Annotated in this window: 40 protein-coding genes and 4 pseudogenes (1 of these 44 cut by a window edge); 36 read left to right on the top strand and 8 right to left on the bottom strand. The window is 45.2% G+C overall.

Going from position 1 to position 57,671, the window contains the following annotated elements:
• Positions 1 to 699 (bottom strand): annotated as a pseudogene (gene acnB / locus UNITIG_RS16780) (bifunctional aconitate hydratase 2/2-methylisocitrate dehydratase) (it extends 1,915 nt beyond the left edge of the window).
• A 364-nt stretch (positions 700 to 1,063) separates the two neighbouring features.
• On the opposite strand from acnB, the gene UNITIG_RS16775 reads away from it, so the two are divergent.
• Genes UNITIG_RS16775 through UNITIG_RS16755 form a run of 5 tightly spaced genes read left to right on the top strand, consistent with a single transcriptional unit; the run spans position 1,064 to position 5,129 of the window.
• Positions 1,064 to 1,576: a DUF1289 domain-containing protein gene (locus UNITIG_RS16775; protein WP_101759528.1), complete on the top strand. Its 513-nt coding sequence runs from the start codon at positions 1,064 to 1,066 to the stop codon at positions 1,574 to 1,576.
• Positions 1,577 to 3,445, top strand: coding sequence for a hypothetical protein (locus UNITIG_RS16770; protein ID WP_101759527.1), 1,869 nt, complete (start codon positions 1,577 to 1,579; stop codon positions 3,443 to 3,445).
• Complete coding sequence (locus UNITIG_RS16765) at positions 3,445 to 3,954, top strand: hypothetical protein (protein WP_101759526.1); 510 nt, start codon at positions 3,445 to 3,447, stop codon at positions 3,952 to 3,954. Before UNITIG_RS16770 ends, UNITIG_RS16765 begins: the two co-directional genes overlap by 1 nt.
• A gap of 11 nt (positions 3,955 to 3,965) precedes the next feature.
• Positions 3,966 to 4,571, top strand: coding sequence for a tRNA-(ms[2]io[6]A)-hydroxylase (locus UNITIG_RS16760; RefSeq protein ID WP_101759525.1), 606 nt, complete (start codon positions 3,966 to 3,968; stop codon positions 4,569 to 4,571).
• 42 nt (positions 4,572 to 4,613) lie between these two features.
• The gene (locus UNITIG_RS16755) at positions 4,614 to 5,129 is read left to right on the top strand and encodes a cytochrome b/b6 domain-containing protein (protein WP_101759524.1); all 516 of its coding nucleotides are present in this window, start codon (positions 4,614 to 4,616) and stop codon (positions 5,127 to 5,129) included.
• A 142-nt stretch (positions 5,130 to 5,271) separates the two neighbouring features.
• On the opposite strand, the gene UNITIG_RS16750 is transcribed toward UNITIG_RS16755, so the two are convergent.
• The 3 genes from UNITIG_RS16750 to UNITIG_RS16740 are packed head-to-tail and all read right to left on the bottom strand — an operon-like array spanning position 5,272 to position 6,993.
• A complete protein-coding gene (locus UNITIG_RS16750; RefSeq protein ID WP_159931186.1) occupies positions 5,272 to 5,727 on the bottom strand; it encodes a cytochrome c in 456 nt (151 codons plus the stop codon).
• A gap of 32 nt (positions 5,728 to 5,759) precedes the next feature.
• Positions 5,760 to 6,452, bottom strand: a complete 693-nt coding sequence (locus UNITIG_RS16745) for a UDP-2,3-diacylglucosamine diphosphatase (RefSeq protein ID WP_235015465.1) — start codon at positions 6,450 to 6,452, stop codon at positions 5,760 to 5,762.
• A gap of 46 nt (positions 6,453 to 6,498) precedes the next feature.
• Positions 6,499 to 6,993, bottom strand: coding sequence for a peptidylprolyl isomerase (locus tag UNITIG_RS16740; protein ID WP_101759522.1), 495 nt, complete (start codon positions 6,991 to 6,993; stop codon positions 6,499 to 6,501).
• Between the two features lie 183 nt (positions 6,994 to 7,176).
• Between UNITIG_RS16740 and UNITIG_RS16735 the strand changes: the two are divergent.
• The 12 genes and pseudogenes from UNITIG_RS16735 to UNITIG_RS16680 all read left to right on the top strand — a co-directional run bounded on the left by UNITIG_RS16735 (position 7,177) and on the right by UNITIG_RS16680 (position 24,213).
• Positions 7,177 to 8,860 (top strand): annotated as a pseudogene (locus UNITIG_RS16735) (glutamine--tRNA ligase/YqeY domain fusion protein).
• A gap of 718 nt (positions 8,861 to 9,578) precedes the next feature.
• The gene (locus UNITIG_RS16730; RefSeq protein WP_101759521.1) at positions 9,579 to 10,415 is read left to right on the top strand and encodes a hypothetical protein; all 837 of its coding nucleotides are present in this window, start codon (positions 9,579 to 9,581) and stop codon (positions 10,413 to 10,415) included.
• Between the two features lie 133 nt (positions 10,416 to 10,548).
• Positions 10,549 to 11,535: an LLM class flavin-dependent oxidoreductase gene (locus UNITIG_RS16725; RefSeq protein ID WP_101759520.1), complete on the top strand. Its 987-nt coding sequence runs from the start codon at positions 10,549 to 10,551 to the stop codon at positions 11,533 to 11,535.
• Between the two features lie 451 nt (positions 11,536 to 11,986).
• Positions 11,987 to 13,831 carry a sodium:proton antiporter gene (locus UNITIG_RS16720; RefSeq protein WP_101759519.1) on the top strand — a complete coding sequence of 615 codons (1,845 nt, stop codon included), beginning with the start codon at positions 11,987 to 11,989 and terminating at the stop codon, positions 13,829 to 13,831.
• 152 nt (positions 13,832 to 13,983) lie between these two features.
• On the top strand, positions 13,984 to 14,703 hold the full coding sequence (locus UNITIG_RS16715) for a peptidase (RefSeq protein WP_101759518.1): 720 nt from the start codon (positions 13,984 to 13,986) through the stop codon (positions 14,701 to 14,703).
• Between the two features lie 6 nt (positions 14,704 to 14,709).
• A complete protein-coding gene (locus tag UNITIG_RS16710) occupies positions 14,710 to 15,633 on the top strand; it encodes a glutaminase (protein WP_101759517.1) in 924 nt (307 codons plus the stop codon).
• Between the two features lie 220 nt (positions 15,634 to 15,853).
• Positions 15,854 to 16,543 carry a DUF4126 domain-containing protein gene (locus UNITIG_RS16705; protein WP_101759627.1) on the top strand — a complete coding sequence of 230 codons (690 nt, stop codon included), beginning with the start codon at positions 15,854 to 15,856 and terminating at the stop codon, positions 16,541 to 16,543.
• A gap of 81 nt (positions 16,544 to 16,624) precedes the next feature.
• Positions 16,625 to 18,472 carry a serine/threonine-protein kinase gene (locus tag UNITIG_RS16700; protein WP_101759516.1) on the top strand — a complete coding sequence of 616 codons (1,848 nt, stop codon included), beginning with the start codon at positions 16,625 to 16,627 and terminating at the stop codon, positions 18,470 to 18,472.
• A 163-nt stretch (positions 18,473 to 18,635) separates the two neighbouring features.
• Positions 18,636 to 19,946 carry an efflux RND transporter periplasmic adaptor subunit gene (locus tag UNITIG_RS16695; protein WP_101759515.1) on the top strand — a complete coding sequence of 437 codons (1,311 nt, stop codon included), beginning with the start codon at positions 18,636 to 18,638 and terminating at the stop codon, positions 19,944 to 19,946.
• Positions 19,947 to 19,955: 9 nt separating this feature from the next.
• A complete protein-coding gene (locus tag UNITIG_RS25175) occupies positions 19,956 to 21,965 on the top strand; it encodes an efflux RND transporter permease subunit (protein WP_101759514.1) in 2,010 nt (669 codons plus the stop codon).
• Positions 21,966 to 22,000: 35 nt separating this feature from the next.
• Positions 22,001 to 23,170 carry an efflux RND transporter permease subunit gene (locus tag UNITIG_RS25170; protein WP_255399620.1) on the top strand — a complete coding sequence of 390 codons (1,170 nt, stop codon included), beginning with the start codon at positions 22,001 to 22,003 and terminating at the stop codon, positions 23,168 to 23,170.
• Positions 23,167 to 24,213: a B12-binding domain-containing protein gene (locus UNITIG_RS16680; protein ID WP_101759512.1), complete on the top strand. Its 1,047-nt coding sequence runs from the start codon at positions 23,167 to 23,169 to the stop codon at positions 24,211 to 24,213. Before UNITIG_RS25170 ends, UNITIG_RS16680 begins: the two co-directional genes overlap by 4 nt.
• A gap of 279 nt (positions 24,214 to 24,492) precedes the next feature.
• On the opposite strand, the gene UNITIG_RS16675 is transcribed toward UNITIG_RS16680, so the two are convergent.
• Genes UNITIG_RS16675 through UNITIG_RS16670 form a run of 3 tightly spaced genes read right to left on the bottom strand, consistent with a single transcriptional unit; the run spans position 24,493 to position 27,168 of the window.
• Positions 24,493 to 25,707, bottom strand: a complete 1,215-nt coding sequence (locus tag UNITIG_RS16675) for a pyridoxal phosphate-dependent aminotransferase (RefSeq protein WP_101759511.1) — start codon at positions 25,705 to 25,707, stop codon at positions 24,493 to 24,495.
• 50 nt (positions 25,708 to 25,757) lie between these two features.
• Positions 25,758 to 26,174, bottom strand: a complete 417-nt coding sequence (locus UNITIG_RS25330; RefSeq protein WP_200821346.1) for an amidase family protein — start codon at positions 26,172 to 26,174, stop codon at positions 25,758 to 25,760.
• Positions 26,155 to 27,168, bottom strand: a complete 1,014-nt coding sequence (locus tag UNITIG_RS16670; RefSeq protein ID WP_200821345.1) for an amidase family protein — start codon at positions 27,166 to 27,168, stop codon at positions 26,155 to 26,157. The genes UNITIG_RS25330 and UNITIG_RS16670 overlap by 20 nt, the downstream gene beginning before the upstream one ends.
• 462 nt (positions 27,169 to 27,630) lie before the next feature.
• Here UNITIG_RS16670 and UNITIG_RS16665 point away from each other — a divergent pair, with 462 nt between their 5' ends.
• The 14 genes and pseudogenes from UNITIG_RS16665 (at position 27,631) to UNITIG_RS25155 (ending at position 50,107) form a co-directional block, all read left to right on the top strand.
• A complete protein-coding gene (locus UNITIG_RS16665; RefSeq protein ID WP_101759510.1) occupies positions 27,631 to 28,689 on the top strand; it encodes an Ldh family oxidoreductase in 1,059 nt (352 codons plus the stop codon).
• Positions 28,690 to 28,835: 146 nt separating this feature from the next.
• Positions 28,836 to 29,501: a hypothetical protein gene (locus tag UNITIG_RS16660; protein ID WP_101759509.1), complete on the top strand. Its 666-nt coding sequence runs from the start codon at positions 28,836 to 28,838 to the stop codon at positions 29,499 to 29,501.
• Between the two features lie 273 nt (positions 29,502 to 29,774).
• Positions 29,775 to 30,596 carry a carboxylesterase family protein gene (locus tag UNITIG_RS23675; protein WP_200821344.1) on the top strand — a complete coding sequence of 274 codons (822 nt, stop codon included), beginning with the start codon at positions 29,775 to 29,777 and terminating at the stop codon, positions 30,594 to 30,596.
• 44 nt (positions 30,597 to 30,640) lie between these two features.
• Positions 30,641 to 31,648 carry a carboxylesterase family protein gene (locus tag UNITIG_RS23670; protein ID WP_369809211.1) on the top strand — a complete coding sequence of 336 codons (1,008 nt, stop codon included), beginning with the start codon at positions 30,641 to 30,643 and terminating at the stop codon, positions 31,646 to 31,648.
• Between the two features lie 1,800 nt (positions 31,649 to 33,448).
• Positions 33,449 to 34,304 (top strand): annotated as a pseudogene (locus tag UNITIG_RS16640) (amidoligase family protein).
• Positions 34,277 to 34,936, top strand: a complete 660-nt coding sequence (locus tag UNITIG_RS16635; RefSeq protein ID WP_101759507.1) for a gamma-glutamyl-gamma-aminobutyrate hydrolase family protein — start codon at positions 34,277 to 34,279, stop codon at positions 34,934 to 34,936. The pseudogene UNITIG_RS16640 and the gene UNITIG_RS16635 overlap by 28 nt, the downstream one beginning before the upstream one ends.
• 1 nt (position 34,937) lies before the next feature.
• A complete protein-coding gene (locus UNITIG_RS16630) occupies positions 34,938 to 35,363 on the top strand; it encodes a YqaA family protein (RefSeq protein ID WP_101759506.1) in 426 nt (141 codons plus the stop codon).
• 380 nt (positions 35,364 to 35,743) lie between these two features.
• Positions 35,744 to 41,536: a hypothetical protein gene (locus UNITIG_RS16625; protein ID WP_159931184.1), complete on the top strand. Its 5,793-nt coding sequence runs from the start codon at positions 35,744 to 35,746 to the stop codon at positions 41,534 to 41,536.
• A gap of 264 nt (positions 41,537 to 41,800) precedes the next feature.
• Positions 41,801 to 42,718, top strand: coding sequence for a 7TM-DISM domain-containing protein (locus UNITIG_RS16620; RefSeq protein WP_159931183.1), 918 nt, complete (start codon positions 41,801 to 41,803; stop codon positions 42,716 to 42,718).
• A 47-nt stretch (positions 42,719 to 42,765) separates the two neighbouring features.
• Positions 42,766 to 44,541, top strand: coding sequence for a response regulator (locus tag UNITIG_RS16615; protein ID WP_159931182.1), 1,776 nt, complete (start codon positions 42,766 to 42,768; stop codon positions 44,539 to 44,541).
• Between the two features lie 119 nt (positions 44,542 to 44,660).
• On the top strand, positions 44,661 to 45,671 hold the full coding sequence (locus UNITIG_RS16610; protein WP_101759502.1) for a DUF21 domain-containing protein: 1,011 nt from the start codon (positions 44,661 to 44,663) through the stop codon (positions 45,669 to 45,671).
• 288 nt (positions 45,672 to 45,959) lie between these two features.
• A complete protein-coding gene (locus UNITIG_RS16605) occupies positions 45,960 to 47,057 on the top strand; it encodes an efflux RND transporter periplasmic adaptor subunit (RefSeq protein ID WP_101759501.1) in 1,098 nt (365 codons plus the stop codon).
• 1 nt (position 47,058) lies between these two features.
• A pseudogene (locus UNITIG_RS25710) lies at positions 47,059 to 48,560 on the top strand (efflux RND transporter permease subunit).
• A complete protein-coding gene (locus UNITIG_RS25155) occupies positions 48,557 to 50,107 on the top strand; it encodes an efflux RND transporter permease subunit (protein WP_200821339.1) in 1,551 nt (516 codons plus the stop codon). The pseudogene UNITIG_RS25710 and the gene UNITIG_RS25155 overlap by 4 nt, the downstream one beginning before the upstream one ends.
• Before the next feature lie 134 nt (positions 50,108 to 50,241).
• Here UNITIG_RS25155 and UNITIG_RS16595 read toward each other — a convergent pair whose 3' ends face one another.
• Entirely contained in the window at positions 50,242 to 51,102 is an 861-nt protein-coding gene (locus UNITIG_RS16595; protein ID WP_101759500.1) for a universal stress protein, read from the bottom strand.
• 455 nt (positions 51,103 to 51,557) lie between these two features.
• Here UNITIG_RS16595 and UNITIG_RS16590 point away from each other — a divergent pair, with 455 nt between their 5' ends.
• The 5 genes from UNITIG_RS16590 to UNITIG_RS16570 all read left to right on the top strand — a co-directional run bounded on the left by UNITIG_RS16590 (position 51,558) and on the right by UNITIG_RS16570 (position 57,635).
• On the top strand, positions 51,558 to 52,067 hold the full coding sequence (locus tag UNITIG_RS16590; protein WP_101759499.1) for a Dps family protein: 510 nt from the start codon (positions 51,558 to 51,560) through the stop codon (positions 52,065 to 52,067).
• A 137-nt stretch (positions 52,068 to 52,204) separates the two neighbouring features.
• Entirely contained in the window at positions 52,205 to 52,750 is a 546-nt protein-coding gene (locus UNITIG_RS16585; protein ID WP_101759498.1) for a hypothetical protein, read from the top strand.
• Positions 52,751 to 52,844: 94 nt separating this feature from the next.
• Positions 52,845 to 53,513, top strand: a complete 669-nt coding sequence (locus tag UNITIG_RS16580) for a hypothetical protein (protein ID WP_101759497.1) — start codon at positions 52,845 to 52,847, stop codon at positions 53,511 to 53,513.
• Between the two features lie 63 nt (positions 53,514 to 53,576).
• Entirely contained in the window at positions 53,577 to 55,787 is a 2,211-nt protein-coding gene (locus tag UNITIG_RS16575; RefSeq protein WP_101759496.1) for an acyl-CoA dehydrogenase, read from the top strand.
• A gap of 435 nt (positions 55,788 to 56,222) precedes the next feature.
• On the top strand, positions 56,223 to 57,635 hold the full coding sequence (locus tag UNITIG_RS16570; protein WP_101759495.1) for a sigma-54 dependent transcriptional regulator: 1,413 nt from the start codon (positions 56,223 to 56,225) through the stop codon (positions 57,633 to 57,635).
• Positions 57,636 to 57,671: the final 36 nt, after the last annotated feature.

Here is a 57,671-nt window from a genome sequence, read left to right as displayed (position 1 = left end):
CAACCGGGAACCCCTTGGCTTTGACTTCATCAATTTGTGACATTGGGCCTGTTACACCGTGCTCTTCTGGAGTAAGTCCATCGCGAGTCATCTTGAACGCGGCGCGGGCGTGTAGTGGAATATCAGGACGTGACCAGGCATCAGGGGCAGGGGATAAATCATCGGTATTAATTTCACCGGTCACTTTAAATACAGCCACCTTAATACTTTCCGCAACTTTTTCCTGAGAAGTAAACCACTCGGCATCGGCCCAGGACTGCATGACTGCTTTGGCCTGCTCATTACCTGCTTTCGCTTTTTCTTCAACATCGTGGAAAGCATCAAACATTAGTAAGGTGTGCTTGAGTTCAACTGCAGCAAGTTCGGCAAGGTCCGGATTGTCCAGCGCGTTAACCAAGGTCTCAATATTGTAGCCACCCAGCATCATGCCGAGTAATTTTACGGCGTGTGGCTTATCGATTAGAGAACAGCTGACTTCACCGGTGACGATGGCAGATAAAAAACCTGCTTTAACGTAGGCGGCTTCATCAACGCCAGGCGGTACACGATTGGTGATCAGGTCTAACAGGTATTCTTCTTCACCTGCTGGTGGGCTTTTTAATAAATCGACTAAGCCTGCAACCTGCTCCGGGTTTAACGGCTTGGGGGAATGTTGTCGGCGGCGCGTTCTTCTACGTGTTTGCGATAAGCTTCTAGCACGGTTTACTCCTCAGTGGTTGTGTCCTCAGGTGGACGATACCCAAGCTGCTGGGATTGCCATCAGTTGGGGCTGTCGATGCCCACATCGACCGGGTACTTGTTGCTCAATCAGTGAGCAAGCAAGCCTTAAAAATATGACGGCGCATTATACTGAAATTGCCCAGTGAAGTTAAGTTGTTGAATGATCATAGCCAATGTTTATTGCTATGCCCGTTATTAGCCGGGTGAATATTTCTGTTTACTCTGTCTCGGTTTGACTATTCGGTAATATTTAATGGTTCTATCAATGGGTTAGGCACGCTAGAATAGCCATCGAAAACAATAAGACCTAGTCGATATTCATTACCTATTAGTCGAGCGTTGAGTGAGTAAGCAGTTAGTTGATCGAGTTAAAACCCCCTGCATTGGTGTCTGTTCAACGGGTATAGGCGATAGTGTATGCCGTGGCTGTAAACGTTTCGCCCATGAAGTTATACACTGGAATGGCTATAGCGAACCGCAAAAGCGCATTATTGATAAGCGGCTGGAAGAATTCCTGGCGCAAATCGTCGAAACAAAATTACGTGTTACTGATCCTGAGTTATTACGCTGGAATCTCGAAACACAGCAAATCCGCTTTCCTATCAACAAAAGCCCCTATATCTGGGCCTATGAATTGTTGCGCGCCGGTGCCAGCCAGCTCAAGGATTTGTCCCGCTATGGTTTGCAGTTAGATGCCCAGTATATTGATACTGATTTAAGAGAATTAAGACTCGCTATTGATGCCGAGTTTTATCTGCTCTCTGAAGCCCATTATCTGCGTTATTTTATCCCGTCTGCTGCCGATCCGGATGACACATCGGCGCAACAGCACGCACCTGCTGTTTCAGGTCTATAAATGAAACTGCGACGTATCCTATTGCTGATTATAGGCATCAGCCTGACAGCCTGTGGTGGTGGCGGAGGTGGCTCAAGCAGCGAGACGACTGCAGCTAATACCAGTCCGGGGAATGGCGAACTACCGGAATTATCCAATGACAGTGCCAGTCTTGATGGTGGGTTTTCATCAGCCCCGGCAATGATTTCTAACAGTGCGGGCATGCTGTCTTGCACCACCGAGGCCCTGATTGACCCTGCCAGCACTATTACGGGCTCTATTGCTTACCAGCGGGTGCCCTTAACGAGAAGTGGGCTGGATTATAACAACATCATTGACTTACCTGCGCGCGGGCTAATTGTTGAGGCCGTTGATGCGAATAACGGTAGCTGCAGTGAGGATGTTGTCGCGGCTACGTTAAGCAACGGTCGCGGCGAATATGGATTGAATGTGCCAGTGAATCAAGCGGTATGCATTCAGGTACGTGCGCAGTTATATAGGGGTAATAACAACAGCGGCGCCAGCTGGAATATTCAGCTAACCGATAATACTCAAGATAATGCCCCTTATTATTTAATTGATGACAGAGTAGCTACACCTGACAACTTGTCAGAGCGTCACCTTTTAGCTGCTGCCGGTACTGAAAATCTGGCCAGTGACTATACACAAACAAGAGCAGCTGCCCCGTTTGCTATTTTGGATGTTGCCTGTGAAGCAATAGATACTTTACTGACGGTTGATAGCAATATAGAACTACCGCTTTTGTATGTTCACTGGAGCAAAAATAATACTGTTGCCAAAGCCAGTGATGATAAGAGCTTGGATGAAGGTGATATTGGAGGCGCTTTTTTCAAGCAGTCGCAAACAACCCAAAATGGCACTACCGTATCCGTTATCAACCAAATTTATTTACTGGGTGATGAGGACAGTAATACCGACGAATACGATCCCCATGTCATTACGCACGAATTTGCCCATTATATTTCTGCCAATTTTGGTCGCTATGATGCTCGCGGAGGCAGTCATATTCTTGGGCAGCGGCTGGATATGCGACTGGCGTTTGAAGAGGGGTGGGCTGATGCGTTTTCTGCTATCGCTCTGGACTCGGCCAGCATAGATATTGTCGAGGACGCAAGTAATTATCGGGATAGTTCAGGTATCAATCAATCAAGAACATTTCGGTTTAATCTTGATGCCAATAATAAATCCGGTAGGGGCTGGTACAGCGAGGCTTCCGTTTATTCAATTCTGTACAATCTTTTTGATGATAGCAATGACGGGGTGAACGATCAGGTAAGTCTGGGCTTTGTCCCTCTGTTCGAAACACTAACGTCTTCAGCGCTAAAACAATCCGATGCGTTCATTAGTCTTTATCCTTTTATTAATCGATTAAAAGCTACACGCAGCGAAGATTATAGTATTGATACGCTATTAGCCGATCAGGATTTTGAAAGTATCAATAGTGATTTCGGTATAGAAGAAGACCCCACCAATAATGATATTTCGAACAATGATGATATCGTAGCTGTCTATAGTGAGCTGCTGATTTCGCAAGTGTTAACACTTTGCTCAACTGATCAGTATGGTCTGGAAAACAAGCTGGCCAATTACCAGTTTGCTTATTTTAACGCCACACAAAATAAGACCTATGCGTTCACCGTTACGCCAGTCAGTGACGGATCTGCCACTGACAATGGCAAAGGGTCAATCGAAATCTACCGTCGCGGCGTGCTACAGGCTTACCATGCAGCAGACAATTATGGGGAGAGTCTGGACTTTAGTGTACCGCTATCAGGGGTTTATACTATTGCTTTAGCGCATGCTGATAATGTTGATAGCGACCTGCCCAGCCCGGGGCGATACTGTTTTGAACTGAGGGTTGATGGATAATGGCTGACAAAGTAAATAAATATCTAGTGTCTTTGCTTATTATTCTCTCGGCAGCAGCCTGCATGGCGGAACTACCAGAGCAGCCTGTTGTGCCGCAATCTTCTCAGACTGTGCAGTTGATACGTAGCCCGGCAGCCAATGCTTCGTCACCTTATGCGATGGAATATCAATGGCTGCATGAGCTGCAAGTTAATGTGCCGGCCACGCTTTCACTGCAATGGTCTATGCCTGCCCATCACGGTATGTCGTTGGCGTTTATTCCTTCAACTGATTATCAGCTAGCAGGATTGGAACCGTTGTATTTCAGTGATGAGCAGGGCGCCTTGCAAATAACATTGCAAATTACGCCATTACATAGTGGAAAGTCCTACATCAAATTTTCAGCCAATAGCCTCGATGGTTTGAGCCAACAAGCCTTTGCTATTGTCGTCAGAATCCAGCAAGAGGCAGCGGCCGAAAAGGCCCACTCGGATATAAAGCGCATTGCGCTCCCAGCCATTACTCATTAATCTTATTATCTATGCAAGATCTTACAGCTATAAATAACTTTTTGCTTTGCGAAACACCCGATAGCTGGGTTGAAACCGCGCTTGAAAATCAAGACATTATGTTGATTGATCACGCCAACTGTGAAAAAAAAGCAGCGTCTACTGCAATCAATATGATTTATCGCTATGTGGAAAAATATGATTTATTAAACAAAATGTCACGGCTTGCAAGAGAAGAACTACGCCATTTTGAACAGGTTATTCTGATTTTAAAAAAGCGTGACATTGAATATGTGCAACTTACCTCGTCACGCTATGCTAGCGAGATGCGCGTAGGTTTCCGCACTCATGAGCCTGCCAAATTAATTGACTCATTAATTATAGGTGCGTTTATCGAAGCTCGTTCCTGTGAGCGCTTTGCTAAAATTGCACCACATCTGGATCCAGAATTGCAATTATTTTATTTATCGCTGTTAAAGTCCGAGTCGCGACACTTTCTTGACTATTTGAATTTAGCCAGGAAGTATTCGGATACCGCTATTGATGAGCGAGTGGCATATTATGCGGAGCTGGAAAAAACCCTGGTACTTAAACCTGATACCGAATTTCGTTTTCATAGCGGACCGTTGACAAGCTAGCGCTGACATTGATTCCGCAGGATAAAAACATAGATTACGATTATGACTACATCATCCATCCTCGTTTGGGATATCCATACACGACTATTTCACTGGGCTCTTGTGCTAGCGGTGACTTTATCACTCACTACCGGCTTGATTGCCGAACCAGATTGGATGCCTATACATTTTTATAGCGGTTATGTTGTTATTGGCTTGCTAATATTTCGTTTGCTTACTGGCATATTTGGCCAGGACTACGGGCATTTTAAACACTTTCACTTGTCTATTAAATCTGTCGCAGCCTACTGGCGCAGCAAACAAAATTTCACCGGACACAATCCGCCAGGATCGTGGATGGTGGTATTTATGCTAGTTATTCTATCCGCGCAGGCACTCAGCGGACTGATGACCACGGACGACATTTTTTATGAAGGCCCTTGGGTGTATTGGGTTGACGATAGCTGGGTGAGTATTGCCAGCAGTATTCACGCCGGCAATTTCAGGATGATATTACTCTTAATTGCGATGCATATTCTCGCTATTGCTTTTTATCACTTTTGGCGTAAAAAAATCTAACGCTGCCAATGATCATCGGGTCCAAAAAAATCGACATCCAGGCAGCCGCAGCTCAACCTATGTCATTGCTGCGACTACTGGTAATTTCAGGGGTAGCTATAGCCATAACCTACACTCTGATTACACTAGAGTCGCTCTGATTTTATTTATCTTTAAAATCATCATGGCAGTTCTTGCAGGATTTACCCAGTGCTTGGGCGGCAGCACCGTATGTCGCCATATCCTTTGTTGATGCTACAGCAAAGGCATCGGCATTTAGCAGAAATTCATCCATCGCCGCTTTAAATACTTCTGGCTGCTCCCATATGGCTGGTAACGCTTTGGTTTTTCCTTTGCCACTCCCCGCAGGAAATGTTTCTACAGAAATTTTGGCTAGGCGTGCTATAGATTCAGCATGAAACTGTTGATTGCCGCTGAATTGGTCCATACCTTTCATGGTTGAAAAAGCGGCACCAAAATGACCGCCGATTGCTTCCATTACTCCTTGTCGGTGTTTGATGATAGTTTTCGATGAATCACCATAGGCTGTACCAGCCGCTAACAGAGCACAAAAAGCAATGGAGATAATTTTTATAATCGTTTTATTACTATTAGACATACTCATTCCTCAGAAAGTTATTTAACGCTAGCTTATTTTACAATCGGGTATTGGCGCAATTCAAAGTTATGATCAGCTGGATAATTTAACACCCATGCATGTTGATCCCAATCACCCAGAACAATGCGCTGACACAGAGTGTCGCCTACAGTTAACTGGTGAATGGCGGGGCGGTGAGTGTGCCCATGAATTAACACTTCGGTGTTGTAATCATTTAGCAAGCACTGAACAGCCTGACTATTAACATCCATAATATCTTCGGCCTTGTTGCTATTAGCCTGCTTGCTTTGCATCCGCAACTGCTCGGCTAACTGCCGTCGCACGGCTAATGGCTGTGATAGTAAATCTGCCTGCCATTGCGGCGAACGACATTGCTGACGAAAGGCCATATAGTCCGTATCATCTGTGCACAACGCATCGCCATGTGCCAACAGCACCTGCCTGCCATAGAGATTAATCACAGTGGGATCTGCTAACAAGGTGCAGCCTGTTTTCTGGCAGAACACTTCGCCAATCAGAAAATCACGATTTCCATGCATGATATATATTCTGGTGCCATCGCTAGCACAATGACGCAGCGCTGCAATGACTTGTTCTATCAACGCCGAAGTATCATCGTCACCCAGCCACACCTCAAAAAAATCACCAAGGATATACAAGGCATCTGCTGTTGGTGCTTGCTGGGTGAGTAGATCCAAAAACGCCCGGGTGACTGCCGGGCGCATGGGTCCAGATGCAAGTCTGAAATAAATAGCGTAGTCATGCTAGTACTTAGTCAGCCAATACTGCCGATTCAACAATAACATCTTCAGCGGGAACATCTTGATGGCCGCCCTTGGAGGTAGTGTCTACTCCCTTGATTTTATTAACTACGTCCATGCCATCGGTGATTTTGCCGAACACTGCATAGCCCCAGCCCTGAGAGTTTTTACCCGTGTGGTTGAGAAAATCGTTGTCCTTTACATTGATGAAAAATTGCGCACTGGCCGAGTGAGGGTCCATAGTGCGAGCCATGGCCAAAGTGCCAACGGTATTTTTTAAGCCGTTATCCGCTTCGTTTTCGATTTGTTCACGGGTTTCTTTCTGTTTCATCCCGGGCTCAAAACCGCCACCCTGGACCATAAAATTATCAATGACACGGTGGAAAATAGTGCCGTCGTAATAGCCGTCTTTTACATACTGCTCAAAGTTCGCTGCAGTCTTCGGTGCCTTGTCATAATCCAGCTCGATGGTGAAATCACCGTAGTTTGTTTTAAAAATAACCATATTCTCTCTACCTTGTAAGTTTGGTGGCGTGATTCGTACTTTTGATAGGTGTGTTGCCAAATAAAAAAGCTATAATAAGTGTTTTGCCTGTCGGGCGGAACCCTATTGCTTTAAAAGCAGCAGGGAATCTGTCAGTGACAAAAGCCCGTCTATTTAGACCTAGTACATGGATATCCATATTCAATGAGTAATACACCCGCAGAAAGTGCCAAAGCTGATAATTTTATTGAGAGCATTATCAAGCAGGATCTGGCCGAGCAACGCGTTAACAAAGTCGTCACTCGCTTCCCGCCGGAGCCTAACGGTTATCTGCATATTGGTCACGCTAAATCCATCTGTTTAAACTTTGGTTTGGCAGAAACGTTTGATGGCGAATGTAACCTGCGTTTTGATGACACCAATCCTGCCAAGGAAGAGCAGGAGTATGTTGATGCGATAAAAGAGGACGTCAGCTGGCTGGGATTCAAGTGGGCAGGACAGGTGTGTTATGCCTCGGATTATTTTGATCAGTTTTATCAATGGGCGCTGCATTTAATTCAGCAAGGTGATGCTTATGTCTGTGACCTGAGCCCTGAACAAGCTAGCCAATATCGGGGCTGGGCTACCGAGCCGGGTAAAAACAGCCCTTTCGAGATCGCACTGTTGAAGAAAATCTGGTGCAATTTGAAAAAATGCGGGCGGGAGAGCTGGCTGAGGGCGCCTGTGTATTGCGCGCCAAAATTGATATGGCATCCCCTAATATGAATTTGCGCGACCCGATTATTTATCGTATCCGTAAACAATCTCACCACCAAACCGGCGATAAGTGGTGTATCTATCCTTCCTATGATTTTGCCCATGGTCAGGAAGATGCAATCGAAGGTGTAACCCACTCTATTTGTACGCTTGAGTTTGCCGATCATCGCCCTTTATATGAATGGTTTATTGCGCACTTGCCTGTACCTTCAACACCTCGCCAATATGAGTTTGGCCGCCTGAATATTAACTACACCGTAACCAGTAAGCGTAAGCTTAAGCAATTAGTGGACGACAAGATTGTCAGCGGCTGGGATGACCCGCGTATGCCGACGATTTCCGGTATGCGCAGACGTGGTTACAGTGCAGCAGCCGTCCGCAATTTTTGTCACAGCCTGGCGGTGGCAAAAACTGATGGCGTGGTCGATATGGCACAGCTGGAATTTTTTATTCGTGAAGACCTTAATGAGTCCGCTGGTCGTGCAATGTGTGTACTAGACCCGGTCAAAGTAGTGATTACAAATTTTGCTGAGCATATTACCGGTGACGTGCAGGCTATGAAGGCACCAGTGCATCCAAACAAAGAAGCTATGGGTACGCGAGAGCTGCCATTCACTCAGGAACTCTATATTGATCGCGCCGACTTTACTGAAGATACCACCCTCAGCCGTAAAAATTTAAACGCTTGGTGTTAGGTGAATATGTTCGTTTGCGCAGTGCCTATGTCATTAAGGCGGACAACGTCGTTAAGGATGAAAATGAAACGATCATGGTCATCGAAGCCAGTCTGGTTCCAAATACCGTTGGCGAAGACCCGCCGGAAGGCGTCAGACCTCGCGGTGTTATTCATTGGGTATCTGCCAGTCATGGTCGCAAAGCCACTGTTAGAGTCTATGACCGCCTGTTTAACCACGAGGCACCTGATCGTGGTGAAGAAAACTTTATGCAGCATTTAAATCATCAATCTTTGCAGGTATTGACGGATTGCTGGGTAGAGCCTGCCTTGGCTGATGCTAATCCAGAGCAGTCTTTTCAGTTTGAACGAGAAGGGTATTACACCGCTGACCGCTATGACCACCAGCCCGATCAGCCGGTATTTAATATGACTATAGGCTTGAAAGCAGGGAATTAGAGGCTATCGGTTAGGGTCGCTTGCCGCTGCAAGCCACCCGGTGATCACTGTCATTCATGGGAAGACTCTAATTTCCAACGACCTAGAAATCACTTTAACTAAATTACTTTAGCTCTTAACTTCTTTATGATCACTTTAGATTTAGCCGCTAAGTTGTTGATATATAGGTTAATCTAGTGGGCACTGACCGGGTGCGCCTCAGTTCGGCACAGGCCATTCAAGAATGGCGCATGACAATGCGCTAACAGTGTGACGCAACGACTCTTCACAATGGCTCTTGTGTACATCATTAAGTGCTACGTTGGGGGCGATAAATTTCCTCAGTATTATGGCGTACACCCATTGCTTGCCATCGCTGTTGCACACATCGATAACCAGGGATGCATGAGGTTGAAGCAGCTGCTTTAATGATCGTGATAACGGTCAATAACATCTGGTTGTAGCTATAGAAGTGGACCAACAAAGCGGGTTATGCTGCAGCAATATACAGATGCACGCGCACATGATAATCGAAAGTACGTTAGCAAATTGAACATAAGTATGTTGGTCTGAGCACCACTAGGCATAGCTCCTAGGCGCTCTTGGACTCTTCATTTTTTTATTTCTTGCTAGGGTGTAATTACTGGCGCGCATCGTTAATGATGGCCGCATACCTGTTACCATTGTAATATTGGACGCCAAGCTTGCACGACCACAGAAGCGCTTTAAGGATAAATAGATGAAAAATAACAAACGATTCAACCTTATGCTGTTGACTGCTATTTGCACGAGTTTTTTATCGTCGAACCCCGCATCAGCTTCAGGAGATGAAACTTTCGTTATTGATATTGGAAGCTCACTCAATCAATTTAATTCAGATATTAAGGTCAATGGCAGCTCCCGTGGCACCAAAATTGATTTGGAAGACGACCTAAACTTTGATGATGAGACAAATATAAATGTCATTAAAGTGGCCTGGCGTTTCGCAGATAAACATCGTCTTAGCATGCAATACACACCCATTAATCGTGATAGTACAGCGATCCTGGATGAAGATATTGAGTTTCAAGATACCGTCATCTTTGCCGATGGTGTAGTTACTGCTAAGTCAGAAATCGATATATTCGATATTAATTATACTTACAGCTTTTACCGCAGTGATAAATTTGAAGCCGGTTTATCGACAGGTATTTATTGGCTTAGCCTTGATTTTAGTCTTGAGGCCAGCGGGCTAATCATGAATGAGGAAGGTGTTGTAGCCATTCAGGATGATTACAAAAATAAGGTAAGCGCAGAAGCGCCACTGCCACTGATAGGCATTTCAGCCACTTATCAGCTGGGTCGCAACTGGGATCTTGCGGCTAACTTACGCTATTTCGAAGCCTCTATAGGTGATTATAATGGGGATATCTACAGTGCCCAAATACGCACCAACTATTATGTAACCAATAATATTGGGCTTGGATTATCGCTGGCTTCATTCAGTTTAAATGTAGCTGCCGATGACCCTGATTGGGATGGCGCTTTTGGTTGGGACTTCACGGCTTTAGAGGCGTATCTGACGATGCGATTTTAATTCCCAATGTATTTTATAGCATAATAATCCAGTTACTTTTTTATGCTCTTTAATATCAAGATAAACAATTAATGTAGCGACGCAAGCTTCAGGCCCGCGCATTCTCACTGCCTTATATTTTCAGACCTGCCAAATGCCTCTAAAACTTTCTGTATTAGATCAATCATTAGCTCGCGGTGCCGATCAATCAGCCACTGCTTTGCAAGAAACCATTGAAATGGCGCGCTGGTGTGAGCAACTTGGCTATGAACGTTTTTGGATTTCAGAGCATCACGCCTTCCCCTCGGTTGCTGGCAGTGCGCCTGAAGTTTTACTTGCTGCACTAGGCGCCGCGACCCAGTCAATTCGATTAGGCTCTGGCGGCATCATGCTGCCACACTACAGCCCCTATAAAGTTGCTGAAGTGTTTTCACTGCTGGCAAATTTATACCCTGACCGCATTGATCTAGGGGTTGGTCGTGCGCCTGGTGCAGATATGGCAACTGCCAGAGCTCTGGCGACGGACGGGCAGCCTAAATTTCATGCCTTTCCTGAACAGGTGGAAAAACTTAGTCACTACCTATGGGATCAACACACACAGCCGCTGGTCAGTCCAAGGCCGCCAGCAGACTTGCCGTTATGGATGCTGGGTTCTAGTCCTGATAGTGCAATACTGGCCGCGCAACGGGGGCTACCTTATAACCTGGCTGCCTTTATTAACCCTCAGGTTGACCCAGGTTTACTGTCTTATTATCAGCAGCGGTTTGAGCCCAGCAAGCTGCAAGCTGAGCCTTATAGCATTCTAACGATCAGTGTGTTTTGTGCCGATACTGAACAACATGCCAAAGCACTACAACTCACGCATGATATTAATTTTTATCGGTTTGTGACCGGGCAGGTCAACGGCTCTTTTTTAACCCCGGAGCAAGCGCAATCCGTCACTATAGATGCACAACTGCAGGCGTTTATCCGCAGCCGCTCAACTAACCGCGCGGTTGGTACCCCCGAACAAGTCCATTTGACCATTAACTCTTTGGCGCAACGCTTTAATGTAAATGAGGTGATGCTGGTGACCAATATGTATTACCTTGCTGACCGAAAGCGGTCATTTGAATTAATAATGCAGTCCTTTGCCGGCTAATTCTATTTTTCTCCAATGCTATTAGCACTTGCCCATGCCAATACAAGGTAACTCGTTTTTTTGGACAAACAATCCACCCCGATGAACGGCGTGATTGCTATGGCTAGACTACAGAAAGATACCAGGCGCGCTATGTGGATATTACCAATGATATTCTGGATTGCTCGAAAGTCGCAGCCAGTAAATAAATTTAAATCCGGTTAATGTAAGAAAAATATCGAGCTGGCTATTGCGCTTAGTCGCCTAGACCTCGCTTATAAAATTCGGCGCTGCTGTATCCATAGCCGAAAAGGTCAACAATTGATGCGCTTCGCCTAACCCTAAATGAAGTTTTTTGTAAATAGTAAAGCCGGGGCATTTCAGTTACTCTTGGCAGCGTAGTCAAGATTGATAATGTACGGAGCAATAGCCGCTATCATCCATTGATTTAAATCACGCATATAGGATTGCAATGCCTTTAGAGCTGATTATCGCTGTCATATTAATTGTGGCTATGCTGTGCCAGTGGTTGGCATGGCGAATAAAACTACCCGCTATTTTATTTTTACTGATTGCCGGCTTGGTTGCAGGCCCCGTCATGTCATGGGTAAATCCCGATGAGATGTTTGGCGATTTATTAATGCCAATGGTATCGCTATCGGTTGCCATCATATTGTTTGAGGGTAGCCTAACCCTTAATTTTAATGAGCTTAAAGGAGTGGGTAAAATTGTCCAGCGGATGATTACCATTGGTGCTCTATTTACCTGGGTTATTGTTGCTGGCGCGACACATTATATATTTGATTTTTCCTGGCAAATCAGCGCCTTGTTTGGTGCGATTGTTATCGTTACCGGGCCTACCGTTATTGTACCTATGCTGCGCTCGGTTAGACCTACTCAAAAGGTTGCCAATATTTTACGTTGGGAAGGCATAGCAATAGATCCTATTGGCGCATTAATGGCGGTAATGACATATGAATTTATTCTGGCAAGTATTGAACAGCCCGCTATAGGCCATGTTATTTGGCTATTTTTAGGCACTATTGCTACTGGATTAATTGGCGGCATTCTAGGGGGGTTCATACTGGGTCACTTACTTTCACGCAGTTTAATTCCTGAGTATCTACAAAATTTGGCGACCTTAAGTTTAGTGCTGATCGCCTTTACTGCAACGAATGCAATTCAGCATGAGTCTGGCTTAATTACTGTCACTGTGATGGGAATGTGGCTGGCAAATAAGCAAGACGTTCAAATTCATTCAATACTAAATTTTAAAGAGAACTTAACCCTGCTGCTCATTTCAATGTTATTCATTCTTTTGGCTGCACGTATAGATTTGCAGCAACTGGCAACATTGTTCTGGCCCGCATTAGCATTGTTGTTTGTACTGCAATTTATTGCTCGCCCCATAAAAATTCTAGTGAGCACGCTTGGGCTTGATATAACATGGCAGGAGCGAGGGCTGTTGGCATGGATCGCTCCCAGAGGGATTGTCGCTGCGGCGATTTCAGCAATTTTTGCTGACAAGTTAGTTGCAGCAGGCTTTCAGGAGGCCGCGCTTTTGGTGCCGCTGACATTTTTCATGATTATTGGTACTGTGGTATTGCAAAGCTCAACAGCTCGCTTTCTTGCCAAATGGTTGGGTGTGGCGGAGCCACCAGCAAAAGGGTTTTTAATTGTTGGTGCCAATGCATTCTCCAGAGCGGTCGCCAAAGAGCTTATTAAATATGATTTTCGATGTGTGCTTGCCGACTCTAATTGGGAGCATATAAGGCAAGCGCGTATGGATGGCCTTGAAACGTATTATGGTAACCCTATTTCAGAGCATGCTGACATTCACCTTGATTTAAGCGGCATAGGCGGTTTGTTAGCTATGTCCAGACAGCGCTATGTTAACGTGATTGCCGCTGTGCATTTTCGTGCTGATTTCGGCAGTGAACGAATTTTTAGCCTGGCCTCATCCCTGGATAATAATAAAACCAATAAACACAAAGTCGGTGGTAGTTATCATGGCAATCCATTATTCGGAAAGGAGGCTACCTACACAGAGTTAGTCAATAAAGTTGGGCGTGGTGGGGAGCTAAAAAGTACAACCCTGACCGAGGCGTTTACCTGGGATATGTATCTTGATAAATACCAGCAAACCCGATTATTCCTTTTTGAGATTGATAAAAAAGGCTATATACGGCCTTTCACTGCCGAAGGTGACTTAAGGCCTACTGTCGGTTCTGTGGTTATTGCTTTGGAAATTGCTGCGGCAGAAGGGCCAGACAATCAAGCTAATGTTAATCTTGTTGCCCAAACAGCGCCGCAATAGTGAATTATCTTGAGACCTGAGGCTAAAGCTGGAATATAATCAGCGCCGATTTAGCCTATGTGTATAAAACGCTTAAAGCTGGATTCAGTAACCACTTACACTATCGTTTACAGAATGACTTATTCGCTTAGTCATGACATTTGGAGAAAGCAGTGACCTATTGTTTAGGTATAAAAATTGATCAGGGCATCATTATGATGTCTGACTCTCGCACCAGTGCAGGGGTAGATAACATTAGTACCTACAGTAAAATGTGGCGATACAGCGTACCAGGCCAGCGTCAGTTTGTATTATGCAGTGCCGGTAATCTCGCAACCACTCAGGCCGTTATTGCAATTCTGGAACGAGATATTAAAACCAAGGCGCCGATCAACCTGCAAACAGTCATTGATATGCATCAAGCAGCCGAATATATCGGTGGATTAAACGTTGCCTGCCAGAAACAAAATACCGGTGGTGGCCCTGCATTTGAAACTACCTTTTTGTTAGCTGGCGAAATACTGGGGTCGGCCAGTGGCCTGTATATGATTTATTCAGCAGGTAATTTTATTGCCAGCTCGTCGCAGGTGCCTTACCTACAGATAGGTGAAGCCAAGTATGGCAAGCCAATTCTGGACCGGGTTATTCAGCCGACCATGTCTACTGATCGGGCAGTACTCTGTGGCCTGGTTTCTATGGATGCGACCATCCGTAGTAATCTAACGGTAGGCCCCCCCATTGAATTGTGCGAAATCATGAATGGATCATTGCAATCAGGTCGCTATTTACTCCTTGATGAGCATAACGAATACATGAAAGACCTTAGGCTGTCCTGGAATAAGCTGATGGAAGAAGCCTTCGACAAACTATTGCCGCTGCAGTGGCCACAATAAATTAAAATGAAACACCTTCAGCAGATTTTATCGCAAGCCTGTGATTCTGTTCGTAAAGAGATTGCTATAGGTAAAACAGCAAATTATATACCAGCATTGGCACGCATAAATCCTAACAAGTTTGGTGCAGCGATTGTGACTGTTGAAGGTGAAATATTTCGTTACGGCGATGCCACAGAACCTTTTTCGATTCAAAGTATTTCAAAAGTTTTTGCCTTGACACTGGCACTAAACAAACTCGGCGATCAACTATGGCTTCGCGTTGGCCGTGAGCCCTCGGGCAGTGCTTTCAATTCGATTGTGCAACTGGAAAAGGAGTTAGGCATACCAAGAAACCCATTAATTAATGCCGGGGCTTTAGCGGTTACCGATGTACTACTTGAAAAATCCTCGTCAGATAATTGCGTCAGTGAAATATTGTCGTTTATACAAACTCTGGCTAACGATGACACTGTCAAAATAGATGCCGAAGTGGCCCAGTCAGAGTTAAATACCGCGCATCGTAATATCAGCCTTGCAGAATTTATGAAAAGCTTTAATAACATTCGCTGCGATGTCAGTGAAGTAGTCAAAGCTTATTGCCATCATTGTGCAATCTCGATGAACTGCGAACAACTTGCACGTAGCTTTTTGTTTTTAGCAAATGAGGGCAAGGACCCGGTCACAGGCAAACAAGTGGTCAGTCCGCAACGCGCAAGACGGATTAACTCTATTATGATGTTGTGCGGCCATTATGATGCATCCGGTGACTTCGCGTTTCGCGTTGGATTGCCAGGCAAAAGCGGAGTAGGCGGGGGCATCGTTGCAGTAGTACCCAATGTTGCTGCAATTACTGTCTGGTCTCCCTGTTTAAACAGCAATGGCAATTCTCACGCCGGTACTGCCGCATTAGAAGCTATTACCCAAGCTACCCGTTGGAATATCCTTTAACCCTCTGGTCCAGGAAGCATCGCTTATTGCATCTACCTTTTAACCAACGCTACTATAGGCATAATGAGATTCCGCTATAGCGCCCAGCTGCCTACCTGGACCTCCATTAGCGACTAGTTAGCTCATATTGCTGCGCTTTATCCTATGGCGAGTGCAACTTGGCAATGTTACTGTAGTCAAAGCTATCATTAACTTAGCCATTAATCTGTGCGGGAAGACTATGGAAACTTATGACGCTTTAATAGCTACCATTGCATTAACTATGGGGGTCTCATGGGCTAGTGGCATAAATCTCTATGCCGCCTTACTCGTACTGGGTATAGGTGGAGCAACAGGTAATATCGCGTTACCTGCAGAGCTGCAAGTATTACAAGATCCACTGGTAATAATGGCTGCAGGCGCAATGTATTTTGCAGAGTTCTTTATCGATAAAACACCCGGCGTTGATTCTGGCTGGGATACCATCCACACATTTATTCGTATTCCAGCCGGAGCAATGCTTGCTGTCGGCGCGGTGGGTGATGTCACTCCGGCCTTAGAAGTTGCTGCCGGCATTATGGGCGGCGGCCTTGCTGCCAGTAGCCACTTCACCAAAGCTGGAACACGTGCCATTATTAACACCTCGCCGGAGCCCTTTAGTAACTGGGCGGCGTCGTTTTCTGAAGACATTTTAGTCATTGCAGGTTTATGGGCCGCATTAAACCATCCTATTATTTTCCTGGTAATAATGGCTGTATTCATTCTGTTGGTTATATGGCTGCTGCCAAAAATAATTCGCGCTATTAAGGCTATTATCAATAAGGTCAAACAGTTCTTTAACAGTGAAAAGGAGCTACCTGTTTTTCCTGACGCGGTTCATACGGGTATCCTGAGTGACAAAAAAGCTATCGATAAATCTCAGGATCCGTAGCTAGAATACAAAGTATATAATCGTCAGGATTGAGTGGTGGAATAAAAAATTTTTAACATTCATTAAGCAACGGGATAAAGGATGTCACCTGCTAATAATAAAAACGCCTTGCCAGCAGGCTACAAATTACATTGGTATCAAATTACATCTATTCTGGGGCAGGGCGGCTTTGGCATAACCTATCTGGCACAAGACCTTAATTTGGACAGGGAGGTCGCGATAAAGGAGTATCTACCCACCGAGTTTGCCCATCGTGATAGCAACTTTTTAGTATCAGCCTCTTCAGAAGAGAATCAATCCATTTTTGCATGGGGGCTAGAGCGCTTTATGTCCGAAGGCCGGACACTCTCAAAATTTGAGCACCCCAACATTGTTAAAGTTCACGCTGTTTTTGAAGAGCATGGCACCGGTTATATGGTCATGCCCTACGAATATGGTGAAAGTTTACAGGATATTTTAAACCGGCAGACAAGCTTTGATGAAGAAACGTTGCTGAGTATGACTAGTCAATTAATGGATGGCTTGCAGCTGGTACATAATCATCACTTTATCCACCGCGATATTAAGCCGGATAATATTTATATTCGTAACGATGGCAGCCCGGTTTTATTGGACTTCGGCTCTGCCCGACAATCACTTTCCGGCGAGTCCAAGGCCCTTACTGTATTGGTAACACCGGGCTACGCACCTATGGAGCAATATTATTCCGATGGTGACGAGCAGGGCCCCTGGACTGACATTTATGGCTTGGGCGCCACGCTTTATAGAGCTGTCACTGGCCAAGCCTTAACCAATGCGGTCGATAGAAGTAAGCTGATACTTGATAATAAAAGCGAGTCCCACACGACTGCACTATCAAGTAGTAAAGGACAATATTCCAGTCAATTTTTGCGAGCAATAGACCGGGCTATTGAGTTTAAACCTGCGGACAGGCCGCAAACAATTGCCGAGTGGGCCAGCTATTTTCCAACAACAGGGTCGGAATTATCTTCCACACAAATTTTGCCTGCTAATAAAATCAAGGCAAGCTCATCCACCACTAGCAACAGCTACTCAGTTAAACCAGTATTTTTAATACCAGCATTGCTTTTGCTAGTAGGCGTTGCAGGTTATTTTTATCTAAATCCTGGTCAAGAATTTCCGGTATCCAAACAAGCTGCAAAAGAGGCCATCCCTGCAGCAGAGCCCATTGCGGCGCAACAAAATTCCAGCCATATAAATGAGCCGCCTACTGGCCTAGACATTGCCCAACCTAAAGAAGCTGAGCAAGAGCGCAGTGATCAGTTACAGCAAGAATTACAAGCACAGCGCGCCAAAGAACAAGAACAACAACGTAAAATTGCTGAGGAAAATAAACGGCTGCAACAACAAGTCCGCGAGCAGCAACGCCAGGCAGAAATACAACAGCAGCAAGCTGAACAACGTCGGCTGCAAAATATTGAGCGCGCTATCGATGCTTCCCGAATGGATTTCAAAGCCCGTTCCGCAGCAAAACAAGATGCAATGGGGTTTCAGGAGGCAGAGGAGAGTCAAATCCTGGCACAATTGCCAGATAAGCAGGTCCGCATCTCAGTGGCCGCCAATATAGATCGCTGGCAAAGCTCTGGTATAAAAATAATTCGAGGCGAGCACTACCTAATCAACAGCTCCGGCCGCTGGCAGATGGGAGGTTTATGCAAAGAGACTGATGCTAACGGCGAGGGCGGCTATAGCTTGTTGTGTCTTGATATTGGTGGGCAAACAGTAGCTAATTACCCGCACAGCGCGCTAATAGGGAAAATAGGCAAAACGTCGCTGCCGTTCTTCATCGGCAACGGCTTTGAATTTACCGCCGATAAAGACGGTATTTTATATTTCATGAGTAATGATGCGCCCGGATATTTTAATGATAATCGGAGTAATTTATCCGTTAGCATTAGTCTAAATTAACTTGTTGTATAGCTAGCCATTTAGGTCGCTAGCTAGAGATAGGCATGACTTAAGCTTGTATGATAGAAAGTCCATAACAGCCATTGTTAATTAAACTTTACATGCAGAACTGATCTATATTTCCTCTGGCACCGTATTTAATCGATAACCACTGAAGAAGATTATGTATAAAATTAAAGAGAAGTTTCTTGCATCTCGAGCCCTGCAAATAGTCGCTGCAGCTGTTTGCATTATGTTTTTACTCATCTTTTCGAAATCCGAGCAAGCACCGGCACCAAAGCAAGAAAAGTCATGGTTGGTTGACGTACAAACGGTAGTACCCACCTCTGACAGCCCCAGCCTGATGCTATTTGGCCAAGTTCAATCTCCCCAGGATGCGCAACTATCGGCCGCTATTGAATCCGTTGTTATCGAAATGCTGATCAATGATGGTGATACCGTCACCAAGGGCAGCCCGCTAGTAAAACTGGATGCCCGCGATACCCAGCTCAACCTCATGACCGCTGAAGCCGATTTAAAAGAGGCGACTGCCCAGTACAAGCTCTCGTTGGTTAAACAAAAACAATTAGTTAATGCCTATGATAAAGAAAAAGTATTGCTTGATATCACCCAGTCAAAATACAAGCGCTCCAAGAACTTGTATGATCAGAAGTCTATCTCACGCAATGATTTTGATTCCGCCACCGAGAACCTCACCAGACAACAGCTATCGGTAGAGCAGGCAGAATTTAAGGTGGCTGAAAATAATACCAGGACCATCGAACTGGAAGCAAAGATTCTCCGCTTTACAGCAATGCGCGACAAAGCACAGCTCGATCTGGAACGCGCAACGATTACTGCGCCTTTCTCGGGTATTATTTCGGATTTAGCTATTTCAATTGGTGACAGGGTTCGCAATGGTGATGAACTTATGCGCTTACAAAATCCAAAAGCCCTTGAAGTTCGCACTCAAATACCATCTCGTTATGCTCTCAATGTCCGAAATAATTTGCAGCAAGGTGAGTTAATTCCCGCCACTATAACCTTGGGTAATGCTCGACTAAATGGCAAGGTCATTCGCGTATCCGGCCAGACCCGCGAAGGTACTGGTGGCGTAGATGCCTTCATTGGCTTTGATACCACGCCTTTAGGTTTAAGCCTGGGTAGCACCATTCGCTTGCAACTAGACCTTCCTGCCGTTGATAACATCATTGCTGTATCGGCTGAAGCTATTTACGGTGAAAATACTATTTTTAAAATTGTTGATGGACGCATGCAAATGATCGAGGTAGATCGCATTGGAGAAAAAACCACTGATGATGGCCGCACTCTGGTATTGATTCGATCGGGGCAATTGCAGCAGGGTGAAAAAGTTATCCTTACCAAGTTATCCAATGCCAGCAACGGCTTACTCGTCAAGATTGCTAACACGGAAACTCCCGATGCGAATCTTGCCGATACCCAATCCAATGAAATGAGCGCAACTTCACCATAGGTTTCTGTTATGAACGGGCTCATTAAAACTTTTGTTCGCAATCCTGTCGCGCCTAATTTGGCGATGATTATTATGATTTTGGCGGGGCTATGGGCTGCCAATCAGCTTACTCGTCAACTGTTACCTGCTTTTGCAGTGAATCTGATAACTATTACGGTTCAGTGGCCAGGTGCCGCGGCACAGGATGTTGAAACTTCACTGACCCAGCCGATAGAAGATCAGTTATTGGCGCTGGATGAAGTTAAAAATATTAGTTCTGTTTCTCGCGATAACCAGTCGCAGATAACTCTGGAATACCCGAGTGAAGTCGATGTTAATCCTGCGCTTGATAAAGTCAAGAATGCTTTCGCCTTAATAAGAAATTTACCCGCCGATATTGAAGAGCCCCAAATCACCATCGCCAGCCGAAACGAAGGGGTCTTGCGGCTCGTACTCACCGGCCCGGTACTCGATCAGCTCCGTCCTATTGTTAGTCAATTTGAACGAGAGCTCAGGGCAAGAGGGATTTCACGCGTCACTATCAATGGTTTGCCGAGTGAGGAGATTGCAATTGATATCCCGTCGGAGCGACTTAACGAACTGAATGTTTCTCTGACTGAATTGGCGACACGTATCAAACAAACCAGCGCCGATACACCTGCTGGTAATGTGGGTGCCAAAGACATCACTAGACAATTACGCAGCCTGGATAAACAGCGTACCGTCGCAGGCTTCCAACAACTACCTATTGAAGCCGATAAAAATGGCAGGCTATTAACATTAGGCGACATCGCGGAAATCACACGTGCGCCTATCGAAAGTTCTTCGGTAATTTTTTCACAAGGTAAGCCGGCGATTGAGTTTGTGATCAAACGCTCTGAGCAAGAAGATGCAATCAGCGTAGCTGAAAATCTGCTGGAGTGGACCAATGAAGCACAAGCAAGTTTACCCGTTAATGTGGAATTACTGGTTTATGACGAAATTTGGAAAAACGTTGATCGCAGAATTAATATCATGGGTGAGAATGCATTATCTGGATTGATTTTGCTACTTCTTATACTTTACCTGTTTTTAAATGGCAGTGTTGCCATCTGGGTCGCGGTCGGCATACCCGTTTCGATTCTTGCCGGTTTAATGGCGCTGTATCTGTTGGGCGGAACCATCAACATCATGACCTTGTTCGCCATGATTATGACGCTGGGTATCATAGTGGACGACGCTATCGTAGTCAGTGAGGAGGCGGTCACCCTTTATCAACAAGGCGCATCCCCTATGCGGGCGGCTGAACAGGCCGCGACCAAAATGTTTGCCCCTGTGCTTGCGGCTTCGCTAACCACTATTGCCGCTTTTTTGCCGCTGATGACAATAGGTGGGGCAACGGGTTCGATATTATTTGCCATTCCACTGGTCGTAGTTTGTGTGGTTATCGCATCATTGATTGAGTGTTTTATTGTTTTACCTGGCCATCTTAACCATTCATTAAGTCGTTACGCTAAACACCAGCCCAGTAAAATCCGCAATAAAATTGACCTTGGCTTTGAAAACTTTAAAAAAAATACCTACCGTCCAATGACGCAATGGTGTGTTGATAATCGACGCACAACACTTGCCTGTGGTATTGCAGGGCTTTTATTTATCTTCGGGTTACTGGGTGGTGGAAAAATTGGTTTTTCCTTTTTTCCACAACCTGATGGCACCACAATATCTGCTGACATTCGTTTCACTGCCGGCTCTCCTGCTGAGCGCGTTAGCGATTATATCGCCAAGGCCAAAGATGCTTTGTTTCAAGCTCAAGAGGAGATAGGTGAAGAAATCATTGTATTGGTCGTCGCCAAACAACAACAAACGGGGAGTGGTGATACGGGTTCACATGTGGGTGAATTAATCGTCGAAGTTACCGACGGCGATACCCGTACCACCACCAATGCCGAATTAATCAGGGTATGGCAACGTATTTTAAAAGCGGAGCCAGGACTTGAATATTTCATTATTAAATCCAGTCGCGGCGGGTGCCCGGCTCAGATATCGACATCCAATTGACAGGTGCTAATCCCTTTACTTTAAAAACAGCGGCTATGGAGTTACAAGAAAATTTACGGCTTTATAATGGCGTTAGTGGTATACGTGATGATTTAAGCTTTGGCAAAGAGCAACTGATCTTTAAGTTATCTGCAGTTGGACAAGCCTTGGGCTTAACCCCACAAGCACTTGGCAATCAAATACGAGCCAGCTTTGAAGGCGAGTTGATTCAAATATTTCAAGATCAGGGCAGTGAAGTCGAAGTGCGTTTACGTTTATCCGAGAATGAACGCGAGTCACTGCGGTCACTGCAAACACTGCCTATCGTGTTACCGAATGGTGGCACTTCATCACTGGCTGATCTTGCTGAATTAACATTTAGCCGAGGCTTTGACGACCTTAAACATCAAAACGGTTTACTATCTGTACGCGTCAGCGCTGACGTAGACAGTGATATTAACAACTCTAATATTATACGCGACCAAGTTGCACGCGATGTTATGCCTGAGCTGGTCAAAGACTTTGGTATTAAATGGGCTTATCGTGGCAAGGCAGAAAATCAGCGTGAGAGTGTTGGCGATATTAAGATCGCACTGCCTCTCTCGTTGGTCATGATCTTTATTATTTTGGCCTGGGTATTCCGCTCTTATCTCTGGCCATTGGCGGTTTTAAGCGTTATTCCCTTTAGCCTTGTAGGCGCATTTTTCGGACACTGGCTGTTAGGTGCTGACGTCACCATGCTGTCTTTATTTGGAATTTTCGGACTATTTGGTATCGTCATTAATGACTCCATCATCTTGATAGTGGTTTATCAGGAGCTTCGCGCTAAAGGCACAAAAGCTATCGAGGCGGCAATCCTGGCAGGCGAGCGTCGCCTACGTGCTGTCTTGCTTACATCAATGACAACCATCATTGGTATAGCTCCATTGTTGTTTGAATCATCCAAGCAAGCCGAGTTCTTAAAGCCGATGGTGATATCGATCAGTTTTGGTTTGTTTTTCGGCACCTTCATCGTTCTGTTTCTGTTACCCGCCGTACTGGTTGGTATCGAATCCATAAAGCTAAAATTTATGGCTATAAAAAGCGACCGAACGGACCTTGATATACAAAACACCAATGACGTGTTGTCATCAGCAAACCCACACCAATATGTTTCTGAAGACCCATTAATTGTTGAAACTTTAAGTAGTTTAAAAAATACATCCAATAAAGGCAGTGCTTCATGAAGGCTTACCCTGACATCGCATCCGTGCTTGAAAACAAGGCTACTGCAATAGCAAAGGATGCTTATCATGATATGACTATCAATAAGCCGATATTAACTGCAGCCTTTGACGAAACTATCTGGATCACTTATTTCAGCCAAAAAATTCTTGAGCTTGCCACTTCAATGCTTGCTGGTGACCCTGGCATTATCAAAACGCAGGTGGCTTGGTCGATAAAAGCCATGAAAGCCAGGGACTTACATGTTGAAGATTTAAAAAGTAGCTATGACAGTTTAAAGCACTGCTTGGAAAAATCGCTTTCAAGTGATCAGTTCGAGCCGGTGATGAGCTATATCGACTTGGCCATTAATAGTTTCGATAACCCTGCCAAAGAAGATGACGCTTCAGTTTTGGACCCGGGCAATCCTTTTCATGTGATAGCGCAACGTTACTTACAAGCTGTCGTGGTGGGCAATATTCACCAGGGCATGGATATAGTTATTGACAGTATTGATAATGGATTAACAGTGCCTGATATATTCTTATATGCATTACTTCCTGCTCAACGTGAAGTCGGACGCCTCTGGCAACTTAATAAACTGTCTGTTGCTGAAGAACACTTGGTAACAACCACGACACAGCGATTGATGTCAGTACTTGCGGCAAAACAAAGCCGTGAGGCGTTTAACGGTAAAACAGTAATCGCGGCTACCATAGAAGGCAATGTGCATGAAGTCGGCATCAGAGCAATAGCCTATTTATTCGAGTTTGCCGGTTGGAAAATGATTTACTTAGGCAGTGATATTCCAGCTGCCGATTTACCTATTACGGTTAATTGCTTCAACGCGGATGTCATCTTGCTTTCTATAAGTCTCAGCTCCCAGCTAAAATCGATGAGAAATGCCATTAAGCAAGTTAGGGCAAAAAGTGAGTCTCCAGTAAAAATTATTATTGGTGGCAGTGGTTTCATTGGCAATGAAAACTTATGGCAATCCATGGGTGCCGATGGTTATGCTAATGACGCCACTGGTGCTTTAGCGTTAGCTGAAGAATTAGTGAAATAGTCAAAAAGACGATAAAGTGCTTGGCAAACTAACTGCTTACACTACATTTAAAGTCATGCACTTAGCCAGCTTTGGTTGTCAGCTTTTTCCTACAACAAATCAACCTCGACGAGTGGGATAAAACAATACCCGCGAGAGTATTGGAACACTAAAAATCTAAAATTGAGGTCGTATCACCAGCAAGTAAACAACTTATCCAGCTAATAACGCTTCACTGCTGCATATCACAATACGGGTGCATCGCTATTGTTATGACCGGACATGTTGTTATCAACTGTATTAGCTATGCGCAAAATCCTGCTTTTCCATCCAGGGAATAATTCGCCGGAAGGCTTCTTCGATATTCTCAATAGATGTTGAATAACTTATCCGCAATGAATTGCTGCAGGAGTCCCCAAATGTTGCACCTGGAATAGTACAAACACCTGTTTCTTTAAGCATCCGTAACGCTACATTGGAGCCATTAATACCCTCTGGCAATGAAGGAAAAACATAGAAAGCACCTTGCGGGGTGTAACCTTGCAAATGGGGTGTTTGCTCGATAAGTTCTACCACTTTGTTTCTGCGTTTGGTGTATTCGACAATCATGTCATCTAGGAAAACGCTGTCGCCCTGTAATGCCGCCACGCCCGCCCACTGGCAAGGAGTATTAGCTACAGTTGTAGTAAACATATGATAGCGCCGCAATTTTTTTATCGTAGCCTGACTACCAATAAGCCAGCCAATACGCATGCCAGCCATGCTAAACGTTTTAGAAAAACTACTAATGACCATGATGTGGTCATAGTCACTGCAACATGAAAGCACCGAAGGGTAAGTTTGGTTATCGTAAATAAGATGGTCATATACTTCATCGCTGATCACCATAATACCGCGATAGGCAGCTTCTTCGACGATAGCTTCCAGCGTTTCTTTTGGGTAAACAGTACCGGTGGGATTACTCGGTGAATTTAAAACAATGGCATAGGTTTTACTGGTGATGGCATCGATGACTTCCTGTGGGTCGAGCTGATGATTGTCTTCTGCCCGTGTGGGTATATATTTCACAACACCGCCGTTCATCCGAATGAGTGGCGCATACAACATAAAAGAGGGGTCCGGTACAATAAACTCTCTACCTGGAGCAGATACTGACGTTAATGCTAAATAAATCGCTTCTGTTGCACCGGTGGTAACAATCACATTTTCAGGTAGCAACTCTCGCCCGTAACGTTCACCGTAGTAACCGGAAAGTGAGTCCAGTAATTCAGGTAAACCTGCATCCATAGTGTAACCGGTCTGGCCGGCGCGCATGGCGTCAATAGTTGCTTCGATGACATTTTGTGGCGGCGGCATATCTGGCTGACCAATGGAAAGATGAATGACATCCTCCATGGTAGATGCCAGATTAACCATCTTGCGAATACCTGGCACTGGTATCGTTAGCAGTGCCGGGTTCCAGATAGGGTCTTCAGATTCGTAGTAATCCATATCAATGGTGTTTTTTGATCCCATGGCGCTAGCCTCTTTGCATAATTAAAATACTGAGTCTCGTAAATCGGTCGTTACTCGTTAGTAAATAAGCGGGGACGCTTATTTGTTAACGAAGCAGCTTGTTGATAGGCAAAGCCTGCTTGTAGTACGCGTTTGTCATCAAAGCGGCCACCAATAAATTGTAAACCAATGGGTAGCCCGTCAGATGAAAACCCACAAGGCACTGAAAGAGCGGGCTGACCGGTCATATTGAAAGGGTAGGTAAAAGGTGTCCAGGTAGGCCAGCGAGTACTGTGCCAGTTTTCCGGAACCTCACGACCAGTTTTAAAGGCCGTAACTGGCAGTGTCGGTGTTACCAGGATGTCATATTTTTTGTGGAAATTTGCCATCTTTTCAGCCAAAACCGCACGCTCGTTCATCGCTTCTAAATAATCCAGCATTGAAAGCGTGCTGGCTTTTTCTGCAACATTAACTAATTGTGGATCCATTAACTGCCGTTTTTTTCACCCAGATCGCGCATGGCATTGGCCGCCCACCATAAAATAAGTGGCCAAAAGCGGACAAAGGGTCACTAAAACTAGGATCGACATGAACCACCGTAGCGCCTAAAGATTCAAGTACCCTCACTGCTTCGTTAAATGCTTGTTCAACGTCTGCTTCCAAATCGACATAACCGAGGTTAGGCGTTACCGCAATTTTCCATCCTTTAATACCAGCGCCTAAATCCTGCAGATAATCAATGCCCCGGCGAGGAATGGCTTGTGTATCCCGATGATCAGGCTCGGTTATTACATTCATCATTAATGCGCAATCTTCAACTGTCCAGGTCATTGGACCGGCATGGGCGAGGGTACCAAAGGGACTCGCCGGCCAATGAGGGACTTCGCCAAAAGAAGGTTTCAAACCGACTACACCACAAAAACTTGCGGGAATGCGAATAGATCCGCCCGCATCTGTTCCGAGTGCCAGCGGCCCCATGCCCAATGCGACAGCAGCGCCACTACCGCCACTGGACCCGCCAGCGGTTTTGTCGGGATTCCAGGGGTTATTCGTAACACCATCGATTGGATTATCAGTTACACCTTTCCAGCCAAACTCCGGCGTCGTTGTTTTTCCGAGTGGAACATAACCATGACGCGTTAGTGCCGCAGTACAGGGCGCTGTTTTATTGAGCGTTGATTTAGGGTCAATAGTTTTGGAGCCCTTGACGGTTGGCCACATCGGCGTGAGAAACACATCTTTAACGGCGACGGGAACACCGTCGACCAAACCTTGGGCATTACCTTGTTGATAGCGGAGTTCCGATTCTTTAGCAAAATTCAACGTGGTTTCAGCGTCAACCAAACAATAAGCATTGGTATGTTTATCCAGGCGCTCAATTTGATCGAGCATTATTTGAGTAACTTCTACGGGTGAAAGCTTTTTACTGTTATAGTTTTTTAATAACTCTACCGCAGTCATTTGTAAAACATTGTGACTCATTGTTGATCTCCTCACTCTATATATTCTACAAATACTTCTCTGGGAAGTAGTTCTACCTTGTAATATTTAAATACTTAATAGCCTATTTATTATTAATCTACTGACTGATACCGAAATTGATTTGGTTCGATTTGGAATAAAACAGTAGCCAATGGCAAAAAAACATGTCGATCAACATATGTGATCAATTCTGAAGCATCATAAATAAAAGATGCCCGCTCTGATAGCAACCAGTAAAGTTGCAGTATTACTATGCAGCGGTTGTGATATGGCTTGTTAGCTATTAGGCTATGCAAAGCCAATGAGTTTATCCGACAGCTCATAGACTACAGTGTTATTGAGCAGTTTCAAGTCTCAATATTCGTTTAACATCTAAGCGTTGTGCTAAAGGCTGCTTAGTCGCAATGTTGATGAAATAATCCAGATCCACTCCATCTTTGATCAGCCAGTTATGGGTTAAGTATGTCTTTATATGCAATGCAGGAGCTTCACCATTTCGCAACCGAGCTTTTTGAAAAAGCCGGCTTGGAAAATCGGCAAGCACAAAGTCTATCCCGTATTTTTATTGAAGCCGATTTAATGGGATTTAGTACCCACGGTCTACATCGAGTTGCCAGCAATTTAGCCTGGCTAGAATCAGGGGAAAGCCGCAGAGAGGGCGATCACATTGTGCTTCATGATAGCCAATCCACGTTTAATTGGGATGCCGATTTTTTACCGGGTCCTTGGATTATGCAGTGCGCCATTAACGACATGCTTGGGCGGGTTAAAGACTGCGGTGTAGTAACAGCAACTATTCGTCGCAGCCAGCATATCGCTTGTCTAGCCGCCTATTTGCCACAAATAATTGAAGCGGGATGTTTAGGCCTATTAACCTGCTCAACACCTTCAGAAAATACGGTGTGCATGCATGGTGGTATTGATCCGGTCTTTTCTGCTAACCCCATCGCATTAGGTGCTCCGACAGATGATACGCCTTTATTATTTGATATGAGCATGTCTGTCACCGCGGGTGGTTATGTTGCGCGCGCCAATCGTGAAGGCAAACTGATGCCTGAAGCGTGCCTTAAAGACAATCAAGGCCGCATAACTAATCAACCTGACGTTTTATTTACTGAACCCCCCGGTAGTATTTTACCGATAGGTGGTGCGACTCACGGTTACAAAGGTTCTGCACTGAGTATTCTGACAGAAGTATTAAGCATGGCATTAGGTGGTTATGGCCGTGCTGATGAAGCATCAAAGCACGATGGCGAATCTAATAGTGTTTTCATTCAGCTGATTAATCCGCAGGCCTTTGGCGGCCTGGAAGGTTTTAAGCGACAAGTTGGCGTATTGCGTGATTTGTGTGAAAGCAGTAATGTGGTTGATGGCGACCCAGCCGTTCGATTTCCTGGCCGACGCGCCTGGCAACTGCGTGAGCAGCAACGACTTAACGGTGTTGATTTATACCCGTCTATTTTGTTAGATATACAACCATGGGCTGAAAAACTCAATGTAACCATGCCCAAGCCCTTATAAGCGGAATCTACTGATAAAATCGCACCTTTGAACCAGCCAAGCTCTCAAATGGCTGCAAACATGTTGCACATGCTAAGATTACCGATACCCACGCAGCAGTAATGTTAGGGGCTCTCTTTCATTTATTAATAATTAAGGATAATTTTATGAAGAAGCTATTTAGTATTATTGTTTTACCGCTTTTATTGCAGGCCTGCGGCAGTAATACGGTTCTGCCTCTACAAGATATTTCTAAACCCCCTCTTAATCAAACTAACACTATTTCACTCGGTGAGCCCATGCTCATGCAGGGGAGGGGCTACTATACGGATATTTTACGTGTCGGGAATATCGACGCATACGGCGTCAGGATCACTGCGGGTGATTTTTGCAGGGTGCCGGGAGGCGATAAATATGTGAGCTTTAATGGTCGGGCAGTTGGCTTAAAAAACGCTTTCGGTATTGTTATCGGCTACACTAACGAACTGGCTTATGATGAAGATGACAATGAGATTTGTGCGTCTGGTACTTTTACCCTTTGTTACGATACTGATGATGGGCAGTATGCCATTCTTAAAAACCGTTTTTGTGAAGATCCCAGGTCATTTCAACAGATTATAGAGTTTAATGGCAAAGTCAGTTCGATATTAAAATTCACCTATCGCGAATTCAGCGGTGACAGAATGCGAGCACCCTATACGACTGATTTTACGATGGACCTGGATGAGGGCTCTGCGGTGAATTATAAGGGGGCCAGACTTGAAATCATTAAAGCAACCAACCAGCAAATCACCTATAAAGTCCTTCAAAATTTTAATAACGCCGCTTTTTAATCATTCTTTTGAAATGTCTGGTTCATGGTTGTTTACAGTCTAGTTAAGAATTAATTAATTGTAACAACACTAAAAAATAATATTGTTTATTATCAGTACGATAAAATAAAAAGTTAAAGTATTTTATTAAAAATAAAATACTAAATAGAAAATATCGTAGAGGCTTTAGTTCGATGGTAGGCGCCGTGAGTAGCGACTTTAAGCTTGCAAAGAATGCACTCTCTACTGAATAGCACTTAGGGATATTTTATATTGCGAAGGAGCAACGATCCAATGAAGAAACTCACCTTGACCATGGGCATATTAATAAGCCTGGCGTTAATTGCAATGCTTATGCTTGACGACACATCAACACTACCTTCCTCGGTTGATACTACCGTTCATGTAGCCGATAAAAGCTCAACCAGAAAGTCTGGCAGCGGTACCTTTGTCGGTTTTGCCGATATCCATGATACTCATGCATGGCTGGGTATTCCCTTTGCTGAAGCGCCAGTGTCAGACTTGCGTTGGCGAGCACCGCTACCGGTGTCGCCCAGTGATAAGCCACTCCAGGCTCTTGCCTATCAGCCACCCTGCGTGCAGTACTGGAATCCACTGACTGGCGTGGCTGGTGAAGAAGGAGAGGTCGTAGGCAGTGAGGATTGTTTGCACCTGAATGTGTGGGCACCTGCATTCGAGCAGGAAGCCGTGCCTAAGGGTGATCAGCGTTTACCGGTCATGGTTTGGATTCATGGTGGTGGCAATACCATCGGTACTGCTAATACCTATCAGGGGCATCACCTGGCCAGTGACCAGAAAATTATTTTTGTCGCCTTGAACTATCGACTGGGTGTGCTTGGCTGGTTTGGCCACGAGGCGATTCGCAATACCTCGGCGTCACCCGAGGACGCTTCAGGAAACTATGGCGTGCTGGATATGATTGCCGGCTTGCAGTGGGTAAAAGACAACATTTCAGCTTTTGGTGGCGACCCCAATAACGTCACTATTTTCGGGGAGTCTGCAGGCGGACGTAATGTGTATGCACTGCTTGGTTCGCCTCTGGCCGGGGGTTATTCCATAAGGCCATTGTGCAGAGCGGTTCGACATCAACCATAAACCGCACCCGCTCAGAGAATTATACCGATGACCCGGAGCCCGGAATGCGCTTGAGCTCCCAGGAGTTAATTAATGCTGTGGTGGTCAATAAAGGCAAGGCGGATAACAGGCTGGCGGCAAAAGCCGTGATAAGCACGATGACGGATCAGGATATTGTCGAATTAATGCGCGAACAATCGGCTGCTGAGTTATTTTCCGTCATTGATGTAACGGGGTTTGGTATGTATCACTCCCCACAGAATTTGCGTGATGGTCATGTATTGCCGCTGGAGCCATTGATGGAAAGGTTTGGCAATGTCGATAACTACAATAGTGTGCCACTGATATTGGGTACCAACCGTGATGAAAACAAAGTGTTTATGGCGCAGGACCCTGAATACATATCGCATTGGTTCGGTGTGATTCCCCGTATTAAGGATAAAGCTCGGTACAATCATTTTGCCGCTTACTCATCGGATCAGTGGAAGGCATTATCAGTCGATGAGCCTGCACTTCTATTGAGTGAAACACAGGGGGATGTCTATGCCTATCGATTTGATTGGGATGAGGCACCATCGACTTGGCTGGTAGACTTTCCAACTCTGCTGGGGGCGGGCCATGGACTGGAGGTTAGTTATGTCTTTGGAGATTTTATTGGCGGTATCAGTATTCCCTATTTGCTCTCTGAGGAAAACGAAGCGGGGCGTTTAGCGCTATCGGCTTCCATGATGAATTATTGGGGCGAATTCGCTCGTAGTGGCGCACCCGGGCAGGGTAGCGATGGCGAACAAGTACCATGGACTGCCTGGAACAATACCGGTAATAAAATACTGCTGCTGGATACCCAGGCCGGTGGCGGTATAAGAATGAGCGACACCTTAATCACTGCTCAAAGTCTCAAGCAGCGACTGCAAGCTGACCCATTAATTGCCAGCCAGCACGATTTGTGTCGCTGGTATGCGAACTTGTTTATCAATAGCTACCAATCAACAGACTTTTGGCAGCAGGGTGAATACGACAACCTGGGTGAGGGTGGCTGTAAGCAATACGATCCTTATCAGTTTGAGGAGTAGTGCAATCCATTGCGTGCTTTATGAAGAAAAGGGCTAGAGACTTTTGGGTAACACCAGCGCTATAGGTTCAAGCGATAACGGTGTGCATTTAAATTAAAGGGGTCAGAGCCCTTTTTATTCGAAGGACAGATGAATAGTTTTATCTTATTTGATAATGATGGAACACTCGTGGATAGCGAACGTCTCTGCAATAGAGGGCTTGAATTAAAGGGCTCTGACTCCTTTAATTGCCTTTAATTGCTGACTCCTTTAATTGCGCTATTGTAGACGGTTTAATTATTACCGGACAGAATCCTGCCTCTGCCGTTGCTGAAGCGCTAATAAATGCGCTCAATCAGGTGAAAACACATAAAAATAAGCTACGGACCGCAGAGGAACTGGCCCAGTTGACTAATTAAAGGGCTCTGACCCCTTTAATTTCTGATAAAAAAATCCCTCCGCCCCCTTTATTACAAGACAGCGTTGCAGGCCAGTTGAGGCTATAAACATCATGATAAATTCATCAGGTTTTATGTTTTATTATCAATAAGATACTAATTAAAGTTAAGGCATAATATTAATTGGGGCACAGCATTCTACCAATTTAAATAATTAGCTTGTGGGTAGGCTGACCTGAGTAATGCTTAAGTCAATAGACCAATTTATAAACGCCCCGTGTTGCTCTTGCGTACTGTCTATTCTGTCGCACCTATCATTTTTTGCCTCCTATACTAAGCTTTATTTCACCCGTTAAAAATGAATTGAGTGGAGGTCTCACCATGGCGACTATAGGAGATAAGAAGATGCAATACATTGTGGTCTCATTACTAATGTTGTTGCTAATTACTGCGTGCGGAGAGAAGCGAGCGGATGATGGCGGTGAGCAGCGTATGGAAAAAGACGATTTCAGTCCGACTTCCTACAAATTTCTGAATTGTACAGCCCACCGCTACAAGAACGTTTTAGGCGGGTCAGTCAAGTGCGAGCGAACCTTCCCAGAGGTCGTAAACGGACAGACAGTTCAAAGCACTAGTGCTTGTCCTGTAACAGTACCCGACTGTATTAAAGAGGACCACGCAGCCAAACAGGTTTGTCTGGAAAAGTCAGTCTGTAATGCCGTTGACACCAACAAACCCAATCCCAGTGAATGCGGAGGCATTGATACTTTCGGTTTGAAAACTCGCTCCGAATTGTCAGCCGAGGTGAACGATTGTATGGCAGCGTACGAGGCAGAGTGTCGTGCCTATCGAATCTCAGGCGTTATCGCTGGGTGTCAACCGACTTGGTCCCCTGGAGCAACTCAAGAAGTTGTTAATGCAGCAACTGATGCGAATTGTCTCGTGGATTGTGACAAGTAGCCTTAATTAAAAGGGCGCCCTCTTTAATTTCGCATTGGGCATTGGTGATCACAAAATTGACCGGACTGATTTTCTTAGCCAAAGTCACTGTGGTCAATACCATCAGCCAAACCGCACAACCATATCGGCATGGAGCGCATTGCAGGCTCCTGATTCAATCATGGTCTTCATGGGCTAGGTTTTTAGCGCAGCCCAAGATATAAAGCTACATTTTTAGTTTACAGATTATTGTATTTGAGTAGCGTTCTCAAAAATTATTAATCACATCCACCCAAGCGACTCTCTTATCCAAGCCCATAAGATTTACCCATAATTTTTTGTTAGACTAGCGACATCAATCGGAAATACGGTCATTACTATTCAATACAAACAGCCCGCAACCTTAAACACCGCTAAAGGCAAACTCCGTCGTGTAGGCTTTGAGCTGGAATTTACCGGCCTTAATCTCGAGCAGTCGGTAGAGGTGATACTGTCTGCCGTTTCTGGCACGGTGAAAACGCAGACAGTTGCAGAAACATTGATTAGTAGTCGTTACGGTGAGTTTAAAGTAGAGGTTGATTGGAGTTATCTTAAACGTGAAGCAAGACTGCATGCCGATACTAAACCGCATCTGGACTTGTTGAGTAAAGCCGCAACATTGCTGGTGCCCATTGAGGTTGTTTGCCCCCATCGACATCAACCAACTCAGCATACTTGAACCTTTAGTGCAAGGTTTGCGACAGGCGGGTGCACAGGGTACTGATAATTCCCTTGTCGCTGCATTTGGCGTTCACATCAATGCCGAAATTGCGAGCCTCGATGCTCACCACATCAATGCTTACATTAAAGCCTTTGCAATGTTGCAATGGTGGCTGGTTCAAGCCCATGACGTAAATATCTCTCGTCGACTGACACCCTATATAGATCTATATCCCGATGCCTATCTGCTTGAGGTAGCAGCGGCAAAAGCGCCTTCTATCGACAATATTATTGATAGCTATCTACAAGCAAATCCTACCCGAAATCGTGCCTTGGACATGCTGCCGATGTTTGCCGAGATCGATTCTGATCGAGTTAAAAATGTTATTGATGATCCAAGGATTAAAGCTCGCCCCACCTTTCATTATCGCCTGCCAAATTGCGAAATTGATAAGGACAACTGGAGCCTGGCTCAACCCTGGAATCTATGGGCGGTGGTGGAGGAGGTTGCCAATAGTGGTGAAGCGCTCAATGAACTGTGCCAGCTGTTTGTGAATTCGGAGCGAATAATATTAGGTGTAGATCGTAATTTATGGGTCGAGAGAGTGGATGCATGGCTGAAAGACCACGGGTGGGTGTAACGGGAAACAGTCGCAGACTGTCTCCCAGCTGGATTTGTACCCGCGTTGCTTTGTTTTTGTCAGGAGCAAAAGCGGTGAGAATCAGCTTAAAGCACCACCCTGAAACTGAAGATATAAGCGCTTTAATTATTGGTGGTGGTGACGATATTTCGCCCATCCATTATGGTCTTGAAATGGCCCCCACGGTGAAGTCAGACCCGGATCGGGATCTATTGGAAATTCGCTGGATTAAAAAAGCATTGGATCAGAATATCCCCCTGTTAGGTATTTGCCGTGGAGCACAACTCATCAATGTCGTTATGGGTGGCACACTTCACCAGGATATTCGTTTGCTGCGCAAGCTCACCTATAATCGGCCAGGCTTACTACCCACAAAACAGGTTAAGCTTGAACCAAATTGTCTATTGGCAAAAATCTGCGGTAAAAATAAACTGCGGGTGAATAGCTTGCATAGCCAGGCAGTAGCCGAACATGCCGAGAGCTTGAGGGTAGTAGGGCGAGACCTCGACGGCATAGTCCAAGCAATGCAATCATCACAAGATCGCCCTGTCATTGGTGTTCAATGGCATCCGGAATATTTATTTTATCTACCTGCACAGATGGCATTATTTCGTTGGCTGGTTAAACAATAAAATGCTGACTTCTTATCTTGTCCTGTTTTTTAGTGCATTTCTTGCAGCAACGATATTGCCTTTTTATTCAGAAGTGGTGCTTTTTGCGCTGTTAAGAGCTGAGTATGAACCGGTGGCATTAGTGTTAGTTGCCAGTGTTGGCAACACATTAGGCGCCGTTGTTAACTGGTATCTGGGGCGCTTTATCCTGCACTTTCAACATAGACGTTGGTTCTACTTCAAGCCCGATCAGGTCGTAAAAGCTCAACATTGGTTTAATCGTTATGGCTTCTGGACGCTATTGTTAGCCTGGTTGCCAATAGGTGGCGATGCACTCACCGTAGTTGCTGGCATTATGCGAGTCCGGTTATGGCTGTTTATCGTGCTTGTTGCGGTAGGAAAAACGGCTCGTTATGTTTCTATCGTTTTTTTGAATGAGTGGATTTAAAACTATCTACACGGGGAAATGTTTACTTATTAGCGTTCAATAGGGCTTGTAAGCCGTTTTCAGAAAGGTGTCATTACTCTCTGTGCTTTTATATGCCAAAACCACTATTTGCACCAATAGTCAGTAAAATTAAAGGGTTCAGAGCCATTGCTTTCCCAGTTAATTCCTATAATTATGTGGATTCAGGGTGGCTCATCGATTGATGACTAACTTCATGATTTATTTATAATAATTTATATAGAAAGGCATTATTTAACTTTATTTAAATCTCTATTTCTATAGTATTGGCCGTTATAACTACCGATAGATTGTGGTGATTTTTTCTGTTCACTGAAAATCACTCTGCTTTCTACAATAATAAAATGGAGTGGTTGGTAGGTATGTCTAGAATCCTGTTAGTTTCTTTCTTCTATGTCATTTGCGGATATGCTTTCGCTGTTGATACTGATAGCGATGGCTTTTCCGACGAACTTGAGGTGTCGTTAGGTTACTCTCCAGTATCGAGCCTTGATAGCCCGCTACGTAACATTTCAAATGCTGATCTTGAATCAAGGGATTTTTTTGGTGCCAGTGTCGCCGTAGATGGTACTACCGTTGTAGTTGCAGCTAATGGCGATAATTCCGGCGGAATAAATGCCGGCGCAATTTATGTCTATGAACTGATATTTGGTGAGCTTGTTAAACAGGCAGAGCTGTTTGTTTACGACATGGGTGATGCAAGATTTGGGGATGCTATTGCCATTGATGGCGATACGATTGTAGTAGGTGTACCGAATAAAGACGATGGTTCAGCGTTTGTATTTGTACGTGAGAATGATGATTGGAAACAGCAAGCAAAATTGATCTCCAGTGATGGGGTAGATAATGATTTTGGTGCAAGCGTTACAATATCCGGTGATTTGATAGTTATTGGTGCTGACAGAGACAGTATCGGTGGGGCTGTTTATATTTTTAACAGGGAAGGAGAGGAATGGACAGAAAGCGCCAAGCTTCATGCCGGAGATCCATACCATGCAGCCAAGTTTGGGCATAGCGTAGCAGTTGGCGAATCAATTCTATTTGTAGGTACCTCCACATCTAGCACTTTATATAGTGCGGTATATATTTTTGCTGAGCATGATGGGGAGTGGATCCAATCGCATAAGTTAGCTCCTTCAGATACTCAATATTCTGATTATTTTGGTAAGAGCCTAGCCTATGATAATGGCACTCTCGTTGTCGGTTCTTATCGAGATGATCACCCTTCCAGTAATTCTGGTTCTGTTTATATATTTACAGAGGGCGCCAGCAACAACTGGATTCAGCGCGCTAAAATGGGAAGCACAGAGACTTCCATAGAGCTTGGGGCTTCTGTAGCGATTGATGGCGATAGAATTGTCGCTGGCGCGACAGGAGGTGCTATTACTCCTCGTTCAATTACGGTTTATGTCCGTAATGGAAATACTTGGGTACAGCAGCTTCAATTATCACCTGTAGACGGTGACAGCCTCGATGATTTCGGACAATCCGTAGCAATATCTAACAACATTGTTGTTGTTGGTGCTCCCTTCAAAAATGCTCCGCTAGAAGATGCTGCCGGCGGAGCTTACTTTCTTAATATTGATCATGATGATGACGGGCTCCTTGACCATGTTGAAACCAACACCGGTATGTATCTAAACTTTAATGATCACGGTACCAGCCCGATAAAACCCGATACTGATGACGACGGCCTGCTCGATGGATTTGAAGCCTCATTTGGTTTTGACCCCTTACAATCTGGCGAGGAAAATCTCGATGGTGATGTAGATACATTGTCTAACTTGCAGGAACAGACGCTGGGGACTAGCCCTTTAGCTGCTGATTCAGACAGCGATGGTCTTGCAGATAATGTTGAACTTAGTATTGGCACGGACCCTTTAAACGACGACTCGGACTATGATGGATTGCTGGATGGACAAGAGACCAATGATGGCCTTTATAGCAATTCGAATGCAACAGGAACCAACCCTCTGCTGGCAGATACCGATAATGATGGTTTAGCAGACGGGGTTGAAACGCATACCGGCACCTTTATTAGCAAGGAAAATACAGGCACTAACCCGCACGTAAATGATTCAGATAGTGATGGACTGTTAGACGGGTTTGAAGTGCTTGCTGGGTTTGATCCTCTGGCTGCCGGTGAAGAATTGCTGGATGCTGATGGCGATGGTTTGAACAATTACCAAGAGCAGGGTTTGGGAACCAGCCCCATGCTAACTGATTCGGACATGGATGGGGTAAGCGATGACTCCGAATTGAGCCTAGGAACAAATCCGATTGATCCAGATACTGATAACGACGGACTATCTGATGGCGTTGAAACAGCTACGGGTGTTTATGTTGATCAAGGTAATACAGGTTCTGATCCATTACTTCAGGATACCGATGGTGATGGTTTATTGGATGGTTTTGAAACACAGCATGGCTTTGATCCTCTGGTTTCAGGGCTGGTTGATATGGATACTGACGGTGACAAACTTTCAGATTTGCAAGAGCAGGCATTAGGCACAAACCCAAATGCCAACGATACCGACGGGGATGGATTCAATGATAATGTGGAAGTGGCGATTGCAACGGACCCTTTAAATATTCTCTCTGCCCCTCTTGATAAAATAAGACCTGGCGACGGGGTTTCTAATACCGGCTTTGGTAGCAAAATGGCAGCTGATGAAAACACTCTTGTTATAGGTGTCGCTGAAGATGATGATGCAGCTTATAACGGAGGCGCTGTTTATATTTTCAGGCGTGATCAGCAAGGAAAATGGATTGAATCACAAAAACTGACGGCGAGTGACGCCGATAGGGATGATGAGTTTGGCTACAGTGTTTCTATAGATGGAAGCACGCTGGTAGTTGGGGCAAGAGAGGGGGAGGTTGACGGGCTTGCAGTTGGGGTCGCCTATGTTTTTACTGAAGTTGATGGCGTGTGGTCTGAACAACAGAAGTTGTTTGCCCCTGATGGCGAAGAGTGGGACTTTTTTGGTTACAGCGTTGCAATCGATGACGACCGAATTGTTGTTGGTGCTTATGGTGCGGATGATCGTTATGCCTCGGCGGGAGCTGTTTATGTTTTTGCTAGGGATGGCAACAGCTGGTCGATGCAGACAAAGCTGTTAGCCTCTGATGCAGAATATAGTGGAAACTTTGGTCAGGTTGTTGCTATCCACAATTCAACAATTGTAGTTGGGGCAGCCTCTACTAACTACAATGATTATGAAGGCGCTACTCCAGCGCAAGTTTATAACGGAGCTGGTGCTGTTTATATTTTTGCTCAGCAGCATGGTCATTGGAAGCAGCAGGCAAAGTTGATTGCTTATGATGCTCGCTCTGATGATGGTTTTGGTTCCAGCCTGGCAATAGAGAACAATGTGCTGGCTGTAGGCGTCCCTGCAAAGTATAAGGAGGACGACTATACGCGACGCGGTGCTGTATATATTTATTCGCGTAATGCTGGCTCTTGGCAGTACATCCAAAAACTCGAGGCATCGGATGCATTACCAGGTGATAGCTTTGGCAAAAGCGTCAGTTTGCAAGGGAGAAATTTGGCAGTGGGAGCTAGCCAACAAGGAGAAAATAATGTCGGTGCGGTTTATCTATTCACTTTGAATGACGGCTCCTGGACCGAGCTTCATAAGCTGCCTGCATTTGATCAATCCAGTTATGATTATTTTGGTGGGAATGTGGCAATAACTAATGGAGTGCTGGCTGTCAGTGCCTCTGGTGATGATGATGCGGGTAATTCGGCAGGCTCAATGTATGTGTTTTATCTGGATGCTGATAATGATGGTTTGTTAGATATCGTCGAAACTAATACCGGTGATTATATTTCGGGTGATGATAGTGGTACCAACCCACTAGTTGAGGATATGGATAGTGACGGATTGCTAGATGGCTTTGAACTGAATTATGGCTTCAATCCTTTGTTTGCCGTGGAGGCAGAGCTGGACCCGGATAGCGATGGCCTAACTAATATTGAAGAGCAGTTAAATGGCACAAACCCATTACTAGCAGATTCGGATGGTGACGGGCTAGATGATGTAACAGAAATAAATATTGGCACTGAAGCTCAGAATTTTGATACCGACGATGATGGGCTTTCAGATGGAGAGGAGGTTGTAGCCGGTACTAATCCTTTGCTTAAGGATACGGATGACGACGGGCTGTTCGATGGATTTGAAATATCCAATGGCCTTAATCCCTTTTATGTAGGCGATGCGCAACTAGATAATGATCAGGATAGTTTGAATAATCTGGAGGAGCAGGCTCGCAAATCAAACCCACATCTTCCGGATACAGACTTTGATGGTTTGCCGGATAACGTAGAGACCAAAACCTGGAATTATATCGCTAGCAATAATCAGGGGACCGACCCGCAAAACCGGGATACCGATTTTGATGGTTTTACCGATGGTTTAGAGGTCCAGGCCGGTACCTCTCCTTTAGACGATGCTGATAACCCATTCCAAAAATTGCTGCCAGAGCCAGGTGAGGCTTATGACTACTACAGTCGAGTTGCGCTCGATGGTGACACGATGCTGGTTGGTGCACATGGTGATGATGCTGGTAGTAAAGCAGGGGCTATCTATGCTTACCGTTTAGTGGATGGCAAATGGTCGTTAGAGGATAAATTTTTTGCCAATGATGCGGTAACGGCTGGGGGCTTTGGCTCAGTGTTGGCTGTTTCAGGGGCCACTGCCGTGATAGGGCATAGTGGTGACGGTACTATTGCCTCAGGTGCAGGTGCTGCCTATGTATTTGTGCGCAATGGCAGTATATGGGTTCAACAGGCAAAACTGTTTGCAAGTGACGCTCAGGGCTCAGATCGTTTTGGCGCGAGTGTGGCAATTAAAGGAGATACCATTTTAATTGGTGCCTATCTGGAAGATGAGGCTGCTTACAATGGTGGTGCTGCTTATGTATTTACTAGAACAGGCACCATCTGGACCGAGCAAGCAAAATTAATGGCGAGTGATTATAGTCGTGAAGGGGAATTCGGATCCTCGGTAGCTCTTAATGACGGTATCGCCCTGATCGGTGCTCCAAAAAGAGCAATCAGGAGCGGCGCAGCTTATGTGTTTGTTCGTCAGGGTAATGAATGGTCAGAGCAGGCAATATTGATACCTGATGATATACATAGCAGTAGTTATATCGGTCAGCAATTAGCGATTGACTACAACACTGCTTTGATTGCTGGTAGTGGTTCACGTTATGTTTATGTTTTCCAGAGAGTAGGGGGAGCTTGGACTCAACAGGCAAGTTTGTTGCCTTCAGATTATCAGGTTAGCGATCAATTTGGTTCGCGGCTTGGTGTAAGCGGAAATACAGCATTTATAAAAAGTAGTGATTGTACTGTTTATATATTTACCGAATCCTCTAATTCTTGGCATGAGCAGCAAAGAATAAATCCTGGCGATGGGGATGAAATTAAGTGTGCTTATATGTCCGTAGATAGTAATAGGCTAGCCATCGGATCTTGGCAAGAGTCAGATCTGGGTATTGACTCGGGAGCTGCCTATGTTGTCGATATTGATTGGGATAATGATGGGCTTATTGATTTTGCCGAATCCAATACCGGTGAATATATTGACCCGAGCAACACAGGTTCTTCCCCGTGGGTTACAGATTCCGATGAAGATGGCCTGCTTGATGGCTTTGAAGTCGCTTACGGATTTAATCCATTACAAGCTGGAGAGGAAGACCTCGATAGCGATAATGATGGCTTAAGCAATTACCAGGAACAGAACTTAAACTTGGTACCGATCAGTGATGATAGTGATGGTGACGGGCTTTTTGATGGCTTTGAATTAGATAATAATTTTAATCCTCTACAGGGGGTTGAAAGAAACAATGACCCAGACCTGGATGGCCTGACAAACTTCCAAGAGCAGACTTATGGTACTGATCCTTGGCAGCTCGATACTGATGGCGACTCTTTCTCTGATGGTGAAGAGATAGCCAGTGGGCATAACCCTCTTAAGGTTGAGGATTGCGATATTGATAGCCTTTTTGGGCCAAGTGTTGGCGATCTTTTAATTTTGTCCCGTCAGTTATTGGAACTAATTCAAATTGAGTCATTGGAATGCGATATTAATCACGACGGTAAAGCCTCAGTTACAGATATGCTGCTGCTTGAGCAGTTGCTACTGCAATAAGAGACGGAACAGTTCATCCGTTGGTTACAGCAAAATTTCACTGAATTAACTAAGGCTCGTCATTTTGAGACTGTGTTAGCAACAAACGCTATTTAACATAATATACATTATGCGCATAGAAAACAGGTACAGCTTCTACAGCGTTGCAACAAGACCGTTATATATTAACCCCTCATTCTTGACTACACTTATAATACAAAGCTGGACAATGCATGATTAGGGATTATCACCGAGCACTGCTTGGCTGCAAATTGCGGAATGATTATGACGCTAGCTCTATTATCTGTGCGCTGCTTATTGCTGGCTTTATTGTTTAGCATGCCAGCTGCTTTTGCTCGTGAGACATTGCCGACACTTGAGCTCCAATCATCACTTGCAGACACTGTTCGACCTGAATTAGTTTATTGGCAAAACGACACTGAGCCACCCATTTATCAACCAGGGCAAGAGTTAGATGTTGCTTCAATGGCGCCTTGGCAGCCGTTGCCTGAGCTCTGGGATACTCCACGCTATAACACTAACAATGTCTGGTTTGCATTCTCGATAACGAACGCTTCTTCCCGAATTCGTACTTTGATGCTGGCATATAACTATGCACGCATGGATGAGATGGATCTTTATCTCGTCAAGAATAATATTGTTCAAGAGCGCTGGATCACTGGATCGGAGCGGCCCTGGGAAAGTCGAGCCATTCCCAACGCTAACTTCGTGTTTCCTGTCACGCTGAGCACTGGCGACAGTATCAATGTAGTGATTCGTACTACTGGCCGCAGTAGTTATTTTCCCAAGTACTGGAGCGTATCGGACATAGCGAGCTGGCAGAGGTATCACGAACTAACTCAGCTGCCCTCTTTAATCGCCCTGGGTTTTATGCTGTGCATCATCGTTTATAGTGCAGTGCTGTTACATGCGCTACGCACTGTAGTTAGCCTCTGCGCATTTATATATCTGGTAGCGCTTACCCTGTTACTGCTTTGGATCAGCGGTAACGTCTGGTTAATCTCGCCTGAATTTAATGAAAACAACCGCCTGGCAGCTATTGCAGTGGGTACTGCAATCAGCGCAATGGTTTTTTTACTAATTGATTTACTCGAAATGCGGAAAACCTTTCCACGTATTGCTCGTCTATTAACATTTTATACTGTCATCTATTTTGCTACCTATTTATTTCGCCCCCCATAATGAGTAGCGTAGGGATCGCATTACAAACTTCGTCAATGTTAATAATTTTGACACTTATAATTTATTCGGCATTTAACCCAAAAGCCCGTCATTATATTGGACTGGCCTGGCTACCAATCATTGGATTGGTCGGCTATCTTTTTTTAACAATTTTGCATCTGGTCCCCAGCATTCTCTATTGGATTGAGTCTTGTTTGGTATTGCATGGCATTTTACTAATGCTGGGCATGTCACGTTATGTTACCGATTCACGCGACCAGGTGCTTAGTGCGAATGCTGCGGTAGCCGCGCAATCTGCTTTTATGGCACGCATGAGTCATGAAATACGGACACCGATGAACGCCGTACTTGGAATGACTGAGCTGCTAAGAGACACACCACTGGCTGAGCGGCAGCGCAACTATCTTAATACAATCCATACCGCGGGCAGTGCACTGCTAACCATCCTGAATGACATTCTCGATTACGCCAAAATTGAAAGCGGGCAAATGAATTTGGAAAGCTTGCCGCTCGACCCCGCACAACTGGCTGTTGATAGCTTGTCTATTTTTAAAGTATTGGCGGAGCAGCGCGGTATTGAATTGATTTGTGATTGTGATACAGCGCTGCCCCCTACTATCAATGGTGACCCTACGCGCTTACAACAAATATTAGTTAATCTTATTTCCAATGCCTTAAAGTTTACTATGGAGGGTGAGATAGTTCTAAAAATATCGCTTGCGGAAAACAATCGCATCCGATTCGCAGTGGTTGACAGCGGCGAAGGTTTAACGAGTGATGAGCAACTTCGTTTATTTAAACGCTTTAGCCAAGCGCACAATAGAGTTACCCGCCAGCATGGTGGTACTGGATTGGGCTTAGCGATTTGCAAAGAATTAGTGAATTTAATGGATGGCGACATCGGCGTTGTCAGTGGTAAAGGTTCAGGCTCCACTTTTTGGTTTGAGATACCATTACAGAAAACCCCTACCCCAGAGCCACTGCCAGTAGCTGATTCCACAATGCCATTAGAAAATTTAGCCGGTAAGCACATACTGATAGTGGATGACAATGACACTTTTTTAGCCGCCCTGCACGCACTGTGCGAAAGCTGGGGAATGCATGCAGTAACCGCTGTAGACAGTAAAGCAGCTATTGCCGCGCTCTCCACCGATTCTAATTTTCACATAATAAGTGTAGATTGGCATATGCCAGAGATTGACGGTATCGCTCTCGCCAAACAAATTACTACGCAACAACTTGCGCCAAACGCTAAAATACTTTTACTGACTGGCGTGTCTTCGCTGCCATCGGATGACGTTCTTGCAGGCAGCGGCATAGCGGCGATTGAAACCAAACCGGTTTTACCTGCTCGGCTGAAACACATCTATGCCGCATTATTTAGTGATAACAGTATTGATTCACTGACTGTGAATGAAAAAGATAATATCACCACCCCTCCTCTCAAACTGTTATTGGCGGAAGATAATAACGTCAACCAATATATTGCAAAAGCGATGTTGGAAAAATTAGGCCATAGTTGCGAGTGTGTTAGTGATGGCGCCAAGGCGCTTGCAGCTTATCAACAACAACCTGATCGCTTTGATGCTATCTTGATGGATTGTGAAATGCCCGTCCTTGATGGCTGGGAAGCAACAAGGGCAATTAGAGAGTGGGAGCAGCAGCAACACAGAGCACCTATATTTGTCATTGCTTTAACGGCGCACGCACTAGCTGATGAGCGCGCTCGCTGTGAGCAGGCGGGTATGAATGACTTTCTCAGCAAACCCTTGCTGATAAAAACGCTGCAAGAAAAATTACTGCAGCTAAACCCTGGTGAATAGCGTATTTATTAGCGTTGTAGCGCAACCGGTCATTGCTCGTACTAACACCCGCATTATGCTCAAATACACGTCGCCTCGTAATCTATTAACAATCAACTGGGAATTTTCACTTGGATAACATGATTTGGTTTGGCATTGCCTTCTGTATCACTCAGTCAGCCATTTTCTCCGGGCTAAATTTAGCGTTTTTTAGTCTCAGTAGAATGCAGCTTGAAGTTGAAGCCGAACGCGGTGTTCACGAAGCTAAACGGATACTGAAACTGCGCGAAAACTCCAATTTCTTATTGTGTACCATCCTGTGGGGGAATGTTGGCATCAATGTCTTGCTTACTCTGCTCTCAAACTCGGTTATGGCTGGCGTGACTGCCTTTTTATTTTCCACCATCGTCATTACATTTATGGGCGAGATTTTCCCGCAGGCGTATTTTTCACGCAATGCAATGGTGATGGGTTCGCTGTTATCACCGGTGCTGAAGCTTTACCAATTCCTGCTATATCCGGTTGCGAAACCTAGCGCCTGGATTTTGGATAAGTGGCTGGGACAGGAAGGGATTGATTATTTGCGGGAACGGGATTTAAAGGCCATTATCATGGCCCACATCGATGCTGAAGAAGCCGAGGTTGCTCACCTGGAAGGTATCGGTGCGATCAATTTTCTGGCCATCGACGATTTAACGGCAAGTGATGAGGGGGAAGTAATTGAGCCTGGCAGCATTATCGCCCTTCCCTGCAAGGTCGATTTTCCGGTGATACCCGACTTTAAACGAACTATCGATGACCCCTTCTTGAATGCGGTAGATGCTTCCGGACAAAGCTGGGTTATATTGACAGATGATAATGACAAACCCTTGCTGGCGCTGGATGCTGATGGTTTTTTGCGAGACGCCATATTTAACCAGGACAAACCCTGTGATCCCTATGATTATTGTCACCGCCCTATTGTCACCAAAGACCCTCTCTCCCCTTTGGGCGACCTGATATTTCAGCTTAAAGTTAATGAGAGTGACAGTAAACTGCACGATGGCGTTATCCGTGATGATGTTATTCTGCTGTGGGGAAACACCAAAAAGATTATTACCGGCAGCGATATTTTAGGGCGCTTGTTGAAAGGTGTGTCTACAAACCGTTAGCAGAAAGAACTCTCGTTATTTGTTCGTAGTGTTTTTGGTGCGTCGATGTACAGATTCTCAATCTTACAACGCCGATCAAGCGATAATAATCCTTTTGCAATGAAACTTTTTACCCTAAATACAAACTAAGCTGATGGCTCAGGTTTTGGGCTATCTACCCAGTCATTGCATGCACGCTCACTTTTAATTCAATAGTGTAAAACATAATTAAGCAGTTAGATCAGAGCTATAAAATGTAGCAACAACTGTTATCATGCATGCAATTTTGTAACGTTATTGGAGCCCATTATGACGCGACGGACAAGCGTTGTTATTTCTTTGTTAAGCCTAGCAATCACACCCCTGATAATGACACTAGCCCACGCTACCGACAAAGGCGCTCCCGTCGAAGTGGTCGCGCCTCAGCAACGCAACATTTTTCAGTCAGTTCAACTTACCGGCACAGTAACCTCCCCTCAGACCGCGACACTGTCTGTCGCGACCAGCGGTCTGGTGGCTGCGGTACATGCTGAAGAAGGTAGCCAGGTGCAAGCAGGCGACTTATTGCTAGAAGTTGATGCCAAACTAGCACAATTACAATTGGAGAGTGTTATCGCGAAAAAGAGTCAGGCCAGTATCGCACTACAAGATAGCCAACGTCGTCTTGAAGAAGCACGGATTTTGATTCCCAACAAGAGCATCGCAGAAAGCACAGTACGCGAACTGGAAGCAGAAGTGGCCGCCAGCCAGGCGGTATTGCAACAGGCAGTAGCCGATAAAGCCTACCAACAAGAATTAATTAATCGCCACCAGCTAAAAGCTCCGTTTGCTGGCGTAGTCAGTCAAAAACTCACCGAGCAAGGGGAATGGCTGGCTCCTGGTGCAGGTGTCTTTGAATTAGTAGGCACAGAGAATGCCCGCATTGATTTTTATGTGGCTGAAAATTATCTAGCCAAGCTGAATCAGGATACTGCTATCAGCTTTAACCTAAATGTCGACCCTAACAAGGTTTACCAGGGGCGAATTGGCGCTATTGTGCCAGTACTAGACCCGGCAGCACGTACATTTTTATTGCGGGTACTAGTGGATTCTACCGCAGGTAATATTATTCCCGGAATGTCTGTGAGCGCCCTATTACAAGTCCCCACTGATCGGCAAGGTATTGTGGTGCCCAAAGATGCTCTCCTGCGCCACCGGGATGGCCGCGTGATTATCTGGGCCATCGAGCAGCGCAACGGTGAGTCGTTTACGGTTGAACGGCTGGTGGAAACTGGAGTGGCCTTTGATGGATTCATTGAAATCCGGCAGGGCCTAACGCTGGGAGAACAGGTCGTTGTACGTGGTAATGAAGCGCTGCAAAACGGTCAAAAAGTGATGCTCATTAACCACAACTCATCAGGACAGTAGTATGTTTGAGCGAATCGTTCAACATGGCACCTTAGTCACCGTATCGGTATTAATTATTTCAATATTAGGCATTGTGGCGGCCTTGCGCATCCCCGTGCAGATGATTCCTGATCTCGATGTTCGCACGATCAGTGTGCGCACAATATGGCCAGGTGCAACACCACAGGATGTTGAAAAAGAAATATTAATTGAGCAGGAAGATTATTTACGCAACCTCCCCAATTTGTCTCGCATCGTCGCTACCGCTCGTAGCGGTCGTGCCGAGATAGCCTTGGAGTTTCCCTTTGGCACCGACATTACCGAGATGTTGATACGGGTCAATAATGCCCTGAGCCAAGTTCAGTCTTATCCTGAAAATGTTGATGAGCCGCAGATTTTTGCTAATTCCTTTTCCAGTAATGCGTTTATGTTTTTTAGCTTGCAGCCGGCGCCTGGCAATCCGCGACAACTGGATATGGATTTAATGCTGGATTTCGTCGAAGACAATGTGAAGTTACGTATGTCTGCTGTAGCCGGTGTTTCTGAAGTCTATGTCAACGGCACTGCCGAGCGACAAATCCAAATACTCATCAATCCTGCGCAGCTCGCGCAGCGTAACTTAACTCTGGACGATGTTAGACAGGCCATTCGCAGCCGCAACACTGATCGTTCAGGTGGTGAAATTGTATCCGGAAAGCGGCAATACCTGTTACGCACTATAGGTCGTTTTGAAACACTGGACGAGCTGAAACATTTGGTACTGGTGCGCCGGGGCGATACCATTATTCGCCTCAGTGATATTGCAGACGTCACACTCGACCATTCTGAAAAGCGCGACTTCACTACCTACAATGGTGACCCAATATTTTTATCGCTATTCGCAAAGAATCGGGCTCCAATGTGATCGATATCAAGCGTGCCATGCTGGTTGAAATCGAAGCCATTAACCGCGAGGTGCTGGAACCCGCCGGATTAAAAATCACACCGATTGCCGACGATGTCCGCTATGTAGAAGAGTCGATAAGTAACGTCTGGCAAAACCTGATACTCGGCGCCATGCTGGCAACATTGGTGATGTTTTTATTTTTACGTTCTTACAAAGCCACACTTGTCGGTGTTATCGGCATTCCTATTTGTATTATCGCTGCGTTTTTGGGTTTGTTAATGACCGGGCGTACTATCAATGTTATTTCTTTAGCCGGTATTGCTTTTGCGATCGGGATGACTCTCGATAACAGTATTGTCGTGCTTGAGAGTATTGAGCTTGCCCGTCGGCGTGGCGCCAATGCCATCAAGGCTGCCATTGAAGGCGTGCGCCAGGTATGGCCCGCTGTATTAGCTTCGACGTTAACGACGGTGCTGGTTTTCTTGCCTGTCGCTTTTGTTGAACTGGAAGTCGGACAGCTCTATTCCGATATTGCGATTGCAATTTCTGCAGCAATTTTAACCTCGATGTTGGTAGCGATAACCGTTCTACCCACTGCCGCAGCACGCCTGAATTTAATAAAGAAGCTTCGACATTGACTGCTGACACCGTTGGCAGTCGCGTGCATAAAGCCACTCTGCAAAGTGTTAACCGCATCATCGGTAGCCACCGTAATCGAGTCATTTGTATAGCAGTGACTTGTGTCACCAGCTTGCTGGTGTTGTTCACACTCACCCCACCAGCCGAATATCTACCCGAGGGTGAAGAGCCAAAAGTTTTTGCCAGTATGAATGCGCCTCCGGGCTATAACCTCGCAGCCATGCAGGCAATCTCTGAAGAAGTTGAAGCCTATTTTTTACCCTTTGTCGGTGATGATCCCAGTCGATTTCAACGCGGAGAAACCCAGGTTCCTGCTCTAAAATATATGAATATGCGGGTAGCCCCTGACCAGATACGGATTATTGCCGAACCCCTGGATGCCGCTGATATTGATGCCGTGATGGATGCGCTAACGAATAAATATAAAACGTATCCGGGCATGCGCGCATTTGCCGCCAGAGGTTCGATTATTACCAGTAATGATGGTGGTACCCGCAGCATTAATCTCGATATTGCGGGTCCTGACTTGGCGGTAATCTACGATGTGGCCTTAAACGCTTATCGTCGTGCCGAAGAGGTTTTTGAAAATCCCCGCATTCAAACCAGCCCTAATTCACTGACGCTGGCGCAACCCATGGTGGAAATACGTCCCCATTGGGATCGCGCTGCTGAGTTGGGGTTAAATGCCGAGCAGCTAGGTTTTACCATATCCGCATTGACTGACGGCAGTTATGTCGATGAGTTTTTTTTGGCCGACGATAAAATAGATATCTATTTATACAGTGATGCCGGTCAGCAAGCCACGCTGGACAATCTGGATCAAATGCCTATTTACACACCCAGTGGTGCAGTACTGCCACTGGCAGCACTCGCCGACATTATCGAAACTGTCGACACCAGTGCCATCAGGCGCGTTGCCGGTCGCCGCACAGTGAGTTTGAATATTATTCCGCCACGCTCCATTCCACTGGAAACCGGGGTAGAAATGGTCAAGCAGGATGTGGTGCAGTACTTAAAAGATAATGGCAAGATTCCGCTTAATGTACAAACCAATATCTCTGGCGCAGCCGACCAACTTGACGCTGCCCGCAGCGCACTCACAAGCAATTATTTAGTCGCGGTGTTAATCGTGTATTTATTATTGGTCGCTATATTTAACCACTGGGGTTACCCACTATTGATTATGACGTCTATACCGCTAGGTATTGCTGGCGGTATTGTCGGCTTATGGTTAATCAATGCTGTTGGCGGAATCCTGCCATGGGTGGGCCTGCCCGCCATCAGCCAACCCTTTGATATGATTTCCATGCTAGGTTTTTTGATTTTAATGGGCACCGTGGTCAATAACCCCATTTTGATTGTGCATCGTGCGGTGGAAAATATAAAAGCATCCGGCATGAGCGCACTGGACGCCGTAAGCGAAGCAGTGGATGCGCGTTTGCGCCCTATCGCCATGTCGACCATCACCACCATCTGCGGTTTGGCCCCACTGGTATTAATACCGGTGCCGGTACAGAATTGTACCGCGGTGTCGGTGCTATTGTGATGTTCGGCATCCTCGGCGCTGCTGGTGTTACCTTAACGATGTTGCCAGCACTGACGGTGATGGTGCTGCAGTGGTTTTCAAAATCGGACAATTAATTTTGCTAGTCGTTAGACGCTTTAGCCGCAGCCATATAATTAATGGGAGACCAATACAGGTATGTCGGTTTTATCTAAAACATCCTCTACAGTATTATTAAAAAGCATTTCATAAAATTTTGAGTGCCTTCCCGCCCCCACAACCATAAAGTCATGATTGTATTCTTCAACTCTAGCCAATAACATATCTCCAATTTTATCGGCATTTTCGTCACATTCCACGTAATCCGCATCCACCTCATGCTGTTTTAAGTAGCGCAGTATTGAAGATTTACTGGATTCATTATCAATAATGTCACCTTGCAGCTGATGTGAACCATTGAACACAGTGACATCATCAGCAAGCTGTATAAACGGGAGTGAGTCAGAAACCGCACGACCTGCCTCTCGGCTAGCATTCCATGCAATAATGGGGTGATTGAAAGAAGCAGTCAGCCTGGGCTGTTCAGGCAATATAAGTACCGGGCAACTTGACTTGATGACAATATTGGAGGTCGGGCTACCTAAAATATCTAGCGCATTTTCGCCATCTATTTCTTTACCCATAATAATCAAATCATAGTAACGACTGTATTCCGGTATCGCAGTCTGCCAATTTTTCTCTATCGAAGTTAACGATAAATCTATATTAAAAATTGCAGATATTTTTTTAATTTTATTACTAATTTCTTCAATATCATTCTCTACCCTATTCTTGTGGGCGGCTAAATTTCGATCTGGAAACACTGGCATGCCCAGTGCGATTGACTGTGGATATACTGTATTAGCTAAAGGAGCGGGCTCTATATAAAGACAATCAATTTCTGCGTCAAATGATTTCGCCAGGGTTATTGCCCACTCAAGCCTGTGATTAAAAGTGGAGTTATTGTCTAAATTAACCAATATTCGTTTGATACTCATTCAACACCTCATTACTTATTCAAATGAATAAATTCGCGCTTAATAATTTGCGCCCTCACTTTAAACTCGCAATTCTTGTACCATATCCAATAATCAATTTGTTAAGGTCGATAACTATCTAGTAAACCATGTGGCAATAAGTTCATGATTGTATTTCCTAGGCGTTTTTTATAGCTAGGTCACCATCAAAATAGAAACTTAAGCAATATTTTCCATCTTATAATTTACTGTTATCTGAAGTTATTTTATTACCACTTACACTAACCTGAAGCATTAAGAGCCATATTCCGTGAATATATGAAAAAAACCTATAATTGTGGTTTTGCACTTTCCTGTTGGTTTAAATCAACCAACCAAGCACTTATTAGCCAACATTTCGCACATAATCAATTGGCATCAAACCTGCATTACTAGTTATGAATTTTTTAATTCACCAATAGATACAGGAGCTTAATATGTCACAGGAAGCTATTTTAAAACTAACTACAGAGGAATTTCATACCAATAGTGGTGTTGATAGACATGACCGCGCCGAACTGGCCGAGAGGTTATCCAGTGCTCTTGCCAACACCTATCTTCTCTACCTAAAAACCCAAAATTGTCACTGGAATGTTGTCGGTCCGCTATTTTTTAGTATTCACAAATTGACGGAACAGCAGTATCAGGATATGGCGGAAGCAATTGATAGTATCGCAGAGCGCATCCGCATACTTGGCTTTATTGCACCAGGTAGTTTTTTACAGTTTTCAAAAGTTGCAGTTATCAAAGAGGAACTGGGCTCACCAAAAGCTGAAGCAATGATTGCAGAGCTTGCTGAAGATAATGAAATGTGTAGCAGACTTTTACGTGAAGCCGTGGTTGCCGCAGAAAAAGTTAACGACGTGAAAACTGCTGATCTGTTAACTGATCGTATCGGTCAGCATGAAGAAAATACATGGATGTTACGCGCGCTCTGTGCCTCGTAACCCAACTATTCACCAAGTTAAGAAAAAAGAGTTATTGCATAGAATGATGATCATCGCATCTGCGATGATCATCGGTTGATGCAGGACAACTTTTTATAGACGATTATTGTAACCAAATTCGGAAAGGGGAAATCCTTATGACAATTAACAGGAATTTATTAGTTATTACGCTTATCGCAACAAGCGCGATATTCATTAGTGGCTGTGAGCAGCAAGATAATGCCAAAGTAGAAACCAGCTCTGCGCCAAAACCTGATAAAGCGGAGACCACATCAAACACAGCCAACCCTAAGGCATCAAAGGATGTTGTAATGAATGAATGGCAAGAATTTACCCAATCATTAAAAGCCTACAGCCAAGCCGAACAGGAACAGGCGATCACCGCAGTTAATACTGAAATGCAACGAATCGATGCGCGAATTGATTCAATGAAGCAAACCCTGGATAGTCAGGCAGCGTCAGTTAGCGCTCAGACTAACGAAGCAAGAAAAGCCACGATTAAAGCTGTGGAAGAACAAAGAGAAGCGCTAGAATCATGGGCTAATAAGTTACAGGACAGCTCGGAAGATGCCTGGGCAGAAGTCACGGATGGTTTTTCTGAAGCCTATGGGGTTTTGGAACAGTCTCTAGAGGATGCTGAGCAGCAATTCACTGAAGATAGCAAGAATACATCTGACGCATAGTAATAGCATGTATTGCTAATCAGAAATTGAACGCCTTATATCAATACTCACCTGCACTACATAATTTTTTATTATGTAGTGCAAAGAGGTCCGCTTGATAAATGACGCTTATGTAGAAAACAACAGGGTAAAAAGGCAGGCCTGGCTGATCATTCCTCTGGCTTTGATTGTCATTGGACTCATTACGTTATTTGGCGATTTTGAAGATGATGGCCTTTTCTCAACCAACCCCGCGACAGTTGTCACGAGCACGCCAGACGGAATGGAACTTGACCTGGCTCTCGTATCGACGAGCAATGGCCAAAGCTGGCAAACCGAGTGGCGTCCTCCTTCAAGCCAAGCAAAGCAACAGGTAACTTTATCACTTAGTCAGTACGCCGCGGATTACAAACAATTACGTCTGCAGCTTGAGGTACGGGCAGAACCAGGGTCGTCTCAACGACAAAAATTGGCGGAAAGGCTCGGTGCGGCGCTAGCACAATATGATTTAGGTCGGGTAGAACCAAGCGCTGCTCCACCAGCGACTCTGGCGCCACTTGATAATGGCGTTGTATTGCTGTGCGCTGAAGCTGATAGCAAGTTTGCCCGTCGCATGCTTGCAACACTTGCACCCTACTTGGGGGGCAGGGTTATTGTGCGCTTTGATGCGGAAATCCCGCCGCAGACTATGCGCCTTTACCTGTCTGGCAAACTTTATTTCAATGTACATGGACAGGCAACGTTTGATGATGTCGAAAGCCAGCAGGAAAGTATAGACAGCTAGTCTATTATCATTTTTTGTAGCACTATTCATGAGTGGTACCACATTAATTAGGGAGATCAATTGATGCTTACAATGCGCCAGCGATGGTTAACTAAACCCATTTTACGGCAGCTAAAACAAGTGCTACCGCCGATGTCAGATACCGAGTTACAAGCACTGGAAGCTGGCGGTGTTTGGTGGGATGCACAACTACTTTCTGGCAAGCCCGACTGGCAGCAATTATTGTCGATGGGAGCACCTCAATTAAGCTCTGAAGAGCGGGCTTTCATCGACGGGCCAGTGGCAACACTCTGCGAGATGATTGACGACTGGGCGATCACCTTTGAGCATCGCAAAATTCCAACAGCAATTTGGGATTTCCTGAAGCAACATAAGTTTTTCGGGATGATCATTCCAAAGCAGTATGGTGGACTGGAATTTTCAGCTTATGCCCACTCGGAGATTGTCACTCGAATTTCAACTGTCAGTACTACCGTAGCAGTCACGGTAATGGTGCCGAACTCGCTTGGCCCTGGCGAACTACTGCATCAATTTGGCACTCAGGCACAACGGGACTACTACCTGCCACGACTAGCCGACGGGCGCGAAATCCCCTGCTTTGGATTAACCAGTCCAGAAGCTGGATCCGATGCCGCGTCAATGGTGGATAAAGGCGTTGTCTGTTACGGCGAATATAATGGCGAACAAGTATTGGGTATGCGGGTGAATTGGCATAAGCGCTATATCACTCTCGGCCCAGTGGCCACTCTGCTCGGGCTGGCTTTTAAACTCTATGACCCTGATCACCTGATCGGCGAAGACGATGAGTTGGGGATTACTGTCGCACTGGTGCCCACTGATACGGAGGGTGTAATCATTGGTGACCGCCACTACCCTTGCATGCAAGCATTTCAAAATGGACCTAACTGGGGGGAAGATGTATTCGTTCCAATGGATTGGGTCATTGGTGGTCAGGAAAGAATTGGTGAAGGTTGGAAAATGCTGATGGCAGCACTGGCTGCGGGTCGAAGTATTTCCCTGCCATCACTGAGTACCGGTGGTGCCAAACTTGCGGCTAAAGCTACGGGAGCTTATGCCCGCATTCGTGAGCAATTCAATATCCCCATCGGCAACTTTGAGGGTGTACGCGCGCAGCTCGCTAATATCGCAGCTACTACTTATTTACTGGATGCGGCTCGCAAGACCACGACCCAGGCCCTGGATCACGGTCATATTCCAGTAGTGATTTCAGCGATTCTTAAAGCACATGCAACCTACCGCCTACGCGAGGTGATCAATGATGCCATGGATGTCCACGGCGGCAAGGCTATCAGTGACGGACCCAATAATTATCTTGGAAATGTTTACCGCTCCGTACCCGTAGCAATAACCGTCGAAGGGGCAAACACCCTCACACGCAACCTGATTATTTTTGGGCAGGGAGCGATACGCTGCCACCCTTATCTACTGGCGGAAATGGACGCGGCGAGTCTTGATGACGAAGAGCAAGCGTTGCACGCTTTAGACCGCGTATTATTTAAACACGCCGCTTTTATTTGCTGCGGACTGGGGCGAGTCTGGCTACATACCTGGACTGCCGGCCATCTGGTCAAAGAGCCGAAAGGCGCTGGCTCGTTAAAACGGCATTATCAACAGATCAGTCGCTATAGCGCAGTGTTGACCTTTATATCCGAAGTGGCTCTGATAACCCTGGGCGGGGCCTTAAAGCGTAAGGAATATCTTTCCGCCAGGCTCGGAGACGTCCTCAGTGAGTTGTACTTACTCAGCTGTGTGATGAAAAATTTTGAAGACGATGGCCGTCCTGCATCAGATCGGCCACTGATAGATTGGTTGCTTGCAGCTGGTCTTAACAAAATAGAACAACAATTGGATCAAGTGATCAGTAATTTTCCGTCGCGGCCAGTGGCATGGTTAATGAAGCTGATAATCCTACCGCTTGGGATTCGACGACGCCCCGCTACCGATGCACTAACCGATCGTTGCGCTGAACTACTACTAGAACCTTCAGACTGTCGCCGACGACTGACCGAAGGCGTTCATATTGGCCAGAGCGCAAAAGGGCTAGGACGAATCGAGGACGCCTTCGATAAAGTGGTAGCCTCGCAGGCATTGCGTGACATACTCAAAGAAAATCGGGTAACGGTCGATCAAGCATTGCAGCAAAACTTACTCAGCGAGTCAGATGCCAAGCAATTACATGATGCTGAAATGGCTGTGGCATTAGCGGTTGCCGTTGATCACTTCGGTGCCGAGGAGCTAACAAACGGCGACTAAACAATGCCCAGGCAGAACTGCGCGGCAATCCCAAAACAGTTAATACAAATGCTAAAAGGTACCGTTAGCATACCTTCACTCGCCTGACCGTATAGAAGACAAAAAATCACACAGAAGACAGCCGGTATATATAGCGTGGTAGCTACAGTGAATTGACAATACAATTTTTTCTCTACTCATAATCTGAGAGCCAGTAACTCCACCGTACTATTTGCGAAAGAAAATAGACCTAGCGCTATATTACTATTACAGCCAAACAGTAAATATAATCTATAAAGAGCGTGCCAAATTATACATTCAACATAAAATTACTATCCTGAAAAGTATAAAATTAGCCACTGCATTCTGGCTGAGGCATAATAATCAAGACATATACTTCTTGATATCCTGTCAGGCTTATACCTTGGCAAGCACATACACAATTAGGATACCCTCATGGCAAATCGCCTGCTAATTATTGAAGATGACAGTAATTTAGCTACCGCATTAAGCAATCATTATAAAAACAAGGGATGGAGTTTAGAAGTAGTAGATTGCACTGCCAGCGCAAAATTACAAATCATAGATTATGATTTTGAACCTCAGGTCATCATCGCTGACCTCGAGCTATCGATGGAAGATGATGTCAAAGAATTACAAGCATACACTGACGATGCTGAATGGATTTTTATCGTTAATGACGACGATAAAAAAGATATAACCTGGATTGAGGATCTGGCATACGACTATTTAACTAAACCGTTAGACGAAAAACGTATACATATACTCGTTAATCGAGCATTACGTTCACACTTAACCCGCAAACGCTTACACACTTATTCAAATTCAAAGCTAGAACGTTACCAACTAGAAGCCATAGTAGGCAAAAGTGCGCCAATAAAAGCGCTTAAGGGTATGCTAAAACAACTGTTTGAAGTACCCATTAGCACACTGATTATTACGGGAGAAACCGGCACGGGCAAAGGGCTGATTGCCAGAATCCTCCATCATTGTGGGCAACGCTCTGATGGGCCAATCATAGAGCTAAACTGTGCGGCACTACCAAAGGACCTGCTTGAATCACAACTCTTTGGACATGAAGCCGGCGCATTTACCGGCGCCAAAGGACGTCATAAAGGCCTGTTTGAGCAAGCCAATAGCGGCACTTTATTTTTAGATGAAATTGGTGATATGGATATTGAGCTGCAAAGTAAATTATTGAAAGCAATCGAAGATCAAAAAATAAGGCGACTGGGCAGTGAACGAGAAACACCTATTAATGTACAAATTATGGCCGCCACGAGCATCGACCTGGTAACTGGAATACAAAACGGTACATTCAGAGAGGATCTGTATCACCGTCTAAGCGTGTTTCGTATTACCTTACCCACTTTAAGAGAGCGCAAAGATGACTTGGTAGAATTAGTCCCGCGCATTGTATCTGAATACAATACCAAAGCTAACAAAAAGATAGAGATCATCCCCGACGCCGTATGGGAAAAACTATTAAATTATGACTGGCCCGGTAATATTCGTGAGCTGCGAAATGTTATTGAGCGCAGCGTACTACTTTCAACTGACGATTCTTTTCCAGAACAATGGCTACAGCTGTTTCAACCAAATATCGCTCAACACAATAATGTGTCTGATTTTGATGCTAATGCTTCTCAACAGAAAGAAAAACCATCAGTTATGCTCACTCTACCAATTGATGGCAGTATTACACTTGATGAAATGGAGCGCCAAATCATTCAAGCTGCGCTAGAAAATTCTGACCATAATGTTTCAGAGGCAGCAAAGGTGCTTGGAACGACTCGAGAAACATTAAGGTATAGAATACAAAAATATAACATTCATGCTTCAAGCTGAGCGTGCTCTATCAAACGAATGACTAAAGTCAGCTGG

Source organism: Oceanicoccus sp. KOV_DT_Chl, from assembly GCF_900120175.1.
In the GTDB taxonomy this organism is placed as follows: domain Bacteria; phylum Pseudomonadota; class Gammaproteobacteria; order Pseudomonadales; family Dasaniaceae; genus Oceanicoccus.
This window is presented reverse-complemented; position numbering and strand designations above follow the sequence as displayed.

Excerpts from the sequence above, each read along its gene's own strand:
- UNITIG_RS16740 (WP_101759522.1), bottom strand. The coding sequence starts at position 6,993 with ATGGTTATTTTTAAAACAAACTACGGTGATTTCACCATCGAGCTGGAT.
- UNITIG_RS16635 (WP_101759507.1), top strand. The coding sequence starts at position 34,277 with ATGGCTGAAAGACCACGGGTGGGTGTAACGGGAAACAGTCGCAGACTG.
- UNITIG_RS16755 (WP_101759524.1), top strand. The coding sequence starts at position 4,614 with ATGACTACATCATCCATCCTCGTTTGGGATATCCATACACGACTATTT.
- UNITIG_RS16620 (WP_159931183.1), top strand. The coding sequence starts at position 41,801 with ATGACGCTAGCTCTATTATCTGTGCGCTGCTTATTGCTGGCTTTATTG.
- UNITIG_RS16710 (WP_101759517.1), top strand. The coding sequence starts at position 14,710 with ATGAAACACCTTCAGCAGATTTTATCGCAAGCCTGTGATTCTGTTCGT.
- UNITIG_RS16700 (WP_101759516.1), top strand. The coding sequence starts at position 16,625 with ATGTCACCTGCTAATAATAAAAACGCCTTGCCAGCAGGCTACAAATTA.
- UNITIG_RS23675 (WP_200821344.1), top strand. The coding sequence starts at position 29,775 with ATGAAGAAACTCACCTTGACCATGGGCATATTAATAAGCCTGGCGTTA.
- UNITIG_RS16675 (WP_101759511.1), bottom strand. The coding sequence starts at position 25,707 with ATGGGATCAAAAAACACCATTGATATGGATTACTACGAATCTGAAGAC.
- UNITIG_RS16730 (WP_101759521.1), top strand. The coding sequence starts at position 9,579 with ATGAAAAATAACAAACGATTCAACCTTATGCTGTTGACTGCTATTTGC.
- UNITIG_RS16670 (WP_200821345.1), bottom strand. The coding sequence starts at position 27,168 with ATGAGTCACAATGTTTTACAAATGACTGCGGTAGAGTTATTAAAAAAC.
- UNITIG_RS16610 (WP_101759502.1), top strand. The coding sequence starts at position 44,661 with ATGATTTGGTTTGGCATTGCCTTCTGTATCACTCAGTCAGCCATTTTC.
- UNITIG_RS25175 (WP_101759514.1), top strand. The coding sequence starts at position 19,956 with ATGAACGGGCTCATTAAAACTTTTGTTCGCAATCCTGTCGCGCCTAAT.
- UNITIG_RS16725 (WP_101759520.1), top strand. The coding sequence starts at position 10,549 with ATGCCTCTAAAACTTTCTGTATTAGATCAATCATTAGCTCGCGGTGCC.
- UNITIG_RS16585 (WP_101759498.1), top strand. The coding sequence starts at position 52,205 with ATGACAATTAACAGGAATTTATTAGTTATTACGCTTATCGCAACAAGC.
- UNITIG_RS16570 (WP_101759495.1), top strand. The coding sequence starts at position 56,223 with ATGGCAAATCGCCTGCTAATTATTGAAGATGACAGTAATTTAGCTACC.
- UNITIG_RS16625 (WP_159931184.1), top strand. The coding sequence starts at position 35,744 with ATGTCTAGAATCCTGTTAGTTTCTTTCTTCTATGTCATTTGCGGATAT.
- UNITIG_RS16660 (WP_101759509.1), top strand. The coding sequence starts at position 28,836 with ATGAAGAAGCTATTTAGTATTATTGTTTTACCGCTTTTATTGCAGGCC.
- UNITIG_RS16605 (WP_101759501.1), top strand. The coding sequence starts at position 45,960 with ATGACGCGACGGACAAGCGTTGTTATTTCTTTGTTAAGCCTAGCAATC.
- UNITIG_RS16745 (WP_235015465.1), bottom strand. The coding sequence starts at position 6,452 with ATGCGCCCGGCAGTCACCCGGGCGTTTTTGGATCTACTCACCCAGCAA.
- UNITIG_RS25330 (WP_200821346.1), bottom strand. The coding sequence starts at position 26,174 with ATGGATCCACAATTAGTTAATGTTGCAGAAAAAGCCAGCACGCTTTCA.
- UNITIG_RS16750 (WP_159931186.1), bottom strand. The coding sequence starts at position 5,727 with ATGTCTAATAGTAATAAAACGATTATAAAAATTATCTCCATTGCTTTT.
- UNITIG_RS23670 (WP_369809211.1), top strand. The coding sequence starts at position 30,641 with ATGCGCTTGAGCTCCCAGGAGTTAATTAATGCTGTGGTGGTCAATAAA.
- UNITIG_RS16705 (WP_101759627.1), top strand. The coding sequence starts at position 15,854 with ATGGAAACTTATGACGCTTTAATAGCTACCATTGCATTAACTATGGGG.
- UNITIG_RS16630 (WP_101759506.1), top strand. The coding sequence starts at position 34,938 with ATGCTGACTTCTTATCTTGTCCTGTTTTTTAGTGCATTTCTTGCAGCA.
- UNITIG_RS25170 (WP_255399620.1), top strand. The coding sequence starts at position 22,001 with ATGGAGTTACAAGAAAATTTACGGCTTTATAATGGCGTTAGTGGTATA.
- UNITIG_RS16765 (WP_101759526.1), top strand. The coding sequence starts at position 3,445 with ATGGCTGACAAAGTAAATAAATATCTAGTGTCTTTGCTTATTATTCTC.
- UNITIG_RS16680 (WP_101759512.1), top strand. The coding sequence starts at position 23,167 with ATGAAGGCTTACCCTGACATCGCATCCGTGCTTGAAAACAAGGCTACT.
- UNITIG_RS16760 (WP_101759525.1), top strand. The coding sequence starts at position 3,966 with ATGCAAGATCTTACAGCTATAAATAACTTTTTGCTTTGCGAAACACCC.
- UNITIG_RS16770 (WP_101759527.1), top strand. The coding sequence starts at position 1,577 with ATGAAACTGCGACGTATCCTATTGCTGATTATAGGCATCAGCCTGACA.
- UNITIG_RS16595 (WP_101759500.1), bottom strand. The coding sequence starts at position 51,102 with ATGAGTATCAAACGAATATTGGTTAATTTAGACAATAACTCCACTTTT.
- UNITIG_RS16575 (WP_101759496.1), top strand. The coding sequence starts at position 53,577 with ATGCTTACAATGCGCCAGCGATGGTTAACTAAACCCATTTTACGGCAG.
- UNITIG_RS16695 (WP_101759515.1), top strand. The coding sequence starts at position 18,636 with ATGTATAAAATTAAAGAGAAGTTTCTTGCATCTCGAGCCCTGCAAATA.
- UNITIG_RS16665 (WP_101759510.1), top strand. The coding sequence starts at position 27,631 with ATGTCTTTATATGCAATGCAGGAGCTTCACCATTTCGCAACCGAGCTT.
- UNITIG_RS16720 (WP_101759519.1), top strand. The coding sequence starts at position 11,987 with ATGCCTTTAGAGCTGATTATCGCTGTCATATTAATTGTGGCTATGCTG.
- UNITIG_RS16590 (WP_101759499.1), top strand. The coding sequence starts at position 51,558 with ATGTCACAGGAAGCTATTTTAAAACTAACTACAGAGGAATTTCATACC.